Annotated in this window: 44 protein-coding genes and 1 rRNA gene (1 of these 45 cut by a window edge); 31 read left to right on the top strand and 14 right to left on the bottom strand. The window is 69.1% G+C overall.

The window, feature by feature from the left end; genetic code table 11:
• The first annotated feature begins 154 nt into the window (after positions 1-154).
• The 4 genes from rrf to BLU09_RS32215 all read left to right on the top strand — a co-directional run bounded on the left by rrf (position 155) and on the right by BLU09_RS32215 (position 6792).
• Positions 155-271 (top strand): 5S ribosomal RNA (gene rrf, locus BLU09_RS32230).
• A gap of 965 nt (positions 272-1236) precedes the next feature.
• Positions 1237-4080 carry a serine/threonine protein kinase gene (locus BLU09_RS32225; protein WP_090494361.1) on the top strand — a complete coding sequence of 948 codons (2844 nt, stop codon included), beginning with the start codon at positions 1237-1239 and terminating at the stop codon, positions 4078-4080.
• A 97-nt stretch (positions 4081-4177) separates the two neighbouring features.
• On the top strand, positions 4178-5548 hold the full coding sequence (locus BLU09_RS32220; RefSeq protein WP_090494359.1) for a KamA family radical SAM protein: 1371 nt from the start codon (positions 4178-4180) through the stop codon (positions 5546-5548).
• Entirely contained in the window at positions 5548-6792 is a 1245-nt protein-coding gene (locus tag BLU09_RS32215) for a KamA family radical SAM protein (RefSeq protein WP_090494357.1), read from the top strand. Before BLU09_RS32220 ends, BLU09_RS32215 begins: the two co-directional genes overlap by 1 nt.
• A gap of 52 nt (positions 6793-6844) precedes the next feature.
• Here BLU09_RS32215 and BLU09_RS32210 read toward each other — a convergent pair whose 3' ends face one another.
• The 3 genes from BLU09_RS32210 to BLU09_RS32200 form a co-directional block, all read right to left on the bottom strand.
• Complete coding sequence (locus tag BLU09_RS32210) at positions 6845-7345, bottom strand: hypothetical protein (protein ID WP_090494356.1); 501 nt, start codon at positions 7343-7345, stop codon at positions 6845-6847.
• Between the two features lie 82 nt (positions 7346-7427).
• Positions 7428-7751 (bottom strand): hypothetical protein, encoded by a 324-nt coding sequence (locus tag BLU09_RS32205; protein ID WP_244172205.1) that lies wholly within the window; start codon positions 7749-7751, stop codon positions 7428-7430.
• A gap of 122 nt (positions 7752-7873) precedes the next feature.
• A complete protein-coding gene (locus BLU09_RS32200; RefSeq protein ID WP_244172204.1) occupies positions 7874-8362 on the bottom strand; it encodes a hypothetical protein in 489 nt (162 codons plus the stop codon).
• A 72-nt stretch (positions 8363-8434) separates the two neighbouring features.
• On the opposite strand from BLU09_RS32200, the gene BLU09_RS32195 reads away from it, so the two are divergent.
• From BLU09_RS32195 to secF, 6 genes are all read left to right on the top strand, one after another.
• Complete coding sequence (locus BLU09_RS32195) at positions 8435-9538, top strand: SpoIID/LytB domain-containing protein (protein ID WP_090494350.1); 1104 nt, start codon at positions 8435-8437, stop codon at positions 9536-9538.
• A gap of 61 nt (positions 9539-9599) precedes the next feature.
• Positions 9600-10688 carry a tRNA preQ1(34) S-adenosylmethionine ribosyltransferase-isomerase QueA gene (queA, locus tag BLU09_RS32190; protein WP_186817830.1) on the top strand — a complete coding sequence of 363 codons (1089 nt, stop codon included), beginning with the start codon at positions 9600-9602 and terminating at the stop codon, positions 10686-10688.
• Positions 10689-10693: 5 nt separating this feature from the next.
• Entirely contained in the window at positions 10694-11893 is a 1200-nt protein-coding gene (gene tgt / locus BLU09_RS32185) for a tRNA guanosine(34) transglycosylase Tgt (protein ID WP_090494346.1), read from the top strand.
• 142 nt (positions 11894-12035) lie between these two features.
• Positions 12036-12392, top strand: a complete 357-nt coding sequence (yajC, locus tag BLU09_RS32180) for a preprotein translocase subunit YajC (protein ID WP_090494344.1) — start codon at positions 12036-12038, stop codon at positions 12390-12392.
• On the top strand, positions 12392-14164 hold the full coding sequence (secD, locus tag BLU09_RS32175; protein WP_090494342.1) for a protein translocase subunit SecD: 1773 nt from the start codon (positions 12392-12394) through the stop codon (positions 14162-14164). The genes yajC and secD overlap by 1 nt, the downstream gene beginning before the upstream one ends.
• A 23-nt stretch (positions 14165-14187) precedes the next feature.
• Positions 14188-15366 (top strand): protein translocase subunit SecF, encoded by a 1179-nt coding sequence (gene secF / locus BLU09_RS32170; RefSeq protein ID WP_090494339.1) that lies wholly within the window; start codon positions 14188-14190, stop codon positions 15364-15366.
• A gap of 114 nt (positions 15367-15480) precedes the next feature.
• Here the strand turns inward: secF and BLU09_RS32165 are convergent, their stop codons facing one another.
• Positions 15481-16083: a hypothetical protein gene (locus BLU09_RS32165; RefSeq protein WP_186817831.1), complete on the bottom strand. Its 603-nt coding sequence runs from the start codon at positions 16081-16083 to the stop codon at positions 15481-15483.
• 226 nt (positions 16084-16309) lie between these two features.
• On the opposite strand from BLU09_RS32165, the gene recJ reads away from it, so the two are divergent.
• Complete coding sequence (gene recJ / locus BLU09_RS32160; protein ID WP_090494335.1) at positions 16310-18022, top strand: single-stranded-DNA-specific exonuclease RecJ; 1713 nt, start codon at positions 16310-16312, stop codon at positions 18020-18022.
• Between the two features lie 12 nt (positions 18023-18034).
• Here the strand turns inward: recJ and BLU09_RS32155 are convergent, their stop codons facing one another.
• The 3 genes from BLU09_RS32155 to BLU09_RS32145 form a co-directional block, all read right to left on the bottom strand.
• Complete coding sequence (locus BLU09_RS32155) at positions 18035-18262, bottom strand: YHS domain-containing protein (protein WP_011554678.1); 228 nt, start codon at positions 18260-18262, stop codon at positions 18035-18037.
• A 184-nt stretch (positions 18263-18446) separates the two neighbouring features.
• A complete protein-coding gene (locus tag BLU09_RS32150; RefSeq protein WP_090494333.1) occupies positions 18447-19205 on the bottom strand; it encodes a hypothetical protein in 759 nt (252 codons plus the stop codon).
• 17 nt (positions 19206-19222) lie between these two features.
• On the bottom strand, positions 19223-20512 hold the full coding sequence (locus BLU09_RS32145) for a hypothetical protein (protein WP_090494331.1): 1290 nt from the start codon (positions 20510-20512) through the stop codon (positions 19223-19225).
• Between the two features lie 237 nt (positions 20513-20749).
• Between BLU09_RS32145 and aspS the strand changes: the two genes are divergently transcribed.
• The 5 genes from aspS (at position 20750) to BLU09_RS32120 (ending at position 25498) form a co-directional block, all read left to right on the top strand.
• Positions 20750-22570 carry an aspartate--tRNA ligase gene (aspS, locus tag BLU09_RS32140; RefSeq protein ID WP_090494329.1) on the top strand — a complete coding sequence of 607 codons (1821 nt, stop codon included), beginning with the start codon at positions 20750-20752 and terminating at the stop codon, positions 22568-22570.
• A gap of 140 nt (positions 22571-22710) precedes the next feature.
• A complete protein-coding gene (locus BLU09_RS32135) occupies positions 22711-23637 on the top strand; it encodes a diacylglycerol/lipid kinase family protein (protein ID WP_090494327.1) in 927 nt (308 codons plus the stop codon).
• A gap of 169 nt (positions 23638-23806) precedes the next feature.
• Positions 23807-24862 (top strand): DUF72 domain-containing protein, encoded by a 1056-nt coding sequence (locus BLU09_RS32130; protein ID WP_090494325.1) that lies wholly within the window; start codon positions 23807-23809, stop codon positions 24860-24862.
• A gap of 53 nt (positions 24863-24915) precedes the next feature.
• Positions 24916-25167, top strand: coding sequence for a hypothetical protein (locus BLU09_RS32125; protein ID WP_020477897.1), 252 nt, complete (start codon positions 24916-24918; stop codon positions 25165-25167).
• The gene (locus tag BLU09_RS32120) at positions 25130-25498 is read left to right on the top strand and encodes a Smr/MutS family protein (protein ID WP_090494323.1); all 369 of its coding nucleotides are present in this window, start codon (positions 25130-25132) and stop codon (positions 25496-25498) included. The genes BLU09_RS32125 and BLU09_RS32120 overlap by 38 nt, the downstream gene beginning before the upstream one ends.
• On the opposite strand, the gene BLU09_RS32115 is transcribed toward BLU09_RS32120, so the two are convergent.
• From BLU09_RS32115 to BLU09_RS32100, 4 genes are all read right to left on the bottom strand, one after another.
• Positions 25480-28245, bottom strand: coding sequence for an SNF2-related protein (locus tag BLU09_RS32115; RefSeq protein ID WP_090494321.1), 2766 nt, complete (start codon positions 28243-28245; stop codon positions 25480-25482). The two genes, BLU09_RS32120 and BLU09_RS32115, sit on opposite strands and share 19 nt — an antisense overlap.
• Positions 28246-28445: 200 nt before the next feature.
• Positions 28446-29783, bottom strand: coding sequence for a DUF58 domain-containing protein (locus BLU09_RS32110; RefSeq protein ID WP_090494319.1), 1338 nt, complete (start codon positions 29781-29783; stop codon positions 28446-28448).
• Positions 29780-30715: an AAA family ATPase gene (locus tag BLU09_RS32105; RefSeq protein WP_090494318.1), complete on the bottom strand. Its 936-nt coding sequence runs from the start codon at positions 30713-30715 to the stop codon at positions 29780-29782. The genes BLU09_RS32110 and BLU09_RS32105 overlap by 4 nt, the downstream gene beginning before the upstream one ends.
• Positions 30716-30782: 67 nt before the next feature.
• Complete coding sequence (locus tag BLU09_RS32100) at positions 30783-31400, bottom strand: hypothetical protein (protein ID WP_186817832.1); 618 nt, start codon at positions 31398-31400, stop codon at positions 30783-30785.
• 375 nt (positions 31401-31775) lie between these two features.
• Here BLU09_RS32100 and BLU09_RS32095 point away from each other — a divergent pair, with 375 nt between their 5' ends.
• The gene (locus BLU09_RS32095) at positions 31776-33944 is read left to right on the top strand and encodes a peptidylprolyl isomerase (protein ID WP_090494316.1); all 2169 of its coding nucleotides are present in this window, start codon (positions 31776-31778) and stop codon (positions 33942-33944) included.
• A 9-nt stretch (positions 33945-33953) separates the two neighbouring features.
• On the opposite strand, the gene BLU09_RS32090 is transcribed toward BLU09_RS32095, so the two are convergent.
• Complete coding sequence (locus BLU09_RS32090; protein ID WP_090494314.1) at positions 33954-35069, bottom strand: HD domain-containing phosphohydrolase; 1116 nt, start codon at positions 35067-35069, stop codon at positions 33954-33956.
• Positions 35070-35306: 237 nt separating this feature from the next.
• Between BLU09_RS32090 and BLU09_RS32085 the strand changes: the two genes are divergently transcribed.
• The 4 genes from BLU09_RS32085 (at position 35307) to BLU09_RS32070 (ending at position 39456) form a co-directional block, all read left to right on the top strand.
• On the top strand, positions 35307-36308 hold the full coding sequence (locus BLU09_RS32085; protein WP_090494312.1) for an NAD(P)H-dependent amine dehydrogenase family protein: 1002 nt from the start codon (positions 35307-35309) through the stop codon (positions 36306-36308).
• A 14-nt stretch (positions 36309-36322) separates the two neighbouring features.
• A complete protein-coding gene (locus BLU09_RS32080) occupies positions 36323-36772 on the top strand; it encodes a MaoC family dehydratase N-terminal domain-containing protein (RefSeq protein ID WP_002636736.1) in 450 nt (149 codons plus the stop codon).
• The gene (locus BLU09_RS32075; RefSeq protein WP_090494310.1) at positions 36772-37443 is read left to right on the top strand and encodes a MaoC family dehydratase; all 672 of its coding nucleotides are present in this window, start codon (positions 36772-36774) and stop codon (positions 37441-37443) included. Before BLU09_RS32080 ends, BLU09_RS32075 begins: the two co-directional genes overlap by 1 nt.
• A 168-nt stretch (positions 37444-37611) precedes the next feature.
• On the top strand, positions 37612-39456 hold the full coding sequence (locus tag BLU09_RS32070; protein ID WP_090494308.1) for an acyl-CoA dehydrogenase: 1845 nt from the start codon (positions 37612-37614) through the stop codon (positions 39454-39456).
• A gap of 98 nt (positions 39457-39554) precedes the next feature.
• On the opposite strand, the gene BLU09_RS32065 is transcribed toward BLU09_RS32070, so the two are convergent.
• Positions 39555-40007: an ExbD/TolR family protein gene (locus tag BLU09_RS32065; RefSeq protein WP_011554662.1), complete on the bottom strand. Its 453-nt coding sequence runs from the start codon at positions 40005-40007 to the stop codon at positions 39555-39557.
• A gap of 18 nt (positions 40008-40025) precedes the next feature.
• Complete coding sequence (locus BLU09_RS32060) at positions 40026-40748, bottom strand: MotA/TolQ/ExbB proton channel family protein (RefSeq protein ID WP_090494307.1); 723 nt, start codon at positions 40746-40748, stop codon at positions 40026-40028.
• 43 nt (positions 40749-40791) lie between these two features.
• Here BLU09_RS32060 and BLU09_RS32055 point away from each other — a divergent pair, with 43 nt between their 5' ends.
• The 10 genes from BLU09_RS32055 to BLU09_RS32010 all read left to right on the top strand — a co-directional run.
• Positions 40792-41628, top strand: a complete 837-nt coding sequence (locus BLU09_RS32055; protein WP_090494305.1) for a DUF4292 domain-containing protein — start codon at positions 40792-40794, stop codon at positions 41626-41628.
• Between the two features lie 61 nt (positions 41629-41689).
• Positions 41690-42445, top strand: coding sequence for a cyclic di-GMP-binding domain-containing protein, MshE-related (locus tag BLU09_RS32050; RefSeq protein WP_090494303.1), 756 nt, complete (start codon positions 41690-41692; stop codon positions 42443-42445).
• Between the two features lie 6 nt (positions 42446-42451).
• Entirely contained in the window at positions 42452-43468 is a 1017-nt protein-coding gene (locus tag BLU09_RS32045) for a GspE/PulE/PilB domain-containing protein (protein WP_090494302.1), read from the top strand.
• The gene (locus tag BLU09_RS32040) at positions 43465-44484 is read left to right on the top strand and encodes an ABC transporter ATP-binding protein (RefSeq protein ID WP_090494300.1); all 1020 of its coding nucleotides are present in this window, start codon (positions 43465-43467) and stop codon (positions 44482-44484) included. The genes BLU09_RS32045 and BLU09_RS32040 overlap by 4 nt, the downstream gene beginning before the upstream one ends.
• Positions 44481-45533 (top strand): ABC transporter ATP-binding protein, encoded by a 1053-nt coding sequence (locus BLU09_RS32035; protein WP_186817833.1) that lies wholly within the window; start codon positions 44481-44483, stop codon positions 45531-45533. Before BLU09_RS32040 ends, BLU09_RS32035 begins: the two co-directional genes overlap by 4 nt.
• Entirely contained in the window at positions 45502-45909 is a 408-nt protein-coding gene (locus BLU09_RS32030) for a DUF2085 domain-containing protein (RefSeq protein ID WP_090494297.1), read from the top strand. Before BLU09_RS32035 ends, BLU09_RS32030 begins: the two co-directional genes overlap by 32 nt.
• Positions 45910-45991: 82 nt before the next feature.
• The gene (locus BLU09_RS32025) at positions 45992-46624 is read left to right on the top strand and encodes an RNA polymerase sigma factor (protein WP_026113989.1); all 633 of its coding nucleotides are present in this window, start codon (positions 45992-45994) and stop codon (positions 46622-46624) included.
• Complete coding sequence (locus tag BLU09_RS32020) at positions 46621-47997, top strand: anti-sigma factor family protein (protein ID WP_090494295.1); 1377 nt, start codon at positions 46621-46623, stop codon at positions 47995-47997. Before BLU09_RS32025 ends, BLU09_RS32020 begins: the two co-directional genes overlap by 4 nt.
• 97 nt (positions 47998-48094) lie before the next feature.
• A complete protein-coding gene (locus BLU09_RS32015) occupies positions 48095-49084 on the top strand; it encodes a TadE/TadG family type IV pilus assembly protein (protein WP_090494293.1) in 990 nt (329 codons plus the stop codon).
• A gap of 21 nt (positions 49085-49105) precedes the next feature.
• Positions 49106-50913 carry the 5' portion of a Tad domain-containing protein gene (locus BLU09_RS32010; RefSeq protein WP_090494291.1) on the top strand. The gene runs 277 nt beyond the window's last position, so 1808 of the gene's 2085 nt are visible here — the first part of the coding sequence; the start codon lies at positions 49106-49108; its stop codon lies beyond the right edge, outside the window.

Here is a 50913-nt window from a genome sequence, read left to right as displayed (position 1 = left end):
TCTTGCATGCCCCCTCAAGGGGAGTAAGGGACTCGGGGCCAAGGCCGAGGCTCGAGTGCTTTTGGCACTCGCCTGGAAGACTCACACTGCGCACAGCGAGACTTCGCTCAGCAATGAATTGAAACTTACCCTTTGTATGCACTGTCGCTTGTTTTCCGGTGGCTATGTCGGAGGGGTCCCACCCGTTCCCATCCCGAACACGGAAGTTAAGCCCTCCAGAGCCGATGGTACTTCGCGGGAAACCGCGCGGGAGAGTAGGTCGCTGCCGGATTCTTTTTGAGAAACCCCCGGTGTCCCTCGTGGACACCGGGGGTTTTCTGTTTTGGGCGTCGTGCAGCGCGAGCCCCAAACTTCGGGCGGTGAGCAAGCGTCTTGTGCCTCCGCGGAGCACACCGGCCATCGCGCCTGCGAGCTCCAAGGCCAGGGGAGGGCGCACTGGTGCGCGCGGATGCTTGGCGACATTCGCGGCAGTTTCGCTAGCGAGCAGACGCTCTGGCTTGCACTCCCGCTGGTTTGGATTGGGGGCCGCCGCCATTGAAGGAGCCGTGCCCCCTTCGGTCCTGGGCGTGTAGCGCCCGGGGTCGCCTGATGAGTCTCAGCCACACCCTCTGCCCAATGCCGAGGGCTGCTCAGGAAGGTGCGGCGCTTCTCGGGAGGGCGTTTGGGACGCTGAAGTGTCGACGGTCCTCCATTCGTCGCCCCTGCGTTGGGGGGCTTGGAATGCGAGGCGCGTGTGCACTCCTTGGCCTTGGCTCTGGTGCCGGAGTCCTCAGTGGCAAATGCGCTAGCGGGGGCCGGGCTGGCCGCGCGCGGGAAATGGGGGCGCCTCGTGGGCCCGGTGAAAACTCAACCGGTAGTGCTTCGAGTTCGGCGAAGCCAGGTGGCAGGTTCGCCCGGTCCCGCTGGCGCCGGATCATGGAGCATTCCGCTTGGGTGCCCCAGGCAGGGGGCGCTCCGACCTGCTAATACGGGCGACATGCGCCTACCTGCGACCGCGCTCCAACAGACCTCTGAGCCCCCCTCTGCCCCCCTGCCGCCGCGCGTCGTGGAACATGACATTCCCGTGGCGAGGTCCGGATGGTGCTCGGAGGGCTCAAGCTACCGGATTCGTTGGGGTTTCAGGCTGCTGTGCATGTTTGACTCGCCGTCCGCGCTGCGACTAGAGTCCAGGTTTCCGCCCGGTCTGCGCACCGCCTGTCGCGGTGCGCGCCTCCCGGTGCCGGGCCGCTCCACGAGATGAAGAAGCCGACCCTCTTTGGGAAGTACCTGCTCCTCGAGCGCATCAACGTCGGCGGCATGGCGGAGGTGTTCATCGCGAAGGCCTTCGGCGTCGAGGGCTTCGAGCGCATCCTGGCCATCAAGAAGATCCTCCCCACGATGGCGGAGGACGAAGAGTTCATCACGATGTTCATCGACGAGGCGCGGATCAGCGTTCAGCTGAACCACGCCAACGTCGTGCACATCAACGAACTCGGGAAGTACGACGACACCTACTTCATCGCCATGGAGTACGTCGCCGGACGCGACGTCCGGACCATGTTGGAGCGCTACCGGCGTCGCAAGGAGATCATGCCCACCGCCCAAGCGGTGTTCATCGCCTCCAAGATCTGCGACGGCCTGGACTACGCGCATCGGAAGAAGGACGCCCGCGGGCAGGACCTCCACATCATCCACCGCGACGTGTCGCCCCAGAACATCCTCATTTCCTATGAGGGTGAGGTCAAGGTCATCGACTTCGGTATCGCCAAGGCGGCGAACCGTTCGCAGAAGACGCAGGCGGGCATCCTCAAGGGCAAGTTCGGGTACATGAGCCCGGAGCAGGTCCGGGGGATGCCCATCGACCGGCGCAGCGACATCTTCGCCGTGGGCGTGCTGCTGTACGAGATGCTCACGGGCGAGAAGCTCTTCGTCGGCGAGTCGGACTTCTCCACCCTGGAGAAGGTGCGCAACGCGGAGGTTCCGCTCCCCAGCGAGTTCAACCCGAGCATCCCGCAGGGGCTGGAGAAGGTGGTCCTCAAGGCGCTCACTCGCGAACCCGAGGACCGCTACCAGTGGGCGTCCGACATGGCCGAGGACCTGATGCGGTTCCTCCTGGCCGGTGACGCCATCTACTCGTCCAAGCACCTCTCCAGTTACATGAAGGAGGCGTTCGCCGAGGACATGCTCCGCGAGGCGGAGAAGATGGAGCGCTATGCCGGTATCGAGCGCCCCGACCAGATCGAGGCCTCGGGCATCACGGTGGCTCCCGGGTTCAACCGGCAGGCGGCGCGGCGTGCGCCCCCTCCTGCCGTGGTGGTGACGGGAACGCCCGCAGGCCGTGCGTCCACCTCGCCGGCGCAGCCTGTCCAGGACTACATCCCGCCTCCCACTGCCGAGGAGCTCGAGGATATGGGCGTCGGCGCGGGCGACAAGACGCAGATTGTCGACTCCTCGCATGCGTTCATGTCTCCCGAAACCCGCGTTGCCGACAGCAGCGTCGTGGTGGACGACAGCATCACGGGCCGGACGGAGAACCCCATCCAGGACCATGGGACGTCCGGTTCCTACAACTCCTTGCGCGCCCCCGCGCCCGATACGTCCTCCCGCAAGGGCAAGAGTGGCCCCAAGGCGCAGGTCGTCATCAGCAACGAAGAAGGCGAGGCCTACTCCGGCGCCACGATGATCGGCCCCGCGCCGTCCGCGCCGCCGACGCGCTCGCGCGGCTCGTCTCCCTCGTTGGACGAAGAGACGGGCAGCAGGCCAGCACCCGTGGCGGGCCGCGGCCGGGGCGGAAAGCGCGCTCCCGAGCCCGAGGAGGATCCGTCTGACTACGAGCAGCCGCCCGAGGAAGACAGCGGCGCCGGCTACGACGCCCAGGACGACTACGGTGACGAGGGTTACCCGCACGATGACCTGAACGAGCCCGAGGAAGAGGTGACGGGCTCGGTTCCCCTCCCCCCGGAGGAGGCGCCTCCTCCCGCGAAGGCCGCTGCGCCCGCGAAGGCCGCTGCGCCCGCGAAGGCGAAGGCGAAGACGAAGGTCCCCGCCAAGGGGAAGCCCGCGCTCAACCTCAAGACGCTGCCGAAGCCGGTGCTGTTCGCCGCCGCCGCGGCCATCGTGCTGTTGCTCGTTGTCGGCGTGGTGATGGCCACCCGGCCGTCCACGGGCGAGGTCACCTTCATGGTGTCCCCGTCCAACCCTTCCGCGCGCATCCAGCTGAATGGCCAGGAGGTCCAGCTCAACACGCTGCTGGCACTCCCGGCAGGGCAGTACCGGGTCACCGCGAGCGCTCCGGGTCAGCAGAGCGCGGCCAAGACGGTGGATGTCGTGGCCGGAAGCAGAATCGTCGTTTCGCTTCCGCTGGAAGCTGATCCGCAAGCGGCCCCGCCGCCCGAGAACAAGCCGCCGGTGGCACCGCCGCCGAACCCGGGCGTCGTCATTGCCGCGGGGACCACCGAGCCCGCCGCTCCCGCGGAGGCTCCGGGCGGCGACGAGGCACCTGAGAACGCGCCTGTCGACAATGGGCAGACGCCGCCTCCCGCCACGGACCCGGCTCCTGCGCCCGTCCAGGTCGCAGCTGTCTTCAAGGGGGATGACGGCGCGGAGATCGCCGTGAATGGCGAGCGCCTGGGGCGGATTCCAGACGCGCGCATGGCGAACCTGGAGGTGGGGAAGACCTACGCGTTCACCGCGAAGCTCGCGGGCTACAAGCCGTACTCCGGTGAGTTCAAGGCCGACGGTAGCAGCCAGCAGGTCACAGTCGCGTTCGAGATGACGAAGGAGCCGCAGCCCGAGCCCACCGTGGCCAACGTGCGGCCGCCGCCCCAGGCTGCGCCCAAGCCTCCACCTGCCCCCAAGCCGCCGAGGGCCCCCAAGGTGATGGGCAAGTTCGCCTGCAGCACAAAGCCGGCGGGCGCGGACATCTACGTCGATGGGAAGAAGACGAATCGCCAGACACCGGTGACACTTGGCAGTCCGTTGATGCTACCGGTGGGCAAGCGGAAGATTTCGTTCAAGCTCAACGGTAAGACGACCAAGCCCGTGGTGGTCGACATCACGGAAGACAATGTAGCCAAGCTGGTCAATGTTCCCATCGAGTGAGAAGGCGGGCATCCGATGCCCCCTTCGATTGTTGACCGAAGTGGGGCATGGGCGCGTTATGACGCCTCGCCCGCGAGCAATTTAGAGGTGATGCGCCATGCAAACGACGCCCATCCGGGCCAAGCCTGAGGCTGGCCCCGCTGAACAGCCTTTTACGTATCCTCACCGCCGGGAGTTCATCGAGCCCGATTGGCGGCGGATTCCTGGCTTCAAGGACGTGTCCGCCGCCGACTGGGAGAACTCCGTCTGGCAGCGCAAGCACACCGTCAAGAACCTCAAGGAACTCAAGGCAACGCTGGGGGCTCTGCTCCCGGATGACCTGGCTGAGAGCATGGAGCGCGACCAGCGCGAGCGGGCGACCATGTCGCTGCTCGTGCCTCCGCAGATGCTCAACACCATGAACCTTGAGGACCTGTGGTGTGACCCGGTGCGTCGTTACATGCTCCCGGCCTACGCGGACCGCCTCACGGAGTGGACCAACCATCCCAAGGCCAGCCGTGACAGCCTTCACGAGCAGGACATGTGGGTGGTGGAGGGCTTGACGCACCGGTATCCCACCAAGGTTCTGGCGGAGATGCTGCCGACCTGCCCGCAGTACTGTGGTCACTGCACGCGCATGGACCTGGTGGGCAATGACGTGCCGCAGGTCAGCAAACACAAGTTTGGCATCGGGCCCAAGGACCGCTACGCGCAGATGCTCGACTATCTGCGTCGCACGCCGACGGTGCGCGACGTGGTGGTGTCGGGTGGCGACATCGCGAACCTGCCCATCCAGCAGCTCGAGCCGTTCGTCAGCTCGCTGATGGACATCCCGAACATCCGGGACATCCGCCTGGCCAGCAAGGGGCTGATGGCCATCCCGCAGCACTTCCTCCAGGACTCCGTCCTCCAGGGGCTGGACCGGCTGGCGAAGAAGGCCGTCGAGCGCGGCGTGGACCTGGCGCTGCACACGCACGTCAATCACGCGCAGCAGCTCACCCCGCTGGTGGGCAAGGCCGTGCGCAAGCTGCTGGACATGGGCTTCCGTGACGTGCGCAACCAGGGCGTGCTGCTGCGCGGTGTGAATGACAGCCCGCAGGCGCTGCTGGACCTGTGCTTCACGCTGCTCGACCACGCGAAGATCCTGCCGTACTACTTCTACATGTGCGACATGATCCCCAACAGCGAGCATTGGCGGCTGTCGGTGGCTCAGGCGCAGCAGCTGCAGCACGACATCATGGGCTACATGCCGGGCTTCGCCACGCCGCGCATCGTCTGTGACGTGCCCTTCGTCGGGAAGCGCTGGGTGCACCAGGTGGCGGAGTATGACCGCGAGCGCGGCATCTCGTACTGGACCAAGAACTATCGGACCGGCATCGAAATGAACGATGCGGACGCGCTCAGCCGGAAGTACGAATACTTCGACCCCATCGACCAGCTGTCCGAGGCGGGTCAGGCCTGGTGGCGGGAGCAGCAGAAGGCGGCGTAATGGATACCTCAGTGCTTCCGGCGGGTCTCCCGCCGGAGCCGGCGGCCGCTCGCGCGTCGCTCAGCGCCGAAGGGCGCAAACGGCTGTTTCCCAACGCCACGGACGCGGAGTGGGCGGACTGGCGTTGGCAGCAGCGGCATGCGGTGCGAGGACTGGAGCAGTTGGAGCGGTACGTGCCGCTGACCTCCAACGAGCGCGCGGGCGTGCAGGAAACGTCCGCGTTGTTCCGCATCGGCATCAGTCCGTACTACCTGTCCCTCATCGACCCGGAGCATCCGTTCTGCCCGGTGCGCATGCAGTCCATCCCGGTGAGGGCCGAGGCGCGCGTCCGTCCGGGCGAGCTCGCGGATCCGCTGGGTGAGGACAAGACGCGCCCGGAGGAGTGCATCGTCCACAAGTATCCGGACCGGGTGCTCTTCCTCGCGCTGGATACGTGCTCCGTCTATTGCCGTCACTGCACGCGGCGGCGCATCACGCAGGGCGGGGTGGCGGAGCTCTCCAAGGAACAGCTCCGCCGGGGCGTGGACTATGTCCGGCGCCATCCCGAGGTGCGCGACGTCCTCATCTCCGGCGGGGACCCGTTCATGCTCAGTGACTCTCGGCTGGAGGAGTTGCTCGCGCCGCTCAGCGAGATTCCCCACGTCGAGATGATTCGCATCGGCACGCGGGTCCCCGTGTGTCTGCCCATGCGCGTCACCGACGCCCTGGCGAAGACGCTCCGGCGCTACGCGCCCGTCTTCGTCGTCACGCACTTCAATCATCCGAAGGAAGTGACGCCCGAGGCGCGCGAGGCCTGTGAGCGGCTGGTGGACCACGGCGTGCCGGTGGAGAACCAGGCCGTGCTGATGCGGCAGCTCAACTCCGACGCGCGCATCATCAAGGAGCTGTCGCACCTGCTGCTGCGCAGCCGCGTGCGGCCGTACTACCTGCACCAGATGGACGTCGCCGAGGGCTGCGAGCACCTGCGCACGCCCATCGCCAAGGGGCTGGAAATCATCCAGCAGCTCCGGGGCTACACCACTGGCCTCGCCGTGCCGCACCTCGCGGTGGACCTGCCGGGAGGCGGTGGGAAGGTGACGCTCCAGCCCGATTACGCCGTCGAGTACGGCGCGCAGGAGACGGTGTTCCGCAACTACAAGGGCGAGCGCTTCACGTATCCGGAACCCGAGGAGACGGACTGCACCTGCCCGTATGACGGCGTGTGGCAGGAGCGCGCCCCGCGCTACGGCTACCGCAAGGGCTGAGCCGCGTGCGCGGTGGGGGTTCGCCATCGCGCGTCGGTCGTTCAGAAGAGGCCTACTGCGGCAGTTCGGCGTCCTTCGGTACGCCGACGTCGATGGATGGCTCCGCGCCCTCCATGGCCTCCAGCTCCACCGGGTCCTGGTCGCTGAAGCCCTGCTGGACGTGGACCTCTTCCGGGGCGGCCGCGGGCGCGGGCTGCTTCGCGGCCTTGGCGGCCTCCGCCAGCCGCTGGTCCTCCGCCTTCGCGCGGGCGTTGTCCTCCGGCGACATGCGCGCCTCGTAACGCGCGAAGTCCTTGCCCGACACGCCGTGCTTCTCCAGCACCGACGCCGAGGCGGCCTTCTGCTTGTCGATGGCCTCCCGGCGCTCCGCGGTGCTCATCTCCGACGACTTGCGGTTGCCGTACTCCGCGTTGACCTCGGCCAGGGCCTGGGCCTCGTCGCGGCGGATTTTCGCCACCTTCTCCGGAGTCAGCTCCGTGCTGTCGGCGGCAAGGGCCTGCCCAGGAAAGACGAGCCACGAGGCGACCAGGAGCAGGGCAGAGCGGGGAGACATGACGGGAGGACCTCGTTCAGGACAGCGGGAACCGTCGCAGTCTAAACACGGAGCCTGCTTCTGTGCACCCGGGCCGTGCCGCTCAGGGCTCGCACCGCGCGCAGACATTCCGGGCAGTGGCGCATTGCTCCTGTCCCTGGGCACAGCGGGGCGGCAGGTCGTCCCGGTCAGGATGGCGCTCCACGAGCGCGCACAGCGACTCCGCCAGCTCGCAAGTCTGCGTTCCCACCGAACACCGGTCCGCGCACGTCGCGTCGCCCAGGGCGTCGCGCGTCCGAAGCTCCTCGAGCCGCAGGGACAGCGAGTCGATGGCCGCGTCGTCGTTGCCCGCGACGCGGGCGTCCACCTGCTTCGCACAGGCCGTGAGCAGCACGCAGGCCAGCAACATCCGTGGAAGGGCGCGCATGGTCGTGTCCCTTACGTGTCCGCGAACCCTGGCGTCCAGCGGCGTCGGACCGCGGTGTCGTTCCCTCAGGGCTGGGCTGGCGTGGTGTGCACCGGTGGACGTTGGCGGGGCGCCGAAGGGCCTCAGGGCTTCGACAGGTACAGCCAGGCCGTCATCGCCAGCAGCACCGCCACCGCGAGCCGCCGCAGCCACTCCTCGCGGCGGCGCTGGGGCGACGCGCGGGCCTCCCGCTCCGCCGTTTCCAAGCCCGTGGCGACCTGGGGCGCCAGCGTCTGGAGCTCTCGGCATGTCTCCACCACCGGAGCCAGCGCGGCGGGGAACTTCGCGTCCTGGCGCTCGAGCGCGTCCGCGAGCATCCGTGCCCAGGCGGCTTCCTCGTCCTCACTGACGGGCTCGCGGGCGGGGGCGTCCCGGTGCAGGGCCAGGGCGATGGCGGCCCTCAGCAGCAGCACGGAGAAGGCTTGGGCGGGGATGCCGTAGTGCGTCGCGCAGGCTTCCCGCGAGCGGCCCTCCACCAACCGGAGGGTGAGCATCGCGGAGGGACGGGGCTCCAGCTCGCGCAGGGCGGTGATGAAGGTCGTGGGGATGGCAGGGCGCGAAGGTGACGTCACGGGTGAGGCATCCTCTCCCATCCGCCGGACGTTTTCTTGAGGCGAGCACCCACGCCTCTACACTTCGGGGTCATGTTGCGACCTGTTGCACTCATCCTGCTCCTGCTGGTCCCTTCGGGCGTGCTCGCCGTGGAGACCCTGCGCATCGCCATCGAGGACGCGGGCAGCGAGGTGCGCATCAGCGGCCGGGGGCTGGCCTCGGGTCCCGACAGCGAGGAGGCCACGTTCGCCCCCATCGCCTCGGGACAGGCGAACGTCCGCCGCAAGGGGAGCCGCATCGAGGTCAATGGCACGCCCGTGGAGGGCGACTCCGTCCGCTTCCGCGCTGGCATGTCGGAGGCCTCGGCCGCGCCTGGCACAGAGCCGCTCAAGGCGGGCGCGGCGCAGGTCCGCGGCGATGTGGTGGTGCGCCTGCACCGCAGTGGGCTGCAGCTCATCAACGTCATTCCCTTGGAGGACTACCTCGCCGCCGTGCTGGGCAGCGAGATGCCCGTGTCGTTCCCCCCGGAGGCCCTCAAGGCCCAGGCGGTGGCCGCCCGGACGTATGCGCTCCAGAAGAAGCTGGATGCCTACAGCAACGCGTTCCACCTGGGCAGCAGCGTGCTCCATCAAGTCTATGGCGGCGTCAACCGCGAGGACCCTCGCACCAAGGCCGCCGTCGAGGCCACGCGGGGACAGGTGCTCACGTACGAGCTGGCGCCCATCGAGGCGTACTTCCATGCCTCCTGTGGCGGCCGGACGGAGTCGGGGCTCGATGCCTTGCAGCGCGACCTGCCGTACCTCCAGCCCGTCGATTGCCCCTGCGGAAGGCTTCCCGCCAGCCGCTGGACGGCGACGCTCTCCGACGCGGACATCAAGGCGGCGCTCCGCCACCCGGCCCAGGGGCTCAAGGTGGCGGCCCGCACGAGGACGCGCCGGGTGACGCGCGTCACCCTGGCGGACGGCGCCTCCATGGACGGCGTGGAGCTGCGCCGCAAGCTTGGCTACACCCGGCTCAAGAGCCTGGACTTCGAGGTGGAACGCACCGAGCGCGGTTACGTGTTCACCGGTCGCGGCTATGGCCACGGGGCGGGCCTGTGTCAGTGGGGCGCCAAGGCGCTCGCCGACAAAGGCCGGGAGTACCGGGAGATCCTCTCCCACTACTACCCCGGGGCCGAGCTGCAGCAGCTCTACTGACGCCTCTCGCGTCCGGCGCGCTTTCCGCGACGGCGTGGGGGCTGCTACAAGCGCCACCCCCGTGTCGTCCCGTCTCTCTGATTACGACTTCGCGCTGCCCGAATCCCAGATCGCCCAGGCTCCCCTGGCCGAGCGGGACGCGTCGCGCTTGATGACCATCAGCCGCTCCAGCGGCACCTGGTCTCACCGCCGGTTCGCCGACCTCCAGGAGCTCCTGCGCCCCGGGGACTTGCTCGTCCTCAACGACGCCCGCGTCATCCCCGCGCGCCTGCTGGGCCAGAAGGCCGGCACCGGTGGCCGCGTGGAGCTGCTCGTCGTGCGCCCGGCCGCCCAGAATACGCTGACCTCGGCGGCGCTCAGGGCGGCCCCTGAGTCGCTCGACTGGGTCTGTCTGGGGCAGGCCTCCAAGGGGCTCAAGCCCGGGCAGCGCGTGACGTTCGCCAGCGGCCTGGAGGCCGAAATCCAGGAGGCGCTGGGAGGAGGGGAGTACCGCGTGCGGTTCCACGCGCCCCCGGGCGCCTCGCTGGCCGCGCTGTTGGACGCGGCGGGCCGCCTGCCGCTCCCGCCCTACATCACCCGGGAGCCGGACGCCGCGGACGCGGAGCGTTACCAGACCGTGTACGCGCGCGCCTCCGGCGCCGTGGCCGCGCCCACCGCGGGCCTGCACTTCACCCAGGAGTCCCTGGCCGCCCTGGATGCGCGTGGCGTGCACCGGGCGCTGGTGACGCTGGACGTGGGGCCGGGCACCTTCCTGCCGGTGCGTGAGGACGACCTGGACAAGCACCACATGCACCCGGAGCGCTACACCGTTCCGGAGGCCACCGCGAAGGCCATCAACGCGGCGCGCGCGGAAGGCCGGCGCGTGGTGGCGGTGGGGACCACCGTGGTGCGCACCCTGGAGTCCGCCACCGACCCGGAGACGGGGCGGCTGCGCGCGGGCCCCGGCGAGACGACCCTCTTCATCCGTCCCGGGTTCGCCTTCCGCCAGGTGGACCTGCTGCTCACCAACTTCCACCTGCCGCGTTCGACGCTGGTGGTGCTGGTGAGCGCGCTGCTCGGACGGGAGCGCACGCTGGAGGCCTACGCGGAGGCGGTCCGCGCGGGCTACCGATTCTTCAGTTACGGCGACGCCATGCTGGTGTCGGAGTGAACGCCATGGGCGAGCAGCAGGAAGCGAAGCAGTCAGGTGGCAAGGGCGACACCCGCGTGGAGCCGGGGATGGTCCGCTTCGAGCTCCTTCACGAGGACGCGTCGGGAACGAAGGCCCGCCGGGGACGTCTGCACACGCCGCATGGCCCCGTGGAGACACCCATCTTCATGCCCGTGGGCACCGTGGGCAGCGTCAAGGGCGTGGGGCCGGACGACCTGCTCACGCTGGACGCGCAGATCATCCTCGGCAACACCTACCACCTGATGCTGCGCCCCGGCGAAGCGCTGGTGGGGGAGATGGGCGGCCTGCACCGCTTCGTGTCGTGGAACCGGCCCATGCTCACCGACAGCGGCGGGTTCCAGGTGTTCAGCCTGTCCGAGAAGCGCAAAATCACCGAGGAGGGCGCCGCCTTCCAGTCGCACCTGGACGGCGCGCGCCACTTCCTCACGCCCGAGCGCTCCATCGACATCCAGGAGACGCTGGGCGCCGACGTCATCATGGCCTTCGACGAGTGCCCGCCCTCCACCGAGAACAGGGCCTACCTGGAGGCGTCGCTGGCCCGCACCACCCGCTGGCTGCACCGGTGCGTGAAGGCCTGGAGCCGGGAGCGCTCGTCGCTCTTCGGCATCGTCCAGGGCGGCCTGCACGAGGATTTGCGCAAGCGCCACGCTGAGGAGGTGTGCGCGGTGGACCTGCCCGGCTACGCGCTGGGCGGCTACTCCGTGGGCGAGGCTCCGGAGGCCATGCATGACGGCGTGGCCTACTCCGCGCCCCTGCTGCCCCGCGACAAGCCGCGCTACCTGATGGGCGTGGGCACGCCCGTGGACCTGGTCACCTGCGTGGAGCACGGGGTGGACATGTTCGACTGTGTCCTGCCCACCCGGTGCGCGCGCAACGGCCTGCTCTTCACCTCGGAGGGCAAGGTCGTCATCCGGAACGCGGCCTACGCCAGGGACAACCGGCCGGTGGATCCGGCGTGCTCCTGCTACACCTGCCGCAATTTCAGCAGGGCCTATCTCCGGCACCTCTTCGCCGCCCAGGAACTGTTGGCCATGCGGCTCAACACGATTCACAACCTCCACTACTTCCTGGGACTGATGGCAGAAGTCCGGCGCGCGGTGGCAGAGGACCGGTTCGCCACTTTTGCCCGGGAATTCCGTGCCCGTGCCAAGGCGCAGGAGGCCGAACGGACCCGCGGTCGCTGACCGGGCGGATGGATTGCCCGGCTTCCCGCGTTCACTTGCTCACATGGGCCCCCCTTGCTAAGAGGGCCCCCTTTCGGATGGTTTCCTCGAACAAAATCGGGGGCCTTCCATCCCAAGCTTTCCTCAACCGACGAGGCAGTGTGTGGCTGAGAGCTTTCTGATTCTGGCGCAGGCCGGTGGTGGCAATCCCCTGGGCACCCTGGGCTTCCTGGTCATCCTGGTGGGCATCATGTACTTCGTGATGATCCGCCCGCAGCAGAAGCAGTTGAAGGAGCACCGTGCGCTCCTCTCCGCGCTGAAGAAGGGTGATGAGGTCGTCACTTCCGGGGGCATCCTCGGGAAGATCCACCTCGTGGATGAGCGCACCGTGACGCTGGAGGTCTCCAGCGGCGTGCGCATCCGCGTGCTCAAGACGGCCATCAGCGCCAAGGGCGCGGTGGCGGAAGGCACGCCCGCGGCCCCCGCGACGGCGGCCGGAGAGAAGAAGGAGGAGAAGTGATGGACCGCGGCTGGTGGTGGAAGTTCGGACTCATCGTCGCGGTGACGCTGGGCAGCATCTGGTTCCTCATCCCGACCTATTACTCGCTCGTCGTTCTCGACCGGGACCAGCGCAACAACCTGGCCGTGCTCGAGGAGCGGATGCCCAGCTGGGCGCCTCCCGCGAAGTACCGCCTGAACCTGGGGCTGGACCTCCAGGGCGGCATCCACATGGTGATGCGGGTGGACACCAAGACGGCGCTCCAGAAGCGGACCGAGCGCCGCGCGCAGCAGATTGTCAACTACGTCAATGACAAGAAGCTGGGCGAGGTGGCGGCGGACACGGACCCGGAGAAGCTCGAGGTCACCCTGACGGCGAAGGACCCGGGGACCATGGACGCCATCCAGAAGGAGGTCCTGGCCACCTTCACCGACTTCAAGGAAGTCAGCCGCAGCGGCGCCTCGCTGACGCTGGTGCAGGACGAGAGCCAGGCCAACGTCTTCCGGACGGAAGCGGTGGACCAGGCGATGCTCGTCATCCGCCGCCGCATCGACAAGTGGGGCGTGGCGGAAGTGGACGTGCGCAAGCTGGGCGCCGACTCCATCCAGATTTCGCTGCCGGGCCGCAGCAACCCGGAGCAGGCGAAGGAGCTGGTGGGGACCACCGCGCAGCTCGAGTTCCGGATGGTGGATGACTCCAACCCGCAGTTCTTCGCGCAGCTGCTCCAGGCCACCCCGCCGCCGGCTGGCAGCGACATCACGCTGACGACGGAGGGCGGCTTCCCGCAGCTCCAGGCCCCCACGCGTGAGGCCATCACCGAGTACACGAAGGACAAGGTGCCGGAGAACCGGGTGGTGCTCACCGAGTGCATCGCCAACCCGGTGAAGAAGAACGAGTGCACCTCGTACCGCTCCTACCTGCTGGACAAGAACGTGCCGCTGACCGGCGAGAGCCTGGCGAGCGCGGACGCGAACATCAGCCAGCTCAACGAGCCGGAGGTGAACATCTCCTTCGACCCCGCGGGCGCGCGCGAGTTCGAGCGGCTGACCGAGCAGGGTGTGGGCCGCCGCATGGCCATCGTGCTGGACGAGAACGTCCAGACGGCGCCGAACATCAACGAGAAGATCAGCGGCGGTTCGGCCCGCATCACCATGGGCCGCATGGGTGGCCGCACCTTCGAGGAGTGGCTGGGCGAGGCCCAGACGCTGGCGCTGGTGCTCAAGGCCGGCGCGCTGCCCGCCCCTGTGACGGTGGGCGAGATTCGTCAGGTGGGCGCCAGCCTGGGTGACGAGCTCATCCGGAAGGGTGGCCTGGCGGCGGTGCTGGGCCTGGGCCTGGTCATCCTCTTCATGGCCCTCTACTACAAGGCCTCCGGCCTCATCGCGGACCTCGCGCTGGTGCTCAACGGCCTGCTCATCCTGGCGGGACTGGCCTTCTTCAACGCCACGCTGACGCTGCCGGGCATCGCCGGCTTCGTGCTGACGCTGGGTGTGGCGGTGGATGCCAACGTGCTCATCAACGAGCGCATCCGCGAGGAGCTGGGGCACGGCAAGTCGGCCCGCGCGGCGGTGGACCAGGGCTACGACCGGGCCTTCTGGACCATCTTCGACTCGCACGTGACGGCGCTCATCTCCGCCTTCATCCTGTTCTTCACGGGAACCGGACCGGTGCGAGGCTTCGCCACCACGCTCATCATCGGCCTGCTGGCGTCGCTGTTCACGTCCATCACGGTGACGCGAGTCATCATGACCTACTTCGTCCACGGTCGTAACGCGAAGGTCGTCTCCGTCTGACCGGCCGGAGTCCGGGAACCGTCATGCAGATCTTCAAGAACAAGACGAACATCGACTTCATCAGCAAGCGCAAGCCCGCGCTGTTTCTCTCCACGGTGCTGAACCTGGCGATCATCGTCGGCATCGCCGCCTTCGGCTTCAACTTCGGCGTGGACTTCGCGGGTGGCACGGTGGTGGAGGTGAAGTTCGACCACCCCATCACCGCCGAGGAGGTCCGTGAGCGCGCGGACAAGGGCGGCCTGCCGGACGTCAGCGTGCAGAACATCGGCGCGGCGGAGGAGAACACCTTCCTGCTCCGCATGGGCGGCGTCACGCAGCTCAACGAGGAGAGCGGTGCCAAGGGCAAGGAGGCCCTGGAGGCGCTGGGGGGCGTGCGCAACGTCTACTCGGACCTGCCCAACGGCATCATCCGCTTCCGCGCGGCGCAGCCCATGGACTCCGACACCGTCAAGAAGGCGGTGGAGTCGGCGGGCATCGGCGTGCAGGAAGTGCGTGACCTGGGCGAGGCCCAGGGCGGCACGGGCTACGACTACCAGGTGGTGGCCAGCGGCATGGCGGACCGCGTGTTCGCCGCGCTCAACGCCGGACTGGAGAAGCCGGACTTCGAGCAGCGCCGCGTGGACTACGTCGGTCCGCAGGTGGGCAAGCAGCTGCGCAACCGCGGCATCATGGCGCTGCTGTACTCGATGGTCGCCATCCTCATCTACGTGGCGTTCCGGTTCGACTTCAAGTTCGGTCCGGGCGCGCTCGTGGCCATGGTCCACGACGTCATCATGGTGGCGGGCTACTACCTGGTGAGCCGGCGCGAGTTCAACCTGACGGCCATCGCGGCGCTGCTGACGGTGGTCGGCTACTCCGTCAACGACACCATCGTCATCTACGACCGCATCCGCGAGGACATGGCCAAGTTCAAGGGCAAGCCCTTCGCGGAGGTCATCAACATCGCCATCAACGACACGCTGGGCCGCACCATCCTCACGTCCGGCACCACGGCGCTGTCGCTCATCGGTCTGCTCATCTTCGGCGTGGGCGAAATCTTCGACTTCGCCATGGCGATGCTGGTCGGCATCGTGGTCGGTGTGTACTCGACCATCTACATCGCCAGCCCGCTGACCATCTGGCTGGACGAGCGCGCCGCGGCGAAGGAAGCCCGTCTGCGCGCCAGCGGCAACGTGGACCACCAGCAGCCGAACGCGGCGTGAGCCACCCGCACCCGAGGCCTTCCTTCCGTTGAGGAAGGCCTCGTGCGATGGACACCGACAGGGCCCTCTTCCTTCACGGGAAGCAGGGCCCTGGGTGTTTCAGGGGGGGGCCTGTCAGAAGCGCGCGCCCAGCGTGAGCGAGGCGTCCAGCAGGCCGCCGTTGGCGTCCTCCACGGCGCCGTCCGCCCAGCCTTCGTTGAGGAGGACGCGGTACGTGGTCCGGAGGCCCGCCGTGAGCGCGCCGCGGTTGAACTCCACGCCCGCGGCCAGGGGGACCTCCGGCATCGTGTCCGACTGGTAGAGGCCCTCCACCGGGCCGTGGACATTCATGTGCGAGACGCCCAGGCCCGCGCCGACGAAGGGCCGGACGGTGGTGAGGAAGGGCGGTGACACCTTCACCAGCGCGCTGCCGCCCTGCCGGACGAGCGAGGGCTGCTCCAGCAGGCGGCTGTCGGTGAGGCCGTTGCGTGAGCCCTCGTAGCCCACTTCGAAGCCGAGGAAGGTCGTGGGCTGGATGTTGAGCGTCACGCCCCAGGCCGGGCCCGTGCTCGTCAGGTCGCCCAGGCCTCCGGTGTAGTCGCCCACGCCACCGCGGAGGAACACATTCAGGTCACCGCGTTTGCCGTCGCGCCGCTCCTGCGCGGCCGCCGAACCCGCGGTGCCCAGCGTGGCGAATGCCAGGGCCAGCGTGGCGGCCCGGATACCTCTTGGATGCATGCTCGACCTCACTGTTTTCGGGTGTGCGTTTGAACCTGCTCACCGGCGACCGACCGTGCGTGAACCAGCGGGCCACCATGCGTGCGCCTGTCTGAACACCTGTGCAGGAGGGGAAGTGTCGGGCTCAAGGTTGGACTGTCCTGGTCAGACGTCTGAGGTACTGTCGCTTTCGTAGCCAATTCATCCCGCCAACTCCCCTCGGAGAAGGCGAGGAGGAGTGTCGAGCGTGCGGTGGTTGCTTCCAGATGTGGTCGAGCAGGAAGTGGCGTCCCTGGCGGGGGAGTTGTCACTGCACCCGCTCGCGGCGAAGGTGCTCCTGCACCGTGGCTACCGCACCCCGGAGTCCGCGTCGGCGTTCCTGTCGGACCGGTTGGCGGACCTGCCGGACCCGTTCCGCATGAAGGGGATGCCGGGGGCCGTGGACCGCATCATCCGGGCGATTCGTTCGCGGGAGAAGGTGACGCTCTACGGTGACTACGACGTGGACGGCGTCTGCTCCACGTCGCTGCTGTACCTCTTCATGAAGGAACTGGGCGCGCCGCCCGCGACGTACATCCCCCACCGGCTGGACGAAGGCTACGGCCTCAACGTCGGCGCGGTGGAGCGCATCGCCGCGGAGGGCACGCGGGTGCTGGTGACGCTGGACTGCGGCATCACCTCGGTGGCGGAAATCACCCGCGCCAAGGAACTGGGCCTGGACGTGCTGGTGGTGGACCACCACACCGTGCCGCCCACGCTGCCGCCCGCGGTGGCGGTACTCAACCCGCACCAGCCTGGCTGCGAGTACCCGACGAAGGCGCTGTGCGCCGCGGGCGTGGCCTTCAACTTCTGCATGGGCATCCGCAAGCGCCTGCGCGACGAGGGCTTCTTCGCCACCCGGAAGGAGCCCAACCTCCGGTCCATGATGGACCTAGTGGCGCTGGCCACGGTGGCGGACGTGGTGCCGCTCACCGGCGCCAACCGCATCCTGGTGACGCATGGCCTCCAGGAGCTGAGCGCGGGCCGCCGGCCGGGCGTGCGGGCCTTGAAGGAAGTGGCGGGCATGGACCCGGACGCCTCCGTCACCGCCGGTCAGGTGGGCTTCCGCCTGGGGCCCCGCATCAACGCGGCGGGCCGCCTGCATGACGCCTCGCTGGGACTTCAGCTGCTGTGCTCGGAGTCCCCGGAGACGGCGCGCTCACTGGCCGCGGTGTTGGACAGGGCCAACGCGGAGCGCCAGGGCATCGAGAGCAGCATCCTCACGCAAGCGCTGGCCCAGGCGGAGTCGCTGAAGGACGCGCGAGGCCTGGTGCTGTACGACGAAGGCTGGCACCCGGGCGTCATCGGCATCGTCGCCTCGCGCGTGGTGGAGCGCTTCTACCGGCCCACCGTCATGGTGGGGGTGAAGGACGGCGTGGGGAAGGGCTCGGCGCGCAGCATCGAGGCCTTCCACCTCCATGACGCGCTCAGTGGCTGCGCGGAGATGCTGACGCGCTTCGGCGGCCACAAGCACGCCGCGGGGCTCACCATCGACGCAGAGCGGCTGCCCGCCTTCCGGGAGGCCTTTGAGAAGATTGCCTACCAGCGCCTCACGCCGGAGGACCTCATCCCCCGGTGCCGCGTGGACGCGGTGGTGAATCCCAACGAGCTGGACGCTCACGCCGTTGAGTCGCTCCAGCGGCTGGGCCCCTTCGGGCAGGGCAATCCGGAGCCCGTGCTGGTGCTGCGCCGGCAAGTGGCTCGCCCGCGCGTGCTGCAGCCCAAGTCCGGCACGGGCAGCGGCCATCTCAAGCTGGCCCTGGCGGACGCGCCGGAGCTGGACGCCATCGGCTTCAACATGGCGGACCGGGCCACGCTGGTGGATGGCCCGGTGGACCTCGCCTTTCAGGCCGGCTTCGACACGTTCCGAGGCCAGCGCAAGCTGTCTCTGCGGCTCAAGGACCTGCGCGTGGCCGCCTAGCGGCCGTGGCGCTCAGGCAATGCCCCAGCGGACGCGGCCCGGCGTCATCAGCGCGCCGACGCGGGCCAGCTCGTTGAAGCGGAAGCGCTCCGCCTGCCTTTCGAAGGCGTGGCGGCACCGCTCCGAGCAGAAGAAGTAACGGCGCTTCTTGTACTCGGCGGTGGGACGGCCCTCGGGTGTGTCCAAGGTCTTCCCACATACGGGGTCCAAGTGCTGTCCCTGTCCCTGCGCGTTCTTCATCGCTCGCCTCCCAGCCCCCAGGGGAACCCAGGTTCCCATCCCGGTGGAAATAGGAGCACACGGCGTGCCAGTCCCAACTCCTTGAAGTCGCAAGGAGGGGGCACGGGCGAAGAGGGGAGGCGGTGGAAAAAACTTCATGGCCGCCCGCCGGATGCAGCGCGGCGAGCGGCCGGTGAAGGCGACTTCAGAAGGCAGTGCCGAGGCTGCCGCCCAGGAAGAAGTCGTTGTGGTAGCCCCGGCGGTAGCCCATGGCCTCCAGCCGGAAGGCGAGGCGGAAGTTACCGGAGGAGGTCAGCCGGGGCCGGCCACGGAAGCCCACGCCGTACTGAAGCAGCGGCTTGCTGCCGCTCACCTTCGTCTCCACCGTGTCGATGGTGATGGTCGACGTCGTGTACGCGATGCCGCCACCCGCCTGGGCGAAGAAGCCGAAGTCGGACTTGCCGAGCTTCAGCTCATAGGCCGGGGCAATGGTGAAGTAGTGGAGGTGCGTCTTGCCCTGGATGAAGTCGGTGCCGTCGCTGGTGCCGCCGAACGTCCAGCGCACGTCGGCCCAGAGGGCCTCGCGAAGCGACTCGTTGTCGAGGATGCGGCCGTACTCCCACGTGGCGCGCACGCCCAGGCCCAGGCGCGTCTCCGCGGCCCGGCCGCGCGGGCTGTCCAGGAAGAGGGCGCCGGTGATGAACTCCATGGCCACGCCCAGGTTCGGGTCGTCGAGCCCGGAGAGGGGTTTGAAGCCGTCCTCGCCGTCGTCGTACTCCTGCTCGGAGACGCGGCGGAAGTCGTCCGCCTCGTCCACCTTGGGGCGGACGCCGTCATAGGAGTCGGAGGCGTCGTTGGCGGGCTCCTCGTCCGGGTAGGCGTAGGGGTCGTCCTCGTCCTGGGCCAGGGCGGGGGCGGACAGGGCGAGGCTGCCCAGGGCGCAACGCAAGAGCCACGTCTTCACGGAAGCAGTCCTCATGCTCACAGGTCCAGGCGGGGGCAGGTGGTGCCACCCGCGGTGCTGGGCGGGCACATGTTGGGGTCGTTGCCGACGAGCTGCTCACGCGGAATCTGGAGGTGGTCCATCAGCTCGTTGCAGACGGCCTCCTTCAGGCGCAGGTCGGTGATGTGGGTGATGATGGCGCTGGCGGCCACGGCCAGGGTGAAGCGGGACTGGTCCGCCAGCGTGGCGCGCGCCAGCTGGTAGAGGCCGGGCGTCGTCGTGCTCTCGTCGTTGTATGAGGCGACGATGGCGCGCAGCAGCACGTCGCGCTGACCGGTGGCCTCGCCGGCCTGGTAGAGCGCGCTGGCGAGCAGCGTGCCCACCCGGTACTCGTTGCCGCTGAACGCGCTCAGGTTCTGGTTGTACAGCTGGTTCAGCAGGGACGCGTCCATGCAGCGGTCCACGCGGGCCAGGTCCCGGTCCTCGGTGACTTGCCCGTACAGGTTGCCGTGGAAGGACGTGGAGAAGAAGCGCGTGTCACAGCCCTTGCCGCCCTGGGTCGTCTGGCAGGTGGCGCCGTACGCGTGGTAGTCCGCGAGCCCCTCGTCGAAGGACTTGAGGATGTTGGCGCCCGGGCTGGCGCCGGCTTGCTGCCACAGCGTGAGCGCCTCCGGGAACTGCTGGCCGTTGTAGGCCTTCAGGTTGAAGACGCGGTGCGCGTATTCGTGGGCGATGACGCCGGCGTTGATGGCCAGCGGGGCGCGCTGGAGCTTGTCGAAGGGCAGCACCAGGAACGACTCCAGCACGGAGAAGTACATGGCGTTGTCGCTCATCGGGTCCTTGTCCACGTCCGCGAGCACGAACTCCGGGAAGTAGTACGTGGTGACGGGGTCCTTGAAGTCCGCAGCGGGGATGTTGCCCACGACGCGGAAGTAATCGTAGGCGCGCTCCATGCTGTAGTACGCCGTCACCATGTTCCAGGTGTGGAAGTCCGCCGGCCAGAGGACGCCGCCCTGGGAGATGTAGTTGGCGCTGACGTCACGGCCGGCGTTCTTGAGCAGCGCGTTGGCGTAGCCCTCCGGCGTGGTGGCGTTGTTCAGGTCCGGGTCCTGGGAGTCGATGACGATGCGCGCGCCTCCCTGGAGGTCGGCCACCGTGCCCTTGAGGCCGACGATGTCGGAGATGGTCTTCAGCTCCACCTCCTGGGGGACGTACTGGCCATTGCTGGAGAGCACCAGGGCACTGACCTTGACGGGCGCGGTCGAATCGGGCGCACAGCCGGCGGCCAGTCCGAGCGCGGCGGTCGAGGCGATGACTGTTCGGAGCATGGCGCCGTTTTACTCCGGACCGCCCGGAACGTGTATTCCCCCCGGCCGTCACATTCGCGAGCACGGCGGCCGGCCGGCCGGTGCGCCTGGGGCCCGCGGGCGGCCTTGGAACCCGGAATCCGCACTGATTCCGACGGTTTGAGACGGACCCGGGGCGCTCGGACTCCTTGACGCGTCGTTTCCGCGATCCGTATGGTGCTTCGCCTTCTCCCCCCTTCGAATCCAGCAGGCGGTGCCATGGCAGTCCCGTTCATCTCCGAGGTCAAGCGTACCCACACTTGCGGTCAGCTCACCGCGACCAACGTCGGCGAGGAAGTCGTCCTCTTCGGCTGGGTGCACAACCGCCGGGACCACGGCGGCGCGGTGTTCATCGACCTGCGAGATCGGGATGGCCTCACGCAGGTGGTGTTCGAGCCGGACCACGCGGAGGCGCACGCGCTCGCCGGCAGCCTCCGGCTGGAGTACTGCGTGGGCGTGCGCGGCAAGGTCGTCTCGCGCGGGAAGAACGTGAACCCGAAGATGAAGACGGGTGAAATCGAGGTCCGGGCCAGCGACCTCACCATCTTCAACCGTTCGGAGCCGACGCCGTTCCCCGTCGAGGACAGCATCGACACGTCCGAGGAGAAGCGCCTGGCCCACCGCTTCCTGGACCTGCGCCGCGCGCCGCTCCAGCACTCGCTGATGACGCGCTCGAAGATGAACGCGCTGACGCGCTCGTACATGGTGGACAACGGGTTCCTGGAGCTGGAGACGCCCTTCATGGGCAAGTACACGCCGGGCGGCGCGCGCAACTTCCTGGTCCCCAGCCGCCTCAACGCGGGCAAGTTCTACGCGCTGGCGGAGAGCCCGCAGCTCTACAAGCAGCTGTTCATGGTGGCGGGCTTCGACCGGTACTTCCAGATCGTCAAGTGCTTCCGCGACGAGGACCTGCGCGTGGACCGGCAGCCGGAGTTCACGCAGATCGACGTGGAGATGAGCTTCGTCACCCAGGACGACATCTTCACGATGATTGAGGGCCTGCTGAAGAAGCTGTGGGGCGAGGTGCTGGGCATCGACATCCCCACGCCCTTCATGCGGATGGACTTCTATGAGTCCATGGCGAAGTACGGCAACGACAAGCCGGACCTGCGCTTCGGGCTGGAGCACGTGGTTCTCACCGACCTGATTCGCGAGCACGGCGAGGGCGGCGGCGTCCCGATGATTTGGGAGGCGGTGCAGAACAAGGGCATCGTCAAGGCCATGGTCGTCCCCGCCGAGAAGGCGATGAGCCGCGCGGAGAGCGACAAGCTGGAGGAGTTCGCCAAGCAGGCGGGCGCCAAGGGCCTGGCCCGCGCGAAGGTGGCGGAGGGCGGCGAGTGGACGCAGTCCCCGCTGTCCAAGACGATCAGCCCCGCGCTGCGGCAGGCCATCAACCAGGCCGTGGGCGCGAAGACGGGCGACCTCCTCCTGTTCCAGTTCGGCAAGGAGGCGCTGGTCCACACGGTGATGGCCAACCTGCGCGTGCACGTGGCCAAGAAGCTGGGCCTGATTCCGGAGTACGGCAGCGGCGGCCAGTGGAAGTTCCTGTGGGTCGTGAACCCGCCGCTGTTCGAGTACGACGACGAGACGAACACCTGGGCGGCGGCGCACCACGCCTTCACGCGCCCGCACGACGAGGACGTGGCCTACCTGCTCACGGACCCGGGCCGGGTGAAGTGCCACCGCTACGACGTGGTGCTCAACGGCTTCGAGATTGGCGGCGGCTCCATCCGTCTTCATGACCCGAAGGTGCAGGCGGAGGTGTTCAAGGCGCTGGGCATCAGCGACGAGGACGCGCGCGCCAAGTTCGGCTTCCTGCTGGACGCGCTGAAGTTCGGTGCTCCGCCGCACGGCGGCATCGCGCTGGGCATGGACCGGCTGGCCATGCTGCTCACGGGCGCCGAGTCCCTGCGCGACGTGATTCCGTTCCCGAAGTCGAAGACGGGCACCGACCTGATGACGGGCGCCCCCGGCGACGTGGATGACCGGCAGCTGCGTGAGATTCACGTGCGGCCGGTGCCCGTGGCGCCCAAGGCCTAGTCCGTCAGACGCGAGCCCTCGCTCGCGCGGTCCCGCCACCCCTTTTGACGCGGGGTGGCGGCAGGCCCGCCGTGCCCTGAACATGGCCACGGAGTGGAGTGCCGGTGCGCAACCGCGTAAACAGGGAGGGCCAAGGCCAGATGAAGACGTTCCTCGTGGTCAATCCGCGCAGCGCCAACGGGCAGACGGGAAAGCGCTGGGCGGAGATTTCCGCGCAGGTCGGCAGGGCGCTGGGCGACTTCGGCCACGGCTTCACCCAGGGGGGAATGGACGCGGCGCGCATCACCCGCCAGGCGCTCCTGGATGGGTACGAGTGCATCGTCGCGGTGGGCGGTGACGGCACGCTCAACGAAGTCACCAACGGCTTCTTCGAGGATGGCAAGGCGCTGAATCCAAACGCGGCGCTGGGGCTGATTCCTCGGGGCACGGGTGGCGACTTCCGGCGCACCTTCGGGTGGGACCTGGAGCTGGCCTCGTCGTTGGAGCGGCTGCGCTCCGGCACGACAGAGCCGTTCGACGTGGGCCAGCTGGAGTTCATCGACCATGCGGGCCAGCCCGCCACGCGCTACTTCGCCAACATCGCCTCGTTCGGTGTGAGCGCGGTGGTGGCCCAGGAGGTCAACCAGAGCAGCAAGGCCCTGGGCGGCCACCTGAGCTTCATGTGGGGCACGCTGAAGGGGCTGGTGAAGTACTCGGAGCGGCAGGTGCGGCTTTCGGTGGACGGGGGCCCGGAAGAGGTGGTGAGCGTCACCGCGGTGGCCGTGGCCAACGGCCGCTACTTCGGCAGCGGCATGTTCGTCGCGCCGGACGCCATCACCCACGACGGCCTCTTCGACGTCACCATCTGGTCCAACTACAGCCTGAGCGACTTCATCCTCAAGTCGAAGGGCGTCTACAACGGCTCGCACGTGAACTGGAAGGGCACCCGGCGCCTGCGCTGCCGCACCCTGCGCGCCGAGCCCGTGGACGGCGGCGACGTGTTCCTGGACGTGGACGGCGAGACGCCGGGCCGCCTCCCGTGCACCATGACGCTGCTGCCCGGGGCCATCCGCCTCAAGGTGCTGTAGCGCTCACGCGCCCCGATTCGTCGCCCGGTCGCCTGTCGAGCGACATGGCACTTGGGACGTGGGGCTGGACTGAGGCAACCTCCTGCATCCAGTGACGTCCGGCGTTAGGTGCGCTGGACGCTCGGCACCGTGCCCGCGGTGCCTGCTGTATTGGCCCAGGAGACGCGCCATGCCTCAAGAGCGAGGACCCGCACAGCTCGACCTCTTCACCGGTGCCGCCGTGGAGCCGCCCGCCAAGGCCCGCAAGGGCGCGCAGCCCGTGGAGCCCGCGGCCGTGCCGGAGTCGCTGGCCACGCTGGGGCGGGAGCTGCCGCAGGGCGTGTTCCTCGGGACGTCCTCGTGGACGTTCCCGGGGTGGTCCGGCATCGTCTATGACCATGAGGCCTCCGCCTCGCAGCTCGCGCGGGAGGGCCTGGCCGCCTACGCGCACCACCCGGTGCTGCGCACGGTGGGCATCGACCGGACCTTCTACGGCCCCATCGCCTCCAGCGCCTTCGCCGAGTACGCCGCCCAGGTGCCGGACACCTTCCGCTTCCTGGTGAAGGCCCATGAGGTCTGCACCCTGGCGCGCTTCCCGCTGCACGAGCGCTACGGCGCGCAGCGGGGACACATCAACGAGCGCTTCCTCCATGCCGCCTACGCCACGGAGGCCGTCGTCATGCCCTTCGTGGAGGGGCTGGGAGAGAAGGCGGGGCCGCTCGTCTTCCAGTTCCCGCCGCAGGACCCGCAGGCGCTCGGCGGGCCCGCGCGCTTCGTGGAGCGGCTGCATGCCTTCTTCGCCGCGCTGCCGAAGGGGCCGCTGTACGCGGTGGAGCTGCGCAACGAGGAGCTGCTCACGGAGGGGCTGGCCCAGGCGCTGGCGGACGTGGGCGTCAGTCCGGTGCTGGCGGTGTGGGCGCACATGCCGCCCGTGGGCCGGCAGGCGAAGCTCACTCGCGCCTTCGAAGCCCGCGCGCTGGTGGTGCGGTGGATGCTCCCGCCGGACCTCGGCTACGAGGAGGCGCGCGCGCGTTACGCGCCGTTCAACCAGCTGGTGGACGAGGACGTCCCCACGCGCGATGTCCTGGCCCGGGTGTGCCTGGCGGCGCTGCGCCGGGACAAGCCCACCTTCATCACCATCAACAACAAGGCCGAGGGCAGCGCGCCACTGTCCGCTATCAAACTGGCCGAGCGCGTCGTCCTGGGCAGGCGAGAAGAGGCCGAGCGTCAGGCCGCCCCCCGCTGAGTGTCACTTGCCACTGAGCACGCGTCTTGCTTACCTGTGGGGCCATGACAGTCATGACGGTTGCGGCACTGGTGGTCCAGCTGATGTCCGCAGGGGGCGCAGGCGCCCAGGGCGAGCAGGCAGCCGGCCGCCAGCAAGGCGACCCGGGCAGCATCTCCACGAACCTCTCCGCGCTGAAGGGCGAAGTCTCATCGCTGTCCGAGCGCTTCAAGGCCGCCCGCGAGCGGCGCCGCTTGCAGGCGGAGAAGGAGAAGCAGGAGTGGGAGCGTGAGCCGAAGGCGCCTGCCGGTCCTCGACGCGAATGAGCCGCCGCTCCCGCCCGAAGGGCCGGAGCCGCCGCCTCCCGAGGACGAGGCTGTAGAAATTCCCATCGATGGGAACCTGGACCTGCACCTCTTCCACCCGCGCGACGTGAAGGACCTGGTGGTGGAGTACCTCTGGGCGTGCCGGCAGAAGGGCGTCCTGGACGTGCGCATCATCCACGGCAAGGGCACCGGTGCGCTGAGGCGCACCGTGCAGTCGCTGCTCCCCAGACTGCCAGAGGTGGAGTCGTTCCGTTCCGCGGGCGAAGGGGACGGAGGTTGGGGCGCGACGTGGGTGCGCCTGCGCCCAGCGGACTACGACAGCCAGAAGTAGGCGGAGGCGATGAGGGCGCGCTTCTCCGTCACCTTCGCCTTGTTGGCCAGATCCGCCAACTGCCGGTCCTTGGAGGCGTACCGCTTCTCCTCCTCGTTGCGGAGCGAGGACAGCTTGCGACGGTACTCGCGCTCCATCCGGTCGGAGTTCGCGCGGGCCTTGGCCTTGTCGGCGATGTCCTCGGCCAGCCCGACCTGCTTGCGCGCTTCAATCCACGTCTGCCGCGCGGCTTCCACGGCCTCACGCGACTCCATGAGGCAGTCCTCGACGTAGCGGTCCGCGCGCTCCTTGGCCTTGTCCAGCTCCAGGGCGTTGCGCCGCTCCGCAGCCCGGACGATTTCGTCCTTCGCCGCCATCAGCGCCTGCTCCTGCATCAGTTGCACGGACACCGGCGCGGGCTGACGCCGCCGCTCCGGCTTCGCCGCCAGCTTCACGAAGTGCGCGCCGTCCGCTATGGGCAGGGCGCGGAAGCCGTCCCTGTCGCGCACGAGCACCAGGTGGGCCAGCTTCTCCTCGGGCTTGAGGCCGGTCGTCTCGAACTTGTACGCGAACCACCAGCCCTCGCTGCCCGCGAGCCGCGCCAGCCGTGACGGCAGTCCCGCCGCGTCCAGTTGCAGGTAGCTCACCGCGTCCTGGGTGCGCTCCTTGACGGCATAGGCGGCCTTGGCCACCTCCAGCCGCCCCGAGTTGCGGCTGCCCAGCACGGACGCGGTGAGGGCACGGGCCTCCTGCTGACGCTTGGCCAGGGCCTCCTTCGTCTGCTCGTTCTGTCCGCGCAGCCGGCGCCGCACGTCGCCGTCGAACCGCTCCAGCACCACCGAGCGCATCTCCGTCATGCGCTTGCTGATGCGGCCTTCCAACTCCTCGCGGAGCTTGTCGAAGGCGATGTTGATGTCCTCGGGCTTCCGGCAGGACTGGTAGATGTCCAGGACGCGCCGCTCGAAGTCGACGCCGCTCTCCAGCGCGCCCAGGATTTCGTCGGACGCGCCGAACACGCCGTCGAAGAGGTTCAGCTTCTTCTCCAGCAGCTCGAAGAGGCGGGCGTCCGCCGCGTTCATCCGGTTGAGGAAGTTGATGACCAGCACGTCCCGCTGCTGGCCGTACCGGTGGCAGCGGCCGATGCGCTGCTCCACGCGCTGCGGGTTCCAGGGCAGGTCGTAGTTCACCACCAGGTTGCAGAACTGGAGGTTGAGGCCCTCGGCGCCCGCCTCGGTGCAGATGAGGATCTGCGTGCGGTGGCGGAACTCCTCCACCAGCGCGCGCCGGTCCTCGGGCGTGCCCGCGTCTCCGGACAGCAGGGAGATCTTCCCCTGGTAGCCGCTCTCCGACAGGAGGTTGAAGAGGTACTGCTGCGTGCGCTTGGACTCGGTGAAGATGAGCGCCTTCTCCGGCCAGCCGTGCGACTTCATCACGGCGAAGGTCCGGTCCAGGCCGCGCTTGAGCGCCTCGCCCTTGGCGTTGACCTTGATGGAGTCCGCCAGGTCCGCGTACTGGCGCAGCTCCCAGACCTCCTGCTCCAGCGCGCGGACGTTGGGCGCCTTGGCCGGGTCGTCCGACCACTCCTCGCCCTCCTCGACGAACTGCTTGGCCTCCTCGGGCTCGAACATCGCCAGGGCCTGCTGGCCCAGCTTCGCCGCCTGGAGCCGCTTCTCCAGGTTGTCCGACAGCCGGCGGAGCGTGGGGGCGATGGCGTAGGTGGAGGACGCCAGCAGCTTGCGGTAGCAGAGCGTCAGCAGCGTCTTCTTGCCGGGCTCAATCGCCGCGGCCTCGGAGCGCTGGAGGTACTCGCTGACCTTCTCGTAGAGGTCGTGCTCCTCCGGGGAGGGGGTGAAGTCCTCCACGATGGAGCGGCGGTTGGTGTAGCGGACGTATTCGCGCACCTGCCGGCGCAGGGTGCGCTGCACCACGGGGGCCAGCCGCTCCTTCAGCTCGATGGCTGCGGCCTCCGGCATGCCACCGGCCTCGTCCGTCCGGTAGCGGCTGCGGAAGGCGTGCTCGGGCCCGAGGATCTGCTCGTCCAGCAGGGACATCAGCCCGAACAGCTCCATCAAGTCATTCTGGAGCGGGGTGGCGGTGAGCAGCAGCTTGGGCTTGCCGGCCAGGGACGCCTTCAGGGCCTGGCCCATCTTGTTGTTGGCCCGGTGCGCGTTGCGCAGGCGGTGGGCCTCGTCGATGACCACCAAGTCCCACGGAATCTCCGCCGTCAGGTGCGCCTTGTTCGCCGCGAAGGGGTGCGAGCAGATGACGGGGAAGGGCTGGTCGAAGCAGTTCCCGGTGGCGCGCACGGTGCGGCCGTCCACCAGGACGCTGTCCAGGTCGAACTTCTCCCGCAATTCGCTGTTCCACTGCGCGCGCAGCGTGGCGGGCGCCAGGATGAGGATGCGCGACTTCCCCTCGGCCATCAGCTGGGCGATGACGAGCCCCGCCTCAATGGTCTTCCCCAGGCCGACCTCGTCGCCCAGCATGCAGCCGCCGCGCGACAGCGAGTCGAGCGCGAACATGGCGCCTTCGACCTGGTGCGGGTTGAGGTCCACCTTCGCTTCCGACAGCGCTCCCGCCAGCCGTTGCTGCGTGTCACCGCTGCGGGCCAGCAGTTCCTCTGCCAGCAGCCGCTCATGGAAGGGCGTCAACGCCGTGGGGGCCGCCGCCGACTCGGACTCCATCCGTGCCGCCACCGCCGCCGCCGCCGCGTCCGCCTCAACCTCCACCCTGAATCCCCTCGCGACCTCCGCCAAGACCGTCTCCATCCGTGGTGTTTTCGAGGTCGCCCACCGTCACGGCGGGCGAGGACCGGCCATTTTGTTGACGCGCGCCTATCTGTAAAGGGGGTCGTGTCCGAGGCCGAAAAATCGGCCTCCGCGCGATTGGCATGCTTCTTTGCGAGCGGCGTCGAAACACGTTGACTGCACACTGCGTACAAAACTTTCGCTGGACTTGACGCAGAGGCCTAGAGCAGTCCGCGCGCCTTCACGTCCAGGTAGGCGTTGAGCGTGGCCGCGCCGAAGCCGCGCGCGGGGGCTCGGATCACCAGCGCGCCCGCGTCCCGCAGGGTGGTGGCCGTCCGCCGGTACTCCGTCTCCAGCCGTGCCGCGGCCTGGCGCGCGTAGGCATCCTGCGTCTGTGTGGGCACACCGTGGGCCGCCGCCTGGACGTCCTCGTCCAACAGTGAGGCGACGACGGGCAGGTGCCGGGGGCGCAGCGCCAGCGTGCGCGTGAGGAGGCTGGCGGAGGCGTCCGGGTCCACCAGGTCCGTGAACAGCACCACCAGGGCGCGCCGCGTCTGGCGTGCGAAGGCGAAGTCGAAGGCGCGGCCGTAGTCGCTCTCCTCGAGCGCGGCCTCGGTGCGGTAGAGCGATTCGGTGATGAGCCGCAGGTGCTCGCGGCCCTTGCGTGGCGGCAGGTAGGCCCGCACGCCGCTGGCGAACGCCAGCACGCCGACCACGTCACCGGCCTCCAGGCCCACGCGCGCCAGCCGCAGCGCCGCGTCCACCGCATGGTCCAGCTTGCGCCGCTCCTGGATGCGGCCCGCCATGTGCCGGCCGCAGTCGAGCAGCAGGAGCACCGGCTGGTGCTGCTCCGGCTGCCACGTGCGCACCAGGGTGTGGGCGTGGCGCGCGGACGCCTTCCAGTCGATGTGGCGGTAGTCGTCGCCGGGGCGGTACTCGCGCAGCGACTCGAACTCCCGGCCCTCCGAGGCGCGCCGCCGCTGCGTGCGCGCGGAAGGGGCGTCCGAGGCGTGGGCCAGCGCCAGTGCTTCGCGGGTGAGCGCGGTGAGGTCCGGGTACACCTTGACGTCCATCGTCGCGGGGACGCGGACCTGTCGCGCGCACAGGCCTAGGGGGCCTCGCAGCCGCAGGTGCACGTCCCCGAAGCGGGCGTCACCCCGCGAAGGCGGCGTGACGAAGTAGGTGAGCTCTTGGGGCGTGGTCCGTGCCGCGGGCAGGGTGAGGGATTGCCGGTGCCCGCTGCTGGCCATGTCCTCGGGCGGCTCGTCGCGGACCTCCACGTGCAGCGGCGCGGTGCCGGCGTTCTGGCGCTCCAGCGTCACGTGCACGGCGTTGCGCGTGCCGGAGGAGAGGACGGGCTCCACGCGCCGCCAGACGCGGACGCTCTGGGCGCGTGGGGCCCGGAGGAAGTCCACGGCGCAGAGGGCCAGCACGGCCACGTCCGTCGCCAGCGCGAGCCAGCCGAACGCGGGGCTGGCCACCGCGAGCGCCGCCGGGAGGAGACCCGCCGCCAGCAGGGCCACGGCGAGGCCGGTGGGGACGGGGCGCCCGGCGCTCACCGGGGCACTCGGACCCGCTCGAGCGTCTGCTTCAGCACGTCGTCCGCGGTGATGCCTTCCACCTCGGCCTCGGCCTTGAGGAGCAGCCGGTGGTTGAGGACGCTGAAGGTGACGGCCTTGACGTCATCCGGGGTGACGAAGTCCGTGCCCATCAGCGCGGCGCGGGCCTTGGAGGCCGCGAGCAGCGCCTGGGCCGAGCGGGGGCTGGCGCCCAGGCGCACGCGCGGGTTGGTGCGCGTCTCCCGGACGATGGCCACCACGTACTGGATGATGGAGTCGTCACACGACACGCGGGCGGCGTGCGACTGCAGCTCCAGCAGCGTGGGCGCATCCAGCACCTGGCGGGTGGTGGCCGGCTTGCCTTCGCGCTGGTGGAAGGCGCGGAGCATCGTCGTCTCCGCCGATGCCTCCGGGTAGCCCACGCGTACGCGCATGAGGAAGCGGTCCAGCTGGGCCTCCGGCAGCGGGTAGGTGCCCTCCAGCTCCAGGGGGTTCTGCGTGGCCACCACGAAGAAGTGGGGCGGCAGCGCGTGGGACACGCCGTCGATGGTGACCTGCCGCTCCTCCATGGCCTCCAGGAGCGCGGCCTGCGTCTTGGGCGGGGTGCGGTTGATTTCGTCCGCGACCACCACCTCCGTGAAGATGGGGCCCTTCACGAGGCGGAAGGCGTGGTCCTGGGGCTGGAAGACGTTGGTGCCCAGGATGTCCGCCGGCATCAGGTCCGGGGTGAACTGGATGCGCGTGAAGAGCAGCCCCAGCGCGCCGGCCATGCTGCGCGCGGTGAGCGTCTTGGCCACGCCGGGCACGCCCTCCAGCAGCACGTGGCCGCGCGCGAGGAAGGCCGTCACCAGGTCCTCCAGCACGCGCTGCTGTCCGAAGACGGCCGCGTCGAGCGCGGCGGTGAGACGGGAGAGGGGAGAGGCGTCGGACATGGTGGCCGGTGACGCTAGCCCGCTGCCGCGGAGGGCGGCAGCGCTTTTTCATTCGGGGCGCGGAGGCTCAGTGCGAGGACTGGCCCTTGAGCCCCAGCAGCGTGCCGCCCAGCGTGGCGACCGCGCCCAGGATGGCCACGTAGACGCCGAAGCTGGGCGACGAGTTCATCATCTCCGAGTTGCCGATGGGCGTGGGCACCATCGTCGTGTCGGACGACACCTTGATGAACACGACGCACCAGATGAGGCACACGATGCTGATGATGAGCTGGCCCATCCACGGCACCACCGGGTTCACGTTCGGGAGCGAGCCCTTGACGCGCACCGTGACGGCCGTGAGCAGGAGGATGGACATGATGAAGGCGCCCGCGCCCAGGCTCATCAGGCCGAGCACGTCCCCATCCACCGCCGTCTCCTTCCACGGCATGAAGCAGGACATCAGCACCACCGCCGCGCCCCAGAACGCGACCTTGTCGCCGCCCTGGAGCTGAGCGAACAGCTCCTTCGCGTCACGGATGAGCTCATCCGGGTCGGTGACGGCGCTGCCCCGGTCGTACGAGTCCGAGCGGTCCCACGGGTCCACCGAGGCCGCGGGCTCGGGAGCGGGCGCCTTGCGAGGCGCGGGCCGAGGCGCCGCTGCACGCGCCGCACGCTGCTGCGGCGCACTGCGGGCGACGTCCTCCATGCTCCGGATGTTGGTGGAGTCCGAGTCGGGCGGCGGCGCGGCGGCGGGCCGACTTCCGGACTTGCCTGGGGCCGGACGTGGGCGCCGCGGGGGAGGCGGCCTGGCGGCTCGGCGGGGGTCCTCCGCCGCGTCCGTGGACTCCTCAGACTCTTCGGCCGGCGGCTCCCCCGAGAGGAACGAGCCATCAATGATGTAATCGCAGACGGAACAGATGGACGTGTTGGCGGCTACCTTCGAGCCGCAGCCAGGGCAGTTCAGGACCAACGCTCCCGCGGAGAGAATCCACGTGTCATCTTCGGAGCGCCGGCCTTTCGTGTCAAACCCCTCGCGGCCTAACCCCTGGATTTTCGCGGAGAATTGACCTAGGCCCGCGCCATGCGCCGCTCGCACTCCGTCCGTGCCCTGTCGACATGTGTCGTCGCTTTCTCGCTGCTGTCTGGATGCGTCCGTTCAGTGCCGCCGGTGAAGCCGCCTCCCGTGGACGCGCAGACGCTCGAGCGCATCCAGGCGTGGGAGGACGCACGCTCGCTGGGAAATGGGGCCCTGGTGTCGCTGGCGGCCCGTGCACCGGATGCCCGGGTGCGTGGTCGGGCCCTGCGGGCGTTGGCGCGAATCCAGGACCCGGCCACCCTGGAGACCGTCATCGCGGGGCTGAAGGATGAGGACGCGGCGGTACGTGGCGAGGCGGCCTTCGCCGCGGGCGTGCTCGCCCTGTCCTGGGAGCCCCTGGTGGATGCCGAGCTCGCGGCGTTGGAGAAGGCGCTGCTCGAAGCCGGGCGGACGGAACGCGACGCGGACGTGCGGCGGGCGGTGGGGGAGGCCATGGGCCGGCTCGGCACACCCGGGGCCGTGGCGTGGCTGTCCGAGCGGATGCGCGAAGCGGATGGGGCGGAGGCGGCCTGGGCCACGCAGGCGTTGGGCGTCCTCGCACGCACCCGCGGCGCGGCGCTGGTTGCCCAGGTGCCCCTGGCGCCAGCGGAGGCGCTGCTCGCGGCCGAGCGGCCGGTGGAGGCGCGTCAGGCAGGGGCTCACTTCCTGGCCACCGTGAAGCGGCCCGAGGCCTTGCTCGCGCTGCGCCGCTGCCTGGGGGATGCGGACGCGGACGTGCGGGCCTCGTGCGCGAAGGGCTTCGGGGACGTGGGTGGTCCCGAGGATGCCGTGGTCCTCGGGCGGCTCTTGGAGGACACGGTTCCGCGTGTGGCGGCGGAGGCGGCGCGCTCGCTGGCGAAGCTGGCGGCGGCTTGCAGTGGACCGTGCACCGCGGTGGATGCGCTGGAGGCCTTGGCGGCGCGAGCCAGACGCGTGGCCCGGGGCATGGCGCCTCCGGCGGCGGCGGGGGCATCGGCGCCGGAGGGCGCGAAGGCGCCGGTGGAGACATTGGCGCGGTCGGCGGAGGGACACGCGCTGCTGGCGTTGGCGCAGCAGGGCCTGCCCGCCTTTGGGCGTCCCGTCCTGGAGTCGCTGCGGCTCGCGCTGGCGGACGCGGAGCGGGGCGCGGCCTCGGATGTCGCGCGAGCGGACCTGGCCTGGCTGGACTGCCGGCTGGCGGCGGCGGTGGACCGGCAGGAGGGCGCGCTGAAGGAAGTCCTGGGCTGCGGCTATGGACGCGTTCCCGAGGCGCGCCGGTTGGCGCTGGGGCTGCGCGAGGTGGCTCAGTCGAAGGGGCAGGGAGGGGCGGGCTTCGCGGTGAAGTACCTGCGTCACCCCGAGGCGCGCGTGCGCCTGACGGCGTTGGAAGCCGTGTCCGCGCGGCCCGTGCCCGAGGCGGCGGCGCCGGTGCGCGAGCTCATCGAAGGCGAGGATGAAGTGGTGGCGGGCGCGGCGGCGGCGACCGCGGGTGTGCTCAAGGACGCGGCCGCGCTACCTGCCGTGGAGGCGCTGGCGGCGCGTGTGCCGCAGACGCCGGGAGACCTGGCCGAGCCGGTGGCGGGCGCGCTGGTGGCGCTGCAGGGCCCGGCCGCCGAGCCCCGACTGCGTGAATGGCTGATGCACCCGCACGCCAACGTGCGGCGCGTGGCGGCGCAGGCCCTCACGCAGTTGACGGGGCAGCGGGTGCGCTCGGCGCGCGTGGAGCTGCCCGCGAACACCTTCCGGCCCGTGGCCGCTCCGGCGCGCGCGGGGCTCGTGCTGCGCACCGACAAGGGGGACATCACCGTGCGGCTGGACGTGGACGAGGCGCCCCTCACGTCGGGCAACCTCCACGCGCTGGCGCGCAAGGGCTTCTTCAACGGCGTCACCTTCCACCGCGTGGTGCCGGACTTCGTCGCGCAGGGGGGAGACCCGCGCGGGGACGGTGAGGGCGGGCCGGGGTACTCCATTCGCTGTGAGATGACGCGTCGGCCCTACGGCCGGGGCACCCTGGGCATGGCCCTGGCCGGGAAGGACACCGGCGGCAGCCAGTTCTTCTTCACCCACGCCCCGCAGCCACACCTGGATGGCCGCTACACGGCCTTTGGCGAGGTGGTGTCCGGCATGGACGTGGTCGACGCCCTCTTGGAAGGGGACGTCATCCGCGAAGTGCGCGCGGTGGAGCTGGCGCCCTGAAGCGCTGACTCAGGCGCCGCTGGCACGGGCCAGGGGCGCGGGAGGACCGAGCGGGTCGTTGTTCCAGCGCTCGTTCTCCGCCGCTTCCAAGGCCTCGACTTCCTGGCGGATGCGCTGCCACTCCGTCTCCGGAATGTTGAGGAAGGCCTCCGCCAGCGCCGGGTCGAACTGGGTGCCCGCGCAGCGGCGGATTTCATCCCGCGCCACGCTCATGGGCCGGCCCTTGCGGTAGGGCCGGTCGGACGTGATCGCGTCCACCGTGTCCGCGAGGCAGAAGATGCGCGCGCCCAGGACGATGTCCTCGCCCGCCAGGTTCTGCGGATAGCCCTTGCCGTCCCAGCGCTCCTGGTGCTGGAGCACGATGAGCGCCGCTTCGTGCAGGTAGGGCATCTTCGCCAGCATCCGGTAGCCGAACTCCGGGTGCTTGCGCATCTCCACCCATTCCTCCGGCGTGAGCGGACCGGGCTTGAGCAGGATGGAGTCGCGCACGCCAATCTTCCCGATGTCGTGCAGCAGCGCGCCTTGCTCCACCACGTCCAGCGCTCCGCCCGTCATCCCCACCTCCTGGGCCAGCCGGCGGGAGTAGAGCGACACGCGGCGCGAGTGCCACTGCGTCTCCGTGTCGCGGTAGTCCAGGGCGCTGATGAGCCCGTCGAGCAGCCCCGCGGTGCGCTCCACCACCCGCCGCTCCAGGTCGCGGTTGATGGCCACCAGCTCCGCGTTCTTCTCCGCGACCTCGCGCGACAGCCGCTCGTTGGCGTCCACCAGGCGGTAGTGCGCGAAGGCCTGCCGGACGCTGCTCGTCAGGTCGCTGAGTGACCAGGGCTTGCCCAGCAGCCGGAAGACCTCGCCGCGGTTGACCGCTTCGGAGGCGGTGCGGAAGTCCGCCGCCGCCGTCAGCATCAGCCGCACGGCCTTGGGGTTCTTCTCCCGAAGGGCGCCGAGCAGTTCGATGCCGTTGAGGTACGGCATCATGAAGTCCGTCAGCACGACCTGGAAGCCGACCTCCCGGGCGGCCGCCGCCGGGTTGCTGTGGGTGACGACGTCGTACCCCTCTGCCTGGAGGATGCGTGAGAGGGCGGCCAGGATGAGGACGTCGTCGTCCACGACGAGGATGCGATCCATGCCCGAGGTGCCTCCAGGACAGCGTGCTTGTACAGCTTTATACACGCCGCTACGCGCCCCCAAAAGGCCCCCCAGGCCGGTGATGGGCTTCTAAGCCATGGAAATCCTTGGAGGTTCTGCCATTCAGGAAGAGAGGCAGAACCACGTCACGCTTGCCTGGTCGCCAAGGTGTGATTTATGGTGCGCTGCAACGCTGGACTGTATCGCTAACCCCTTGGAATCGTGGAGCAATCTCCGATGGCAAAAGCCCCGGAAGGGCCCGTGCCGGTGGTGGTGATGGGGCTGGGGTTCATCGGTCAGGAAATTGCCCGGGCTGCGATGTCTTCACCTGAGGTGGAGCTCATCGGGGCCGTGGACGTGCAATCCGGCCTGGTGGGCCGCCCCTTGGGTGATGTCCTGGGAGGTCCCGCCCCTCGTGTGAAGGTCTCCGCCTCGCTGGCGCAGGCCGTGGGCAAGCGCAAGGGCGTGGTGGTGCTGCATGCCACCGGCTCGCGGCTGCCCAAGGTGTTCGACCAGGTGATGGAGGCGGTGAAGCTGGGACTGCCCGTGGCCAGCACCTGTGAGGAGCTGGCCTTCCCGTATCTGAAGTATCCGGAGCTGGCGGACGAACTGGACCAGGCGGCGCAGGAGGCGGGCGTCGCCGTGGTGGGGACCGGCGTCAATCCGGGCTTCGTGCTGGACCGGCTGGTGGCGGTTGCCGGACAGGTGTGCGGTCCGGTCCGTCGTGCCACCGTCACCCGCGTGGTGGATGCGCGGACCCGCCGCCCGTCCTTGCAGCGGATTGTGGGCGCGGGGCTGACGGAGGAGGAGTTCTTCGAGCTGGTGGACAGTGAGCAACTGGGCCACGTTGGCCTTGTTGAGTCCGCGGCGCTCGCGGCCCTCGGCCTGGGGCTGGATTGCGACGACTTCGAAGAAGAAGTAGCCCCCGTATTCGCCGAGGAGGACATCTCCGGCGGCGCGTTTCCCGTCAGGAAGGGAAGGGTGGCTGGCATGTTCCAGTCCGTGGTGGGGTTGGAGGACGGACAGGAGCGGGTGCGACTGGAGCTGACCATCGCGATGGGGGCGGATGACCCCAAGGACCGTATCGAAATCGACGCTGACCCGAAGCTGGTGTTGGAAATCCCGGGGGGAGTGGCGGGCGACCGGGCCACCGCGAATGCGCTGGTGAATGCCGCGCCACGCTTGACGGCCGCCGAAGCTGGGCTCCTCACGGTGCTCGAGCTTCCGGCCGGACGCTAGAGTCAGGAGAGGAAATGCTGGACAAGAACGCGATCGGCCGCGCCTCGCCGCCGACGCTGAACGAGGTCGAAAAGGGCGCCATCCGTCGGTTCGCGGAGGCCATCGGGGACTACAACCCCATCTACTACGATGAGGAGTACGCCCGGGCGTCGGGGTACCCCACCATCATCGCGCCCCCCACGTTCCCCGCGTCCTTCCACTCGGCGGCGGACCTGCGGGAGCTGCTGGGCGTGGGCATCAAGAGCCTGCTCCACGCGGAGCAGGGCTTCGACTACGAGCGGCCCATCTTCGCCGGGGACCGCATCTACGTCTCCACGCGCGTCTCCGACGTCTTCGAGCGGCCGGGCATGTCCGGGAAGATGGACATCGCGGTCATCGAGGATGAAGGCCGTGACGAGGAAGGCAACCTCGTGTTCCGCGCCCGCCGGACGCTGGTGGTCCGCGCCGCCAAGGAGACCCCGTGATGCCCGCGCGCAAGTTGTACTTCGAAGCCATCCGCGTCGGGGACGAGCTGCCCGCGCTGGCCAAGGCGCCCGTCGACCGCGTCCAGCTGTCGCGCTACGCCGGTGCTTCCGGAGACTTCAACCCGGTCCACGTGGACGAGCTCTACGCCAAGAGCGTGGGCATGCCGAGCGTCTACGCGCCCGGCATGCTCGTCATGGGCATGCTCGGCCAGCTCATCAGTGACTGGGCCCGGGGCGGGCAGATGCGGCGCTACAACGTGCGCTTCATCAAGATGGTGTGGCCGGGTGACACCGTCGTCTGCAAGGGCCGCGTGAGCGACCGGCACGGCTCCGGGGGCCGCTACTTCGTCGAAATCGACCTCTGGGCGGAGAACCAGAAGGGCGAACTGCTGATGAAGGGCTCCTCGCAGATCCAGCTCTTCTATTCGCTGGAGGACGAGAACCGGCAGCGCTCCGGCCAGTCCCCCATCGTGGTGGAGGTGCCTCGGGAGAGCCTGAGCAGCGCCAACGCCGCCGCGCCCGCCTCCGCCACCAGCGCCTCTGCTTCCAGTGAGGAGGGCGACGAGGCGGACGAGCGCCGCGAGGGCGTCACCTCCAAGAAGACGGTTCCAAGGGAAAAGCCGGCGGCCAAGACAGCCACGCTTCCCTCCGCCAAGAAGGCGAAGAAGTAGGCAGGCGCACCGCGTCTCGAGGGGCGGTTCTGACCGCCCCTCAACGCGAGGTGTCATTCGGGGTTGACTCAAAAATCAGTCGCCGCCACACTTCCTGCGTCTCAACGCGCCGCTGACCTCATCCTTTTTCACTGAGGGCGGGCAGCGAGCCGTCACGCAGGAGTGGCCATGTCCGCCGGGATCAACACCTACAAGACCGACCTTCGAGAGATCTTCTTCACGCTGTTCGAGCAGTTCGGCTTCGGCCAGGTGGCCGGCCAGGCGCCGTTCGATGCCTGGGGTCCGGACGAAGCGAAGGCGGTGCTGTCGGAGACCTACCGCTTCGCGCGCGAGGTGCTCGGGCCCCTCAACTCGGTGGGTGACCGGGAGGGCTGCCGGGTGGAGAACGGCGCCGTCTTCACGCCGACGGGCTTCAAGGACGCGTGGAAGAAGCTCTACGAGCAGGGCTTCAAGACGGTGGGCGTGAGCCCGGAGCACGGCGGCCAGGGCTCGCCGATGATGCTCCAGGTGACGGTGGAGGAGCTGCTGTCGGGCGCCAACTCGGCGTTCAACATGTACCCCGGCCTGGCCTTCGGCGCGGCGGAAGTTGTCGCGGAGTGCGGCACGCCCGCGCAGCAGAAACAGTTCGTGGAGCGCATGCTCAACGGCACGTGGGGCGGCACCATGTGCCTCACCGAGCCGCACGCCGGCTCCGACGTGGGCGCGGCCAAGTCGACGGCCCGCCGCAACGGCGACGGCACCTACAACATCCGCGGGACGAAGATCTTCATCTCCGGCGGCGACCACGACATGGCGGAGAACATCATCCACCTCGTGCTCGCGCGCATCGACGGCGCGTCGCCGGGCACCAAGGGCCTGTCGCTGTTCATCGTCCCCAAGCTGCGCATCAACGCGGACGGCAGCTCGGGCCAGCCCAACGACGTGGGCGTGGGCTCCATCGAGCACAAGATGGGCATCAACGGCTCGGCCACCTGTGTCATCAACTTTGGTGAGAACGACAACTGTGTCGGCGAGCTCGTGGGCACCGTCGAGCACGTCGGCATGAGCCAGATGTTCAAGATGATGAACGGCGCGCGCATCGCCGTGGGCATCCAGGGCATCGGCCTGGCGTCCGCCGCGTACTACAACGCGCTGGACTACGCGAAGGACCGCAAGCAGGGCTCCCACTTCACCAAGTGGAAGGACCCCACCGCGCCCCGCGCCGCCATCATCGAGCACCCGGACGTCCGCCGCATGCTGCTGGACATCAAGGCGCACGTGGAGGGCATCCGCTCGCTGATCATCAAGCTGGCCATGCACCTGGACAAGGCGCGCCAGCTGGCCGGCAAGGACGACGACGCGGCCACCTACCACAAGGGCCAGGTGGAGCTGCTCACCCCGCTGGTGAAGGCCTACAGCTCCGAGCAGGCGTTCCGCCTGTGCGCGCAGGCCATCCAGATCTACGGCGGCGCCGGCTACATCCAGGACTACCCGGTGGAGCAGTACACCCGCGACTCGAAGATCTTCTCCATCTACGAGGGCACCACCCACATCCAGGCCATGGACCTGGTGGGCCGGAAGATGGGCCAGGCGGGCGGCATGCACTTCCAGCAGTTCATGGGCGACGTGGGCTCCTTCATCGAGGCCCACCGCGAGCACGCCGTCTACGGCGAGGCCGTGAAGTCCCTGGCCGCGGCGCAGGAGGCCCTGATGGCCAGCGCCATGGTGGTGTTCGGCTGGTCGCAGGACGGCAGCAAGTTCCCGCTGATTCCGCTGTCCGCCAACCGCTTCCTCAACATGATGTCCGAGGTCGCCGTGGGCTGGCTGCTGCTGGACGCGGCGCTCATCGCGGAGAAGGCGAAGGCCTCCGTCTCCGCGGACCACCCGGACCACGCCTTCTACGAGGGCAAGAAGTACAGCGCCCTCTGGTACGCGCGGAACGTGCTGCCCAACGTGGAGCAGGCGGCGAAGATGCTCACCATGGAGGACACCTCGCCCATGGACATCTCGGACGCCGCCTTCGCGTCCGTCTGAGTCCGCGCCCCGCTGAATGGCGGGGCGCCTGAAGCATCAAAGGCCACCCGGGCTCGCTGCCCTGGGTGGCCTTGGTGTTTCCAGCGGGGAGGTGTTGCCTATTCGCCTTCGCGCACGCCGATGGCCAGCTGCGCGAGCCCGGCCTTCTTGGCCAGCTCCATCACCTGCACCACGGTGCCGTGGGGCACGCCCTCGTCGGCCTGGACGATGACCACCGTCTCTTCGTCCTTCTGCCTGGCGTCATCGAAGGCCTGCTGCAGCTCGTCCTGGGAGACGACGTTGCCGGCCAGCATGAAGCGCCCGTCCGCGAGCACCGCCACCGACAGGTCCGTGGTGCGCGCGGTGACGTCCGCGGCGCCGCCCTTGGGCAGGTTCACCTTGAGGCCGGCCTTGGCGCCGCCGCCCGGCCCCTGCTGCACGATGACGGAGCTGGTCACCATGAAGATGATGAGCAGCACCAGGAAGATGTCGGTGAGCGGGGTGATGTTGATTTCAGCGAAGACGCCATCCTCGGAGCCGTCGTCGCTGCCCGGAGTCTTTCCCATGCCCATGGTGCGTTCTCCTCCGGCCTAGGCGGGCTGGGCGTCCGTGCGCGTGGCGGGGGCGGCCTGCGGCTCGGGAGACATGGGCTCGGACGGCGGCAGGCCGGCGGCCCGCTCCTTGAGCAGCTCGACGAACTCGTCGCCAATCAGGCGCAGCTCCACCAGCACGCGGGACAGGCGGGCCTGGAAGTAGTTGTAGAAGACCATCGCCTGCACGGCGACCAGGATGCCCACCGCGGTGGCGACCAGGGCCTCGGAGATACCCGTCATCACCGCCACGCTGCCGCCCGTGCCGCCCGCTTCCACGTCCAGGCCCAGGTCCTTGAAGGAGCGCATGATGCCGGCCACGGTGCCGAAGAGGCCCACGAAGGGCGTAATCGAGCCGATGGTGGCCAGGATCCACAGGTAGCGGCGCAGCTTGAGGGCCACCTGGGCGCGCTCGCGCTCCACCGCGGCCTCGATGCCAGCGCCCCCGGCGGTGCGGCTGCGCTCCATCCGGTCGAACCCGGCCAGGAAGATGTCGGCGGCCACCGCGTCGGAGCGCTCGGCGGCGGTGCGGGCCGCGGCGACGTCCCCGCGCAGCAGGTGTTTGTTCACTGTCTCACCCAAGGCACGTGAACGCTCGCCCACGCCCCAGAGCGCGATGATGCGCTCGACGGCGACAATCAGCGCCGCGACCGAGGCGAAGATGAGCATGGCGAGGGTGACGCCACCCAGGCGGAGGTAATGGAGGATGTCGTTCAGGCTCATTGGTGGGTGACCGGGCAGGGCGGCTTGGCCCAGACTAGGACATATGAACCGCGCAGCCGTCGCAATCTTCCTGGTAGTGCTCTGTTCTGGCTGTCCCAAGCGAATCGAGTTCGGCCCTGAAGGCGAGCTCACGGATGCGGACACCGTCTATCAGCGCGTCGTGAAGAACCAGGAGAACGTCGTCACGCTGGAGGGGGACGCGAAGCTGCGCGCCGAGCTGCCCGACCAGAGCGGCACGCTGAGCATGTTCATCGCCGTCACCCGGCCGGCCATGCTGCACCTGGAGACGTTCGACTTCTTCAACAGGCCGCTCGCCTCCCTGGTGTCCGACGGACAGCGCTTCGGGCTGTATCAGGCGGATACGAACACCTGGTACCAGGGCCCCGCCAGCCCCGCCAACGTGTCCCGCTTCCTGCCGGTCATGCTGCCGGGCGAGGAGCTGGTGCCCATCATGCTCGGGCAGGTGCCGCTCATCCCCCCGGAGCGGATGACGCTGGAGCTGGACCGCAAGAAGGGCGTCTACGTGCTGACGCTCTTCCGGGGCCCGGCGACGCAGGTGCTCGACGTCCACACCAAGTACCTGCGCGTCATGAAGAGTCAGGTGCGGGGCATCCCGGGGTACGACCTGGGCTTCGAGGACTTCCTGGAGCAGGGCGGGCTCATCTTCCCGGGCCGGGTGTCGCTGGAGGCGAAGCAGGCGAAGACGAAGCTCCAGGTCCGCTACCAGCAGATCAAACTCAACGCGCGACCGGACCTCACACTCTACGAGTTGGTTCCCCCCGAGGGAGCCCGGGTGGTGGAGGTGGATGAGGCCGGCCGCGAGCTGCCCGCCGGGGCGCCCGCCTCCGGGTCGTCCGCGCCCCTGGCACCGGGTTCCTGACCGAGCAGGCGCGGAAGAAGGGGCGCACGCTGCCGAGACAGTCTAGAGTGCGCGCCACGACATGGCACAGATCAAGCTTGGTGAATTGCTGATCAAGGCGAACGTGCTTCAGGAGAGCCAGCTGAAGGCCGCGCTCGCCGAACAGGCGAAGTGGGGCGGCAAGCTGGGCGAAATCCTGGTCAGGATGAGCCTCGTCTCCGAGGACATCCTGGTGCGCGCCCTGTCCAAGCAACTGGGAATGCCGGCGGTGAACCTGGATGCGGTGCAGATGGTGCAGCCGCACGTGAAGGCGAAGATTCCGGCCCAGACGGCGCGGGACTTCTCCGTGCTGCCGCTGCAGGTGAGGGATGACGGCAAGTCGCTGGTGGTGGCGATGTCGGATCCGCTCAACGTGCGCATGCTGGACGAACTGCGCGCCATCACGAAGTGCCGCATCATCCCCAACGTGGCGGGCCGGACCTCCATTGCCCGGGCCTTCGCGCGCATCTACGAGCAGAACCACGAGCTGGAGGACGCGGACACCAACTTCAAGGTGGTGGACGCCCAGGGCCGCACGGTGGTGAAGAACCTCAAGGACCTGGACCCGGCGGCCGTGGCGACCGCGCCGCGCGCCGCTCCGGCCTCGGCCCGTTCCGCTCCTGCGCCCGAGGCCCCCGCCGCCCGTCCCGCGGCGGCCTCCGGCAGCCCGGCGGAGCTGCTTCGCAGCGTGGAAGAAGTGCAGCGCAAGGAAGTCGCCGCCCTCAAGGCGATGGTGGAGTTGCTCATCGAGAAGGGCGTGTTCAGCCGCGAGGAGTACCTCGCGAAGGTCAAGCGGTAGTCCCCCATGCGCAAGAAGATTGGTGAGCTGCTCGTCGAGGCCGGCGTCGTGACGGAGGAGCAGGTCCGCGTGGCATTGGGACGCCGGGGCGCCTTCGGCAGTCAGCGCCTGGGAGAGGTGCTGGTGGCGCAGGGGCTGTGCACGCCCACGCACATCGCGCAGGCCCTGTCCGCCCAGCACGCGCTTCCCTTCGTGGAACTGCCGGAGGAGATTCCGGCGAACGTCGCGAGTCTGGTGTCCTTGGACTTCCAGTCCGAGCACCGCATCGTGCCGTTCCGGATGGAAGTGGAAGGCCGCAGCGAGCGCATCCTCGTCGCGGTGGATGACCCGGCGGACGTGACGCTCGTGGACGAGCTGCGCTTCCAGCTCCGCAAGCAGATGCGCGTCTTCGTGGCGGCTTCGGACGACCTGGACGCCGCGCTGGCGCGGGCCCGGGGCGAGCCGCTGGACATCGTGGAAGCCGTGGCCCTGGAGGACGAGGACGGTGCGCCGCCTTCGCCCGTGGCCGCTGGCGCGCCGCTCGAATGGGATTTCCCGGAGGCTCCGAAGCCCGTGCCCAAGTCCGTACCGCCGTCTCCGCCCCCCGCTGCGCGTCCCCCCTCGCTCCGAGGCTCGGCTTCGCCCCCGCCGCCGCCGCCAGAAGCCACCGACGGTGACGCCGGCGCGGACGCGCTGGATGACCTGCTGGGCCGGACGGCCTCGCCCCCGGTGCGGCCCCCGCCGCCTCCGCCTCCCGACGCGGAGGGAGACGGAGCGGAGGGCCGGCCGCGCGTGCCGGTGGTGATGTTCGGAGGGGCGGCGCAGGGCTCGCGTCCGTCGGTGCCGCTCACGCCCACGCCTCAGTTCTCCGACGAGGACCTGGCCATCCTGGACGACATCGAGCGCATCTCCCGCGGCGAGGATGCCTCGCTGGACACGGAGAAGGTGAAGCCGGCCCGCATGGTGGCCAGCCTCATCCGCCTGCTCATCCGCAAGGGCGTCATCCAGGAAGGGGAGTTCCTGGAGGAGCTGGCCCAGAAGTGACCGCCGCCGTGACGCCCGCGGGCCAGGAGCTGTTGCTCGACGTCCGAGGGCTGACCACGGAGCTGGCGCTGGAGGCAGGGCCGGTGCGCGCGGTGGACGACGTGTCCTTCGCGCTGCCCCCGGGTGGAACGCTGGGCGTGGTCGGGGAGAGCGGGTGTGGCAAGAGCCTCACGGCGCTGTCCCTGCTGCGGCTGGCGCCCGAGCCGCCGGTGCGCGTGGTGGGCGGAGAGGTGCGCTTCCAGGGCCGGGACTTGCTGACGCTGCCGGAGGCCGAGCTGCGCCGGGTGCGCGGCCGTCACGCGGCGATGATCTTCCAGGAGCCGATGACGTCGCTCAACCCGGTGTTCACCGTGGGCGAGCAGATTGCCGAGGGCGTCCGGCTGCACCTGGGCGCTTCGCGCGCGCAGGCCCGGGACAAGGCCGTGGAGATGCTGCGGCAGGTGGGCATCCCCGCGCCGGCCGAGCGCGTGGACGCGTATCCACACCAGCTCTCCGGAGGCATGCGGCAGCGGGTGATGATGGCGATGGCGCTGGCGTGTGACCCGGCCTTGCTCATCGCGGACGAGCCCACCACCGCGCTGGACGTCACCATCCAGGCGCAGATTCTGGACCTGCTCGCGCGGCTTCAAACCGAGCGGGGCATGGCGGTGCTGCTGATTACGCACGACCTGGGCGTGGTGGCGGAGAGCTGCGACGCGGTGGTGGTGATGTACGCGGGCCGGGTGGTGGAGCGCGCCCCGGTGCGAGCGCTGTTTTCCCAGCCCGCGCACCCGTACACCGCGGGCCTGCTGCGCTCGATTCCGTCCAGGCGCGACGTGGGCGGCGCTCGAGCCACCCGGGCGCGGCTACGGGCGATTCCCGGCAGGGTGCCACCGCTGCGGCAGTTGCCTGTCGGCTGTGCGTTCCGGGAGCGCTGTGAGCGCGCGCTGGACGTCTGTGCGCACGTGAAGCCCGCGCTGACCTCGCCTCGAGAGGGGCAGTGGACGGCCTGTCACAACCCGGTGCCCGCGCCATGAACTCCACGCCGCTGCTCCAGGTCCGCGACCTCCAGGTGCACTTCCCGGTGCGAGGCGGCGTGCTCGGCCGGGTGCGCGGCGCGGTGAAGGCCGTGGACGGCGTGGGGTTCGACGTCAGGCGCGGGGAGACGCTGGGGGTGGTGGGGGAGAGTGGCTGCGGGAAGAGCACCCTGGGGCGCGCGGTGCTGCGGCTGGTGGAGCCCACGGCGGGCGCCGTTTGTTTCGATGGGCAGGAACTCACCGGACTGTCCCAGCGCCAGCTGCGGCCGCTGCGCCGGCGGATGCAGTTCGTCTTCCAGGACCCGTATGCCTCGCTCAATCCCCGGATGACGGTCCGGGAGATTCTGGAGGAGCCCTTCGCCATCCACGGGCTGGCACGAGGGCCGGGGGAGCGGGAACGCGAGGTCGCGGAGTTGGTGGACGCCATGGGGCTGCCGCGCGAGGCCCTGGCGCGTTACCCCCATGAGTTCTCCGGGGGGCAGCGGCAGCGCATCGGTATCGCGCGAGCGCTGGCGCTCCGGCCCGACCTGGTGGTGGCCGACGAGCCCATCAGCGCGCTGGACGTGTCCGTGCAGGCGCAAATCGTCAACCTCCTGGTGGACCTGCAACAGGCGCGGGGCCTCACCTATGTCTTCATCGCCCACGACCTGAACATCGTCGAGTACGTGTCCACCCGGGTGGCCGTCATGTACCTGGGCCGCATCGTGGAGCTGGCCCCGGCCGCGTCGCTGTACCGTCAGCCGCGCCACCCGTACACCCAGGCGCTGCTGTCCGCGGTGCCCGTCCCGGACCCGGGCCACGCCCGGACGCGCCTGCTGGTGCCGGGCGAGCCGCCATCTCCCCTGGCTCCGCCCCCCGGTTGCGCCTTCCATCCGCGCTGTCCGCATGCCATGGAGCGGTGCCGGCGCGAGTCGCCCCCGTCCTATGCGCTGGGCGGTGGCCACTTCGCCGCGTGTTTCCTGGCGGAGGCCGATGCGCGCGAGGCCCCGGCCGCAGCCCCTTCTGGAGGAAGTCCCGGTGTTCTGGCTCAGCCATCATCATCCGGATGAGTACAACCGCACCTACCTGTTCGGCGGCGTGCGCGTGTGCGCGCGCTGCCTGGGGACCTATCCGGTGCTGCTGGCCGTGATGGTGGGCCTGTTCGCCGTGCGCGCCCCGCTGCGGTGGGCGCTGGACGTGCCCGCCGTCCTGGCGCTCACCGTTCCCGCGCTGGCGGACTGGGCGGTGGGCCGCTTCCGGCCGGCGTCGGGGCGCAACGCGGTGCGCACCTTGACGGGCGTGCTGCTGGGAGCCGCGCTCGGCCGCTCCCTGTACGTGCACCTGCAGCAGCCACTGCCGGCGGTGCTCCTGGCGCAAGGCGCGCTCGTGACAGCGGTGGCCGTCCCTGTCATTCTCGCCACTTACCAGAGACCTCGCCGGGGATAGACCCTGGCGGCCCGTCGCACGTTCACTGTGCACGGGTGGCGGAGTGGGCCGGGTGAGGGTGGCTCCAAGGAGAGTTGGGGGAGTGTTGGGACCGGAAACCTCAGACGAGCGGCTGATGCTCGCCTTCCAGGCGGGGGACGCGCGCGCGTTCGAGGCGCTGGTGCGCAAGCACCGGACGCCGGTGTTCAACTTCATCCTCCGTTTCACGGGGCACCGGGCACGGGCGGAGGACGTGCTGCAGGAGACGTGGCTGAAGGTGGTTCGGAGCGCCGGCGACTACACGCCCAAGGCGAAGTTCACGACCTGGCTCTACACGATTGCGAGGAACCTCTGCGTGGACAGCGCGCGCAAAGAGAGCTACCGCCAGGCGTCTTCCCTGGAGGCACCCGCCCCGGGAGCGGAGCGGGACGAGTCGCGCCCCCTGGGGGAAGGCCTGCCGGACGCGGGGGCCAGCCCGGAGCGCGGCGCCTACAACGCCCGGTTGCGTCCCCTGTTGGAGCGAGCCCTGGCGACGCTCCCGGACGAGCAGCGTGAGGTCTTCACCCTGCGCGAGTACAGCGGCATCCCCTTCAAGGACATCGCGGAGGTGACGGGAGTGTCCGAGAACACGGTGAAGAGCCGCATGCGCTACGCGCTCGACGGGCTTCGCCGCCGGCTGGCGGAGATGGGCGTCGACGGCGACCTCGCCGAGGACGGAAGGACGGTGGTGGGATGAAGCCGCAGAATCCGCACGCGCAGGAGGATCGGCTGCTCGACTTCGCCTATGGCGAACTGCCGGTGCCCGAGGCCCGCCTCGTGGAAGCCCACCTGGAGAGCTGCGCCCGCTGCACCCAGGCCCTCGACGACATTCGCGGGGTGCGCGCCACCATGTCCCAGCTGTCGGTGGAGCCCGCTCCGGACGCGGGGCTGGAGTCGCTGATGGCCTATGCCCAGCAGGCCGCGCGCCGCGCCGCCGCGGGTCCCGCGCCGAAGCCGTCCCGCTGGCGCCGGTGGTTGTTGCCCGTGGTGGGCCTGGCCTCCGTGAGCACCTTGGGCCTTCTGACGCTCGAGGCCCGGTCGCCCGACCTCACGCGGCCTGACTTGAGCGAGGCGAAGGTCGCGGTCGCGAAGGAGGAGCTGGTGGCTTCTCCGTCCGACGATGGTTTCGCACCGGCAGCGGCCGCACCGGCCCCCTCGGCGGCGCCCACAATGCCCGCCGAGGCGGAAGCGGCGGGTTACACCGCCCGGGAAATGGCCGCGCCGGCGAAGTCGAAGGGGGCCGAGCGCTCACGGGAGCAGCGGCTGCTCGCGGAGGACTGGGCCAACGCTGGGAGTGGCGGCGGGCTCGACATGCGGAATCGCCGTGAAAGCGAGAGCAAGGCGAAGCGTGGGCCGCCCGCCGCTGCTCGCGCACCCAAGGCCGATATGCAGGCCGCGCTGGAGCCCGCGCCCATGGCGCAGGAAGGGGCGCCGACGTCGCTGGACGAGGAGTTCAAAGTCGCGAGCGAATCCATGGACCTGCAGACGTCGCCGGCGGACTCGGACGACGCCTTCGCTGGTCGGTTGGAGCGGCGCGTCGCGGACTCGCAGGCACCTCGGTCCGTCCCCCCGCGCGACTCGCTGCGCCTGGGAGCCAAGTCGCCAGCGGCGCGGGGCGCTGCCTACGACGAGGAGCTGGACGCGTCGGAATCCAAGGACACCCTGGGCGGCGTCGCCGCCCCGGCCAAGGCCGAGCCTCAGCGCCGAGCGCCGGCACCGGCTACGAAGAAAGTAGCACCCACCGACGCGCCGCCACCGCCCCCCGTGGAGCGCGCCACCGTCGCGGACCTGTCGCGCCAGGCGCGGGCGGCATTCGACGCGGGGGAGGGGGCCCGGGCGGCTGGGCTGATCCGCTCGGCCCTGGCCTCAGGGGCGACTGGGCAGGAGCGCTGGACGCTTTTGAACCAGTTGTGCGAGTTTGAGTTCGCGCTGGGTAGGCGTGCCGAAGGACTCGAGGCTTGCAACCTCGTGATACAAGAGGCGCCGGCCTCGGAGGCTGCCAGATCGGCGCGCCGGCGGGTGGCTCGCGAGTCATCGGCGAACGAGCTGCCCTCTAAACCCGCGAAATAGCGGGACAAGTTTTCTCATCAAATGGGAGGGAAACGTAGGCGCAGGTCTGTCCATTTGACCGATGCGCTTCTGACACCAGTCCCCGGATAATGGTTTCATGGGACAGGAAGCACAGGAACCGCGGGCGCAGGGGGCGTCTCGTCGGCAGTCGGGTCAGGCCGCGGTGGAAGCGGCGATGATCATGCCGCTCGCCGTCTTCATGACGCTGGGGATCATCCAGCTCACGATGATGCAGCACGCGAAGCTGATGACGGAGTACGCCGCCTACCAGGCCGCGCGTGCCGGCATCGTGTGGAACGGCAACAACGAGCGCATGCATGACGCGGCCATCGTGGCGTTGCTTCCCACCATGGGGCGTACCGACGACATCGTCGAGTTGGGGAAGACGTTCGTCCTCCACCAGCTCTACGACTCCGGCATGCGCATGCTGAACTTCGGTGGCGGCCGCGTGCCCCGGACGGTGAACGGCTCCAACCTGTTCGGCGTCATCCGCGTGGACACCATCAGTCCCGCGTACTTCACGCCCATCGATTCGATGTGGAAGCTGCGCAGCGGCTACAACTGGCAGGAGCTGGACTTCGACGGCGCGGACTCCTTCCCGGAGGTGCCCTCGTTGGAGAACCACATCCGAAAGTTCTTCAACCTGCCGGAGCCTGACGACGCGGAGCTGGTGTTCCGCAAGTCCACGCGACTGACCATCCGCCTGCGCTACTGGTACCAGCTGCGCGTGCCGTTCGCGAACTCCATCATCTTCTACTCCTGGTTCGCTTCGAACGCGGGCATGGCGCTGCGAGGCGCCATTGACCGCGGCACCGTGGACCCGCGCGCGAACATGATGAACCGGCGTGGCAACCTCAACCCGTTGCTCGCCGGCGCCCGCGGTATCGAGCACGAGATGGGGTACGACTCCGTCTATCCGCTCGAGATGACCGTGCTCTGGATGCTGGCCAATGGCAGCATCCCGCTCGTTTCCGACCTGGCTGGCAAGCGGTACTTCATGCCGCTGACGGCCACGTACAGCATGCGCATGCAGTCCAACTTCCACCGCAAGTGGATCATGCACCTGAACCCCGACTGGGGTCTGTAAGAGGAAGAGGACTCCCGACCCATGTTCACCCGGACCCTCCGACAGAGTTTCCGCCGCCAGGAAGGCCAGGCCTTGGTGCTGGCCGCCCTGATGGTGTTGATCATGTCCATCGCCGTGTTGACCACGGTCAACATCGGCCACACGGTGCATGAACGCATCCGCCTGCAGAACACGGCGGACTCCGCGTCGTACTCCATGGCCGCCATGGAGGCGCGCGCGTTCAACTTCTACGCGTACGCCAACCGCACGCAGGTGTCGCACTACGTGTCGGCGATGATGTGGCAGTCGCTGCTGTCACTCATCTATTCCGCCGAGGCGTTCCTCACGGACATCTACGGCTTCATGCGCACGTTGAATCCATGCGCGGGCAAGACGAACAACCTCTTCTGGAAGATCGCCTGTCCCATCCTGGAAAACGTCATCCCGTATGTAAGCGCGGTCATCAAGGCCATTGGCCGGATCATGACCGCGTACCGGAACTACTTCCTCAGACCCATCCAACAGGTCATCACGCGGCTGAATCCGGACCGGATCATCGGTGAGTGGATCATCCCCGCGCACCGGGTGATGAACGGCGTGATGTACTTCGCGTCGCAGGCGGTGATGATGTCCGCGTCCACGCACGTGACGCAGACCACGCAGACGGTCATCGACGACAACGACAGCAACATCTCCTCGCTGGCCAGCCAGTTGGCGACGGGTCTCTACAGCCAGTGTCTCTTCAGCCAGGCGCACAGCCCGCACGCGGGTGGCAAGCCACTGGCGCCGAACACGTGGAAGAACCCGTTCGGTGCGCTGGACGTGACGAAGAAGGCCGCCAACGACCCCATCGCCCGCGCCAAGCGCTCCATGGGTGGCATCACGAACGCCACGCGCTACGCGTGTGACGCCAACGGTGGCGCGTGCCCCCAGGGCTTCATCACCAGCCGCCGCATGGGTGACCTGCTGCCGCTGCCGGACATGCTCAGCTTCATGCGGGACTTCTTCAACGGCGGCGTGGACATCCCGGGCATCTTCGAGTTCGGCAAGATTGGCCAGACGCGCATGCTCTCCACGGGCTTCCCCAACGCCAACGCGGTCCGCGATGGCCGCGGTCCCGGTCAGGAAGGCCGCAACTACATCCGCGACTGGAACGACAACCTGAATCCCTGGGGCATGACGGCCCAGGGCGACAACATCGGTTCGGACGACCCGTACTGGCTCAAGTTCGGCCCGCCGGAGATCGACGTGGGTGTGGGCAAGGCGGACAACCCGGTGTCGTGCACCAAGAAAGACGACTACTGGAAGTGCTTCGGCGACAACCGCAAGGGCAAGGGGGACAACGGCACCTCCAAGCTGCCGTACAAGCACATGACGAAGACGAGCATCTGGGCGCTCAACGACACCGACAGCGGCCGTCACCGGGGCGGCGTGCACTGGCGCGTCAACTACCCTAGCAACCCGGAGCACTGGTCCGGCCACATGCGGCCGGGTGGCCCCGAGCGCGACGTGGGGCTGCACCGCTCGAAAATCTGCGTGTTGGAGCTCGCGTTCGTGTGCTGGGCCCGTACGGACGTCTTCGCGGCCAACGTGCGGCCGGTGCAGGATGGTCACCACCGCTGGGGCGGCTTGACGCCGTTCATGCACTTCGAGCCGGGCCAGCTCGGCTCGGTGTGCAACCCCACCGCCAACGCGTCCATGGGCGACGCTGCCAAGCGCCAGGCGGACTTCAACCAGCCCACTGCCTGGGTGGCGCTGAACAAGGATCCGGAGCAGGTCGTGAACCGGGACAACAAGGACGGCACCGGTACCAACGCGCCCGCCCTGTTGAACGAGGAGGGCAAGGTGAA

Origin of the sequence: Myxococcus virescens (assembly GCF_900101905.1) — a bacterium.
Taxonomy (GTDB): Bacteria; Myxococcota; Myxococcia; order Myxococcales; family Myxococcaceae; genus Myxococcus; species Myxococcus virescens.
The sequence above is the reverse complement of the archived record's forward strand: the minus strand, read 5'-3'. Positions and strand labels throughout refer to the sequence as shown.

What these genes read in the sequence shown, in the direction of transcription:
- BLU09_RS32130 (WP_090494325.1), top strand. Translation starts at nt 23,807, where the DNA reads ATGCCTCAAGAGCGAGGACCCGCACAGCTCGACCTCTTCACCGGTGCC.
- BLU09_RS32085 (WP_090494312.1), top strand. Translation starts at nt 35,307, where the DNA reads ATGGCAAAAGCCCCGGAAGGGCCCGTGCCGGTGGTGGTGATGGGGCTG.
- BLU09_RS32135 (WP_090494327.1), top strand. Translation starts at nt 22,711, where the DNA reads ATGAAGACGTTCCTCGTGGTCAATCCGCGCAGCGCCAACGGGCAGACG.
- BLU09_RS32045 (WP_090494302.1), top strand. Translation starts at nt 42,452, where the DNA reads ATGCGCAAGAAGATTGGTGAGCTGCTCGTCGAGGCCGGCGTCGTGACG.
- BLU09_RS32195 (WP_090494350.1), top strand. Translation starts at nt 8,435, where the DNA reads ATGTTGCGACCTGTTGCACTCATCCTGCTCCTGCTGGTCCCTTCGGGC.
- BLU09_RS32065 (WP_011554662.1), bottom strand. Translation starts at nt 40,007, where the DNA reads ATGGGCATGGGAAAGACTCCGGGCAGCGACGACGGCTCCGAGGATGGC.
- BLU09_RS32215 (WP_090494357.1), top strand. Translation starts at nt 5,548, where the DNA reads ATGGATACCTCAGTGCTTCCGGCGGGTCTCCCGCCGGAGCCGGCGGCC.
- BLU09_RS32060 (WP_090494307.1), bottom strand. Translation starts at nt 40,748, where the DNA reads ATGAGCCTGAACGACATCCTCCATTACCTCCGCCTGGGTGGCGTCACC.
- tgt (WP_090494346.1), top strand. Translation starts at nt 10,694, where the DNA reads ATGGGCGAGCAGCAGGAAGCGAAGCAGTCAGGTGGCAAGGGCGACACC.
- BLU09_RS32080 (WP_002636736.1), top strand. Translation starts at nt 36,323, where the DNA reads ATGCTGGACAAGAACGCGATCGGCCGCGCCTCGCCGCCGACGCTGAAC.
- BLU09_RS32105 (WP_090494318.1), bottom strand. Translation starts at nt 30,715, where the DNA reads ATGTCCGACGCCTCTCCCCTCTCCCGTCTCACCGCCGCGCTCGACGCG.
- BLU09_RS32125 (WP_020477897.1), top strand. Translation starts at nt 24,916, where the DNA reads ATGACGGTTGCGGCACTGGTGGTCCAGCTGATGTCCGCAGGGGGCGCA.
- BLU09_RS32155 (WP_011554678.1), bottom strand. Translation starts at nt 18,262, where the DNA reads ATGAAGAACGCGCAGGGACAGGGACAGCACTTGGACCCCGTATGTGGG.
- BLU09_RS32115 (WP_090494321.1), bottom strand. Translation starts at nt 28,245, where the DNA reads ATGGAGACGGTCTTGGCGGAGGTCGCGAGGGGATTCAGGGTGGAGGTT.
- secF (WP_090494339.1), top strand. Translation starts at nt 14,188, where the DNA reads ATGCAGATCTTCAAGAACAAGACGAACATCGACTTCATCAGCAAGCGC.
- BLU09_RS32205 (WP_244172205.1), bottom strand. Translation starts at nt 7,751, where the DNA reads ATGCGCGCCCTTCCACGGATGTTGCTGGCCTGCGTGCTGCTCACGGCC.
- BLU09_RS32070 (WP_090494308.1), top strand. Translation starts at nt 37,612, where the DNA reads ATGTCCGCCGGGATCAACACCTACAAGACCGACCTTCGAGAGATCTTC.
- BLU09_RS32210 (WP_090494356.1), bottom strand. Translation starts at nt 7,345, where the DNA reads ATGTCTCCCCGCTCTGCCCTGCTCCTGGTCGCCTCGTGGCTCGTCTTT.
- BLU09_RS32100 (WP_186817832.1), bottom strand. Translation starts at nt 31,400, where the DNA reads ATGGAGGACGTCGCCCGCAGTGCGCCGCAGCAGCGTGCGGCGCGTGCA.
- BLU09_RS32050 (WP_090494303.1), top strand. Translation starts at nt 41,690, where the DNA reads ATGGCACAGATCAAGCTTGGTGAATTGCTGATCAAGGCGAACGTGCTT.
- BLU09_RS32020 (WP_090494295.1), top strand. Translation starts at nt 46,621, where the DNA reads ATGAAGCCGCAGAATCCGCACGCGCAGGAGGATCGGCTGCTCGACTTC.
- aspS (WP_090494329.1), top strand. Translation starts at nt 20,750, where the DNA reads ATGGCAGTCCCGTTCATCTCCGAGGTCAAGCGTACCCACACTTGCGGT.
- BLU09_RS32055 (WP_090494305.1), top strand. Translation starts at nt 40,792, where the DNA reads ATGAACCGCGCAGCCGTCGCAATCTTCCTGGTAGTGCTCTGTTCTGGC.
- BLU09_RS32095 (WP_090494316.1), top strand. Translation starts at nt 31,776, where the DNA reads ATGCGCCGCTCGCACTCCGTCCGTGCCCTGTCGACATGTGTCGTCGCT.
- BLU09_RS32165 (WP_186817831.1), bottom strand. Translation starts at nt 16,083, where the DNA reads ATGCATCCAAGAGGTATCCGGGCCGCCACGCTGGCCCTGGCATTCGCC.
- BLU09_RS32225 (WP_090494361.1), top strand. Translation starts at nt 1,237, where the DNA reads ATGAAGAAGCCGACCCTCTTTGGGAAGTACCTGCTCCTCGAGCGCATC.
- secD (WP_090494342.1), top strand. Translation starts at nt 12,392, where the DNA reads ATGGACCGCGGCTGGTGGTGGAAGTTCGGACTCATCGTCGCGGTGACG.
- BLU09_RS32035 (WP_186817833.1), top strand. Translation starts at nt 44,481, where the DNA reads ATGAACTCCACGCCGCTGCTCCAGGTCCGCGACCTCCAGGTGCACTTC.
- BLU09_RS32090 (WP_090494314.1), bottom strand. Translation starts at nt 35,069, where the DNA reads ATGGATCGCATCCTCGTCGTGGACGACGACGTCCTCATCCTGGCCGCC.
- BLU09_RS32145 (WP_090494331.1), bottom strand. Translation starts at nt 20,512, where the DNA reads ATGCTCCGAACAGTCATCGCCTCGACCGCCGCGCTCGGACTGGCCGCC.
- BLU09_RS32075 (WP_090494310.1), top strand. Translation starts at nt 36,772, where the DNA reads ATGCCCGCGCGCAAGTTGTACTTCGAAGCCATCCGCGTCGGGGACGAG.
- BLU09_RS32015 (WP_090494293.1), top strand. Translation starts at nt 48,095, where the DNA reads ATGGGACAGGAAGCACAGGAACCGCGGGCGCAGGGGGCGTCTCGTCGG.
- BLU09_RS32220 (WP_090494359.1), top strand. Translation starts at nt 4,178, where the DNA reads ATGCAAACGACGCCCATCCGGGCCAAGCCTGAGGCTGGCCCCGCTGAA.